Source organism: Knoellia terrae (assembly GCF_048606435.1).
GTDB classification, from domain to species: Bacteria; Actinomycetota; Actinomycetes; order Actinomycetales; family Dermatophilaceae; genus Knoellia; species Knoellia terrae.
On sequence record NZ_JBMBWH010000011.1, the window covers coordinates 54,579 to 109,048 of the forward strand.

64 protein-coding genes and 1 tRNA gene (2 of these 65 cut by a window edge) are annotated in these 54,470 nt (G+C 71.6%); 35 read left to right on the forward strand and 30 right to left on the reverse strand.

All coding sequences use genetic code 11. The annotated features are described in order from the left end of the window. A protein-coding gene (locus tag ACOJV9_RS14435) for a phytanoyl-CoA dioxygenase family protein (RefSeq protein ID WP_420185916.1) crosses the window boundary here: on the reverse strand, positions 1-76 show its beginning. The gene continues 920 nt to the left of window position 1, outside the view; 76 of the gene's 996 nt are visible here — the first part of the coding sequence; it begins with the start codon at positions 74-76; its stop codon lies beyond the left edge, outside the window. A 124-nt stretch (positions 77-200) separates the two neighbouring features. Then, entirely contained in the window at positions 201-1,637 is a 1,437-nt protein-coding gene (locus tag ACOJV9_RS14440; RefSeq protein ID WP_420185917.1) for a GuaB1 family IMP dehydrogenase-related protein, read from the reverse strand. Between the two features lie 39 nt (positions 1,638-1,676). On the opposite strand from ACOJV9_RS14440, the gene ACOJV9_RS14445 reads away from it, so the two are divergent. Beyond that, positions 1,677-2,930, forward strand: coding sequence for a DUF445 domain-containing protein (locus tag ACOJV9_RS14445; protein ID WP_420185918.1), 1,254 nt, complete (start codon positions 1,677-1,679; stop codon positions 2,928-2,930). Positions 2,931-3,015: 85 nt separating this feature from the next. Here ACOJV9_RS14445 and ACOJV9_RS14450 read toward each other — a convergent pair whose 3' ends face one another. Together ACOJV9_RS14450 and ACOJV9_RS14455 are read right to left on the reverse strand one after the other, a co-directional pair. Beyond that, positions 3,016-3,537, reverse strand: a complete 522-nt coding sequence (locus tag ACOJV9_RS14450) for a hypothetical protein (RefSeq protein ID WP_420185919.1) — start codon at positions 3,535-3,537, stop codon at positions 3,016-3,018. Positions 3,538-3,573: 36 nt separating this feature from the next. Further along, positions 3,574-4,086, reverse strand: a complete 513-nt coding sequence (locus ACOJV9_RS14455; protein ID WP_420185920.1) for a DUF1295 domain-containing protein — start codon at positions 4,084-4,086, stop codon at positions 3,574-3,576. Positions 4,087-4,211: 125 nt separating this feature from the next. Between ACOJV9_RS14455 and ACOJV9_RS14460 the strand changes: the two genes are divergently transcribed. Genes ACOJV9_RS14460 through ACOJV9_RS14470 form a run of 3 tightly spaced genes read left to right on the forward strand, consistent with a single transcriptional unit; the run spans position 4,212 to position 7,521 of the window. Continuing rightward, positions 4,212-5,492 (forward strand): NAD(P)/FAD-dependent oxidoreductase, encoded by a 1,281-nt coding sequence (locus ACOJV9_RS14460; protein ID WP_420185921.1) that lies wholly within the window; start codon positions 4,212-4,214, stop codon positions 5,490-5,492. Further along, positions 5,489-6,268, forward strand: a complete 780-nt coding sequence (locus ACOJV9_RS14465; protein WP_420185922.1) for a DUF1365 domain-containing protein — start codon at positions 5,489-5,491, stop codon at positions 6,266-6,268. The genes ACOJV9_RS14460 and ACOJV9_RS14465 overlap by 4 nt, the downstream gene beginning before the upstream one ends. Continuing rightward, positions 6,265-7,521 (forward strand): class I SAM-dependent methyltransferase, encoded by a 1,257-nt coding sequence (locus ACOJV9_RS14470; protein WP_420185923.1) that lies wholly within the window; start codon positions 6,265-6,267, stop codon positions 7,519-7,521. The genes ACOJV9_RS14465 and ACOJV9_RS14470 overlap by 4 nt, the downstream gene beginning before the upstream one ends. A 7-nt stretch (positions 7,522-7,528) precedes the next feature. Here the strand turns inward: ACOJV9_RS14470 and ACOJV9_RS14475 are convergent, their stop codons facing one another. Further along, positions 7,529-8,524, reverse strand: coding sequence for an NAD(P)H-binding protein (locus tag ACOJV9_RS14475; protein ID WP_420185924.1), 996 nt, complete (start codon positions 8,522-8,524; stop codon positions 7,529-7,531). A 22-nt stretch (positions 8,525-8,546) separates the two neighbouring features. Between ACOJV9_RS14475 and ACOJV9_RS14480 the strand changes: the two genes are divergently transcribed. The 3 genes from ACOJV9_RS14480 (at position 8,547) to ACOJV9_RS14490 (ending at position 10,601) form a co-directional block, all read left to right on the forward strand. After that, the gene (locus ACOJV9_RS14480) at positions 8,547-9,272 is read left to right on the forward strand and encodes a CPBP family intramembrane glutamic endopeptidase (protein WP_420185925.1); all 726 of its coding nucleotides are present in this window, start codon (positions 8,547-8,549) and stop codon (positions 9,270-9,272) included. Positions 9,273-9,337: 65 nt separating this feature from the next. After that, a complete protein-coding gene (locus tag ACOJV9_RS14485) occupies positions 9,338-9,700 on the forward strand; it encodes a TFIIB-type zinc ribbon-containing protein (RefSeq protein WP_420185926.1) in 363 nt (120 codons plus the stop codon). Between the two features lie 73 nt (positions 9,701-9,773). Continuing rightward, on the forward strand, positions 9,774-10,601 hold the full coding sequence (locus tag ACOJV9_RS14490; protein WP_420185927.1) for a hypothetical protein: 828 nt from the start codon (positions 9,774-9,776) through the stop codon (positions 10,599-10,601). A gap of 11 nt (positions 10,602-10,612) precedes the next feature. On the opposite strand, the gene ACOJV9_RS14495 is transcribed toward ACOJV9_RS14490, so the two are convergent. Together ACOJV9_RS14495 and ACOJV9_RS14500 are read right to left on the reverse strand one after the other, a co-directional pair. Beyond that, complete coding sequence (locus ACOJV9_RS14495) at positions 10,613-11,047, reverse strand: hypothetical protein (protein WP_420185928.1); 435 nt, start codon at positions 11,045-11,047, stop codon at positions 10,613-10,615. An 80-nt stretch (positions 11,048-11,127) separates the two neighbouring features. Continuing rightward, a complete protein-coding gene (locus ACOJV9_RS14500; RefSeq protein WP_420186007.1) occupies positions 11,128-11,616 on the reverse strand; it encodes an MBL fold metallo-hydrolase in 489 nt (162 codons plus the stop codon). Between ACOJV9_RS14500 and ACOJV9_RS14505 the strand changes: the two genes are divergently transcribed. Beyond that, positions 11,504-11,962, forward strand: a complete 459-nt coding sequence (locus tag ACOJV9_RS14505; RefSeq protein WP_420185929.1) for a hypothetical protein — start codon at positions 11,504-11,506, stop codon at positions 11,960-11,962. The genes ACOJV9_RS14500 and ACOJV9_RS14505 overlap by 113 nt on opposite strands. Before the next feature lie 52 nt (positions 11,963-12,014). On the opposite strand, the gene ACOJV9_RS14510 is transcribed toward ACOJV9_RS14505, so the two are convergent. The 3 genes from ACOJV9_RS14510 to ACOJV9_RS14520 form a co-directional block, all read right to left on the reverse strand. Then, positions 12,015-12,087: transfer RNA gene (locus tag ACOJV9_RS14510), tRNA-Lys, on the reverse strand. Positions 12,088-12,130: 43 nt separating this feature from the next. After that, positions 12,131-12,553: a DUF1810 domain-containing protein gene (locus ACOJV9_RS14515; RefSeq protein WP_420185930.1), complete on the reverse strand. Its 423-nt coding sequence runs from the start codon at positions 12,551-12,553 to the stop codon at positions 12,131-12,133. Then, positions 12,544-13,443 carry a crotonase/enoyl-CoA hydratase family protein gene (locus tag ACOJV9_RS14520; RefSeq protein ID WP_420185931.1) on the reverse strand — a complete coding sequence of 300 codons (900 nt, stop codon included), beginning with the start codon at positions 13,441-13,443 and terminating at the stop codon, positions 12,544-12,546. Before ACOJV9_RS14520 ends, ACOJV9_RS14515 begins: the two co-directional genes overlap by 10 nt. Positions 13,444-13,474: 31 nt before the next feature. On the opposite strand from ACOJV9_RS14520, the gene ACOJV9_RS14525 reads away from it, so the two are divergent. From ACOJV9_RS14525 to ACOJV9_RS14535, 3 genes are all read left to right on the forward strand, one after another. Beyond that, positions 13,475-14,116 carry a hypothetical protein gene (locus ACOJV9_RS14525; RefSeq protein WP_420185932.1) on the forward strand — a complete coding sequence of 214 codons (642 nt, stop codon included), beginning with the start codon at positions 13,475-13,477 and terminating at the stop codon, positions 14,114-14,116. Between the two features lie 296 nt (positions 14,117-14,412). After that, positions 14,413-15,039, forward strand: a complete 627-nt coding sequence (locus ACOJV9_RS14530) for a DUF47 domain-containing protein (protein WP_420185933.1) — start codon at positions 14,413-14,415, stop codon at positions 15,037-15,039. A 5-nt stretch (positions 15,040-15,044) separates the two neighbouring features. Beyond that, positions 15,045-16,049 (forward strand): inorganic phosphate transporter, encoded by a 1,005-nt coding sequence (locus tag ACOJV9_RS14535; protein ID WP_420185934.1) that lies wholly within the window; start codon positions 15,045-15,047, stop codon positions 16,047-16,049. Positions 16,050-16,133: 84 nt separating this feature from the next. On the opposite strand, the gene ACOJV9_RS14540 is transcribed toward ACOJV9_RS14535, so the two are convergent. The 8 genes from ACOJV9_RS14540 to cuyB form a co-directional block, all read right to left on the reverse strand. Next, complete coding sequence (locus tag ACOJV9_RS14540) at positions 16,134-17,189, reverse strand: type IV toxin-antitoxin system AbiEi family antitoxin domain-containing protein (RefSeq protein WP_420185935.1); 1,056 nt, start codon at positions 17,187-17,189, stop codon at positions 16,134-16,136. A 163-nt stretch (positions 17,190-17,352) separates the two neighbouring features. Continuing rightward, positions 17,353-18,129, reverse strand: coding sequence for a phosphate ABC transporter ATP-binding protein PstB (pstB, locus tag ACOJV9_RS14545; protein ID WP_420185936.1), 777 nt, complete (start codon positions 18,127-18,129; stop codon positions 17,353-17,355). Between the two features lie 61 nt (positions 18,130-18,190). Further along, positions 18,191-19,111, reverse strand: a complete 921-nt coding sequence (gene pstA, locus ACOJV9_RS14550) for a phosphate ABC transporter permease PstA (protein WP_420185937.1) — start codon at positions 19,109-19,111, stop codon at positions 18,191-18,193. Then, a complete protein-coding gene (pstC, locus tag ACOJV9_RS14555) occupies positions 19,108-20,118 on the reverse strand; it encodes a phosphate ABC transporter permease subunit PstC (protein WP_420185938.1) in 1,011 nt (336 codons plus the stop codon). Before pstC ends, pstA begins: the two co-directional genes overlap by 4 nt. Positions 20,119-20,216: 98 nt before the next feature. Further along, a complete protein-coding gene (gene pstS, locus ACOJV9_RS14560; protein ID WP_420185939.1) occupies positions 20,217-21,344 on the reverse strand; it encodes a phosphate ABC transporter substrate-binding protein PstS in 1,128 nt (375 codons plus the stop codon). Positions 21,345-21,523: 179 nt separating this feature from the next. Then, entirely contained in the window at positions 21,524-22,447 is a 924-nt protein-coding gene (locus ACOJV9_RS14565) for an NUDIX hydrolase (protein ID WP_420185940.1), read from the reverse strand. 41 nt (positions 22,448-22,488) lie between these two features. Further along, a complete protein-coding gene (locus tag ACOJV9_RS14570) occupies positions 22,489-24,801 on the reverse strand; it encodes an RNA degradosome polyphosphate kinase (RefSeq protein WP_420185941.1) in 2,313 nt (770 codons plus the stop codon). A gap of 67 nt (positions 24,802-24,868) precedes the next feature. Further along, positions 24,869-25,576, reverse strand: coding sequence for a cysteate racemase (gene cuyB, locus ACOJV9_RS14575; RefSeq protein WP_420185942.1), 708 nt, complete (start codon positions 25,574-25,576; stop codon positions 24,869-24,871). Positions 25,577-25,674: 98 nt separating this feature from the next. Between cuyB and ACOJV9_RS14580 the strand changes: the two genes are divergently transcribed. Beyond that, positions 25,675-26,895 carry a lipid II:glycine glycyltransferase FemX gene (locus ACOJV9_RS14580; RefSeq protein ID WP_420185943.1) on the forward strand — a complete coding sequence of 407 codons (1,221 nt, stop codon included), beginning with the start codon at positions 25,675-25,677 and terminating at the stop codon, positions 26,893-26,895. A gap of 13 nt (positions 26,896-26,908) precedes the next feature. Then, positions 26,909-28,261, forward strand: a complete 1,353-nt coding sequence (locus ACOJV9_RS14585) for a carboxylate--amine ligase (RefSeq protein WP_420185944.1) — start codon at positions 26,909-26,911, stop codon at positions 28,259-28,261. Between the two features lie 10 nt (positions 28,262-28,271). On the opposite strand, the gene murJ is transcribed toward ACOJV9_RS14585, so the two are convergent. The 3 genes from murJ to ACOJV9_RS14600 are packed head-to-tail and all read right to left on the reverse strand — an operon-like array spanning position 28,272 to position 31,603. Next, positions 28,272-29,960, reverse strand: a complete 1,689-nt coding sequence (gene murJ, locus ACOJV9_RS14590) for a murein biosynthesis integral membrane protein MurJ (protein ID WP_420185945.1) — start codon at positions 29,958-29,960, stop codon at positions 28,272-28,274. A gap of 30 nt (positions 29,961-29,990) precedes the next feature. Then, positions 29,991-30,899 carry a mycothiol synthase gene (gene mshD, locus ACOJV9_RS14595; protein WP_420185946.1) on the reverse strand — a complete coding sequence of 303 codons (909 nt, stop codon included), beginning with the start codon at positions 30,897-30,899 and terminating at the stop codon, positions 29,991-29,993. Then, positions 30,896-31,603, reverse strand: a complete 708-nt coding sequence (locus ACOJV9_RS14600; RefSeq protein WP_420185947.1) for a response regulator transcription factor — start codon at positions 31,601-31,603, stop codon at positions 30,896-30,898. Before ACOJV9_RS14600 ends, mshD begins: the two co-directional genes overlap by 4 nt. A 20-nt stretch (positions 31,604-31,623) precedes the next feature. On the opposite strand from ACOJV9_RS14600, the gene ACOJV9_RS14605 reads away from it, so the two are divergent. Next, positions 31,624-31,896, forward strand: coding sequence for a MoaD/ThiS family protein (locus tag ACOJV9_RS14605; RefSeq protein WP_420185948.1), 273 nt, complete (start codon positions 31,624-31,626; stop codon positions 31,894-31,896). Between the two features lie 16 nt (positions 31,897-31,912). Then, positions 31,913-32,752, forward strand: a complete 840-nt coding sequence (locus ACOJV9_RS14610; protein WP_420185949.1) for a hypothetical protein — start codon at positions 31,913-31,915, stop codon at positions 32,750-32,752. A 37-nt stretch (positions 32,753-32,789) separates the two neighbouring features. Here the strand turns inward: ACOJV9_RS14610 and ACOJV9_RS14615 are convergent, their stop codons facing one another. Further along, positions 32,790-33,170 carry a DsrE family protein gene (locus ACOJV9_RS14615; RefSeq protein ID WP_420185950.1) on the reverse strand — a complete coding sequence of 127 codons (381 nt, stop codon included), beginning with the start codon at positions 33,168-33,170 and terminating at the stop codon, positions 32,790-32,792. Positions 33,171-33,205: 35 nt separating this feature from the next. Between ACOJV9_RS14615 and ACOJV9_RS14620 the strand changes: the two genes are divergently transcribed. Next, positions 33,206-33,715 (forward strand): heme-binding beta-barrel domain-containing protein, encoded by a 510-nt coding sequence (locus ACOJV9_RS14620; RefSeq protein WP_420185951.1) that lies wholly within the window; start codon positions 33,206-33,208, stop codon positions 33,713-33,715. Positions 33,716-33,736: 21 nt separating this feature from the next. On the opposite strand, the gene ACOJV9_RS14625 is transcribed toward ACOJV9_RS14620, so the two are convergent. Continuing rightward, positions 33,737-34,765 carry an LCP family protein gene (locus ACOJV9_RS14625; protein WP_420185952.1) on the reverse strand — a complete coding sequence of 343 codons (1,029 nt, stop codon included), beginning with the start codon at positions 34,763-34,765 and terminating at the stop codon, positions 33,737-33,739. A gap of 57 nt (positions 34,766-34,822) precedes the next feature. Between ACOJV9_RS14625 and ACOJV9_RS14630 the strand changes: the two genes are divergently transcribed. From ACOJV9_RS14630 to ACOJV9_RS14640, 3 genes are all read left to right on the forward strand, one after another. Continuing rightward, positions 34,823-35,242, forward strand: a complete 420-nt coding sequence (locus ACOJV9_RS14630) for a Fur family transcriptional regulator (RefSeq protein WP_420185953.1) — start codon at positions 34,823-34,825, stop codon at positions 35,240-35,242. Then, the gene (ygfZ, locus tag ACOJV9_RS14635) at positions 35,239-36,273 is read left to right on the forward strand and encodes a CAF17-like 4Fe-4S cluster assembly/insertion protein YgfZ (RefSeq protein ID WP_420185954.1); all 1,035 of its coding nucleotides are present in this window, start codon (positions 35,239-35,241) and stop codon (positions 36,271-36,273) included. Before ACOJV9_RS14630 ends, ygfZ begins: the two co-directional genes overlap by 4 nt. Positions 36,274-36,336: 63 nt before the next feature. Next, the gene (locus ACOJV9_RS14640; RefSeq protein WP_420185955.1) at positions 36,337-37,179 is read left to right on the forward strand and encodes a beta-keto acid cleavage family enzyme; all 843 of its coding nucleotides are present in this window, start codon (positions 36,337-36,339) and stop codon (positions 37,177-37,179) included. A gap of 75 nt (positions 37,180-37,254) precedes the next feature. On the opposite strand, the gene ACOJV9_RS14645 is transcribed toward ACOJV9_RS14640, so the two are convergent. Continuing rightward, a complete protein-coding gene (locus ACOJV9_RS14645; protein WP_420185956.1) occupies positions 37,255-37,758 on the reverse strand; it encodes a DUF4395 domain-containing protein in 504 nt (167 codons plus the stop codon). 155 nt (positions 37,759-37,913) lie between these two features. On the opposite strand from ACOJV9_RS14645, the gene ACOJV9_RS14650 reads away from it, so the two are divergent. From ACOJV9_RS14650 to ACOJV9_RS14670, 5 genes are all read left to right on the forward strand, one after another. Further along, entirely contained in the window at positions 37,914-38,282 is a 369-nt protein-coding gene (locus ACOJV9_RS14650; protein ID WP_420185957.1) for a helix-turn-helix domain-containing protein, read from the forward strand. Positions 38,283-38,336: 54 nt separating this feature from the next. Then, the gene (locus ACOJV9_RS14655; protein WP_420185958.1) at positions 38,337-39,002 is read left to right on the forward strand and encodes a hypothetical protein; all 666 of its coding nucleotides are present in this window, start codon (positions 38,337-38,339) and stop codon (positions 39,000-39,002) included. A gap of 103 nt (positions 39,003-39,105) precedes the next feature. Next, complete coding sequence (locus ACOJV9_RS14660; protein ID WP_420185959.1) at positions 39,106-40,095, forward strand: asparaginase; 990 nt, start codon at positions 39,106-39,108, stop codon at positions 40,093-40,095. After that, entirely contained in the window at positions 40,096-40,530 is a 435-nt protein-coding gene (gene dtd, locus ACOJV9_RS14665) for a D-aminoacyl-tRNA deacylase (protein ID WP_420185960.1), read from the forward strand. A 9-nt stretch (positions 40,531-40,539) separates the two neighbouring features. Continuing rightward, entirely contained in the window at positions 40,540-40,863 is a 324-nt protein-coding gene (locus tag ACOJV9_RS14670) for a DUF2516 family protein (RefSeq protein ID WP_420185961.1), read from the forward strand. Here the strand turns inward: ACOJV9_RS14670 and ACOJV9_RS14675 are convergent. Then, entirely contained in the window at positions 40,848-41,666 is an 819-nt protein-coding gene (locus tag ACOJV9_RS14675) for a class I SAM-dependent methyltransferase (RefSeq protein WP_420185962.1), read from the reverse strand. The two genes, ACOJV9_RS14670 and ACOJV9_RS14675, sit on opposite strands and share 16 nt — an antisense overlap. A gap of 94 nt (positions 41,667-41,760) precedes the next feature. Here ACOJV9_RS14675 and ACOJV9_RS14680 point away from each other — a divergent pair, with 94 nt between their 5' ends. The 4 genes from ACOJV9_RS14680 to ACOJV9_RS14695 are packed head-to-tail and all read left to right on the forward strand — an operon-like array spanning position 41,761 to position 45,122. Then, positions 41,761-42,522 carry a hypothetical protein gene (locus ACOJV9_RS14680; protein ID WP_420185963.1) on the forward strand — a complete coding sequence of 254 codons (762 nt, stop codon included), beginning with the start codon at positions 41,761-41,763 and terminating at the stop codon, positions 42,520-42,522. 23 nt (positions 42,523-42,545) lie between these two features. Next, positions 42,546-43,859, forward strand: a complete 1,314-nt coding sequence (mshA, locus tag ACOJV9_RS14685; RefSeq protein ID WP_420185964.1) for a D-inositol-3-phosphate glycosyltransferase — start codon at positions 42,546-42,548, stop codon at positions 43,857-43,859. Next, entirely contained in the window at positions 43,856-44,377 is a 522-nt protein-coding gene (locus ACOJV9_RS14690; RefSeq protein WP_420185965.1) for a YbjN domain-containing protein, read from the forward strand. Before mshA ends, ACOJV9_RS14690 begins: the two co-directional genes overlap by 4 nt. A gap of 10 nt (positions 44,378-44,387) precedes the next feature. After that, a complete protein-coding gene (locus ACOJV9_RS14695) occupies positions 44,388-45,122 on the forward strand; it encodes a phosphoglyceromutase (RefSeq protein ID WP_420185966.1) in 735 nt (244 codons plus the stop codon). 28 nt (positions 45,123-45,150) lie between these two features. Here the strand turns inward: ACOJV9_RS14695 and ACOJV9_RS14700 are convergent, their stop codons facing one another. The 3 genes from ACOJV9_RS14700 to phoU all read right to left on the reverse strand — a co-directional run bounded on the left by ACOJV9_RS14700 (position 45,151) and on the right by phoU (position 47,817). Next, a complete protein-coding gene (locus ACOJV9_RS14700) occupies positions 45,151-46,473 on the reverse strand; it encodes a hypothetical protein (RefSeq protein WP_420185967.1) in 1,323 nt (440 codons plus the stop codon). A 1-nt stretch (position 46,474) separates the two neighbouring features. Then, on the reverse strand, positions 46,475-47,005 hold the full coding sequence (locus ACOJV9_RS14705) for a SigE family RNA polymerase sigma factor (RefSeq protein WP_420185968.1): 531 nt from the start codon (positions 47,003-47,005) through the stop codon (positions 46,475-46,477). 104 nt (positions 47,006-47,109) lie between these two features. Further along, positions 47,110-47,817, reverse strand: a complete 708-nt coding sequence (gene phoU / locus ACOJV9_RS14710) for a phosphate signaling complex protein PhoU (protein WP_420185969.1) — start codon at positions 47,815-47,817, stop codon at positions 47,110-47,112. Positions 47,818-48,006: 189 nt separating this feature from the next. Here phoU and ACOJV9_RS14715 point away from each other — a divergent pair, with 189 nt between their 5' ends. Then, complete coding sequence (locus tag ACOJV9_RS14715; protein ID WP_420185970.1) at positions 48,007-49,194, forward strand: sensor histidine kinase; 1,188 nt, start codon at positions 48,007-48,009, stop codon at positions 49,192-49,194. Beyond that, a complete protein-coding gene (locus tag ACOJV9_RS14720; RefSeq protein WP_420185971.1) occupies positions 49,191-49,871 on the forward strand; it encodes a response regulator in 681 nt (226 codons plus the stop codon). The genes ACOJV9_RS14715 and ACOJV9_RS14720 overlap by 4 nt, the downstream gene beginning before the upstream one ends. On the opposite strand, the gene map is transcribed toward ACOJV9_RS14720, so the two are convergent. After that, the gene (map, locus tag ACOJV9_RS14725; RefSeq protein ID WP_420185973.1) at positions 49,868-50,650 is read right to left on the reverse strand and encodes a type I methionyl aminopeptidase; all 783 of its coding nucleotides are present in this window, start codon (positions 50,648-50,650) and stop codon (positions 49,868-49,870) included. The genes ACOJV9_RS14720 and map overlap by 4 nt on opposite strands. A 22-nt stretch (positions 50,651-50,672) precedes the next feature. After that, positions 50,673-51,260 (reverse strand): hypothetical protein, encoded by a 588-nt coding sequence (locus ACOJV9_RS14730; protein ID WP_420185974.1) that lies wholly within the window; start codon positions 51,258-51,260, stop codon positions 50,673-50,675. A 232-nt stretch (positions 51,261-51,492) separates the two neighbouring features. Here ACOJV9_RS14730 and ACOJV9_RS14735 point away from each other — a divergent pair, with 232 nt between their 5' ends. The 5 genes from ACOJV9_RS14735 to ACOJV9_RS14755 form a co-directional block, all read left to right on the forward strand. Beyond that, positions 51,493-51,975, forward strand: a complete 483-nt coding sequence (locus tag ACOJV9_RS14735) for a CarD family transcriptional regulator (protein ID WP_035938524.1) — start codon at positions 51,493-51,495, stop codon at positions 51,973-51,975. Between the two features lie 57 nt (positions 51,976-52,032). Next, the gene (gene ispD, locus ACOJV9_RS14740; RefSeq protein WP_420185975.1) at positions 52,033-52,698 is read left to right on the forward strand and encodes a 2-C-methyl-D-erythritol 4-phosphate cytidylyltransferase; all 666 of its coding nucleotides are present in this window, start codon (positions 52,033-52,035) and stop codon (positions 52,696-52,698) included. After that, positions 52,695-53,465 (forward strand): SDR family oxidoreductase, encoded by a 771-nt coding sequence (locus ACOJV9_RS14745; protein ID WP_420185976.1) that lies wholly within the window; start codon positions 52,695-52,697, stop codon positions 53,463-53,465. The genes ispD and ACOJV9_RS14745 overlap by 4 nt, the downstream gene beginning before the upstream one ends. Beyond that, complete coding sequence (gene ispF, locus ACOJV9_RS14750; RefSeq protein WP_420185977.1) at positions 53,462-53,959, forward strand: 2-C-methyl-D-erythritol 2,4-cyclodiphosphate synthase; 498 nt, start codon at positions 53,462-53,464, stop codon at positions 53,957-53,959. The genes ACOJV9_RS14745 and ispF overlap by 4 nt, the downstream gene beginning before the upstream one ends. A gap of 83 nt (positions 53,960-54,042) precedes the next feature. After that, positions 54,043-54,470, forward strand: partial view of an S-(hydroxymethyl)mycothiol dehydrogenase gene (locus ACOJV9_RS14755; protein ID WP_420185978.1) — the start only. The gene runs 658 nt beyond the window's last position; 428 of the gene's 1,086 nt are visible here — the first part of the coding sequence; the start codon lies at positions 54,043-54,045; its stop codon lies off the right edge, out of view.

Here is a 54,470-nt window from a genome sequence, read left to right on the forward strand (position 1 = left end):
GGACGGCGTACCCGCGCTCCCAGAACTGGTCCACGTCGAGGGTGTCCACGGCGTCGTGGAGGGCGTTGTCCGACATGAGAGCTCCTCAGGATTCCAACAGAACTGGGCTGCACGGCCCGGTTTCGAGGCTAGCAGCGGGGCCCTCGGCCGTCAGGTGCCCACGTCGCGCGTGTCGCCTCGGGACGCCGGGACCGCCACGGTCACCACGACTGGTGCAGCGGTCGTCCCTCGGCGAAGCCGGCCGTGCTCTGGATGCCGATCGTCGCGCGCTCGTGGAACTCGGCGAGCGTGCGGGCACCGGAGTAGGTGCAGCTGCTCCGCAGGCCGGAGATGATCTCGTCGATGACGTCCTCGACCGAGGGACGGGCGGGGTCGACGAACATCCGGGCCGAGCTGATGCCCTCCTCGAACATCGCCTTGCGGGCGCGCTCGTAGGCGGAGTCGGTCGCGGTGCGGTTGCGGACGGCGCGGGAGGAGGCCATGCCGAAGGACTCCTTGAACTGGCGCCCGGTCTCGTCGGTGAAGAGGTCGCCCGGAGACTCGAGGGTCCCGGCGAACCACGAGCCGATCATGACGTTGGACGCACCCGCGGCGAGGGCGAGGGCGACGTCGCGGGGGTGGCGCACCCCGCCGTCGGCCCAGACGTGCTTGCCGAGCTCGCGGGCGGCCGCGGCGCACTCGAGGACGGCGGAGAACTGCGGCCGGCCGACCGCGGTCATCATGCGCGTCGTGCACATCGCACCCGGTCCGACGCCGACCTTGACGATGTCGGCCCCGGCCTCGACCAGCTCACGGGTCCCGGCGGCGCTGACCACGTTGCCCGCGACGACCGGCACCTGCGGGTCGAGGGCGCGCACGGCCCTGAGCGCGTCGAGCATCCGCTGCTGGTGGCCGTGCGCGGTGTCGATGACGAGGACGTCCGCCCCGGCCTCGAGCAGCTGCGCGGCCCTGGCCGCGACGTCGCCGTTGATGCCGACCGCGGCTCCGATGCGCAGGGCGCCGTCGGCGTCGAGCGCGGGGGAGTACAGGTTGGCGCGCAGCGCACCCTGGCGGGTGAGTACGCCGACGAGCGTCCCGTCCTCGGCGACGACGGGCGCGAGGCGGCGACGGGTGCCGGACAGGGTGTCGTACGCGCCGACCACGTCGACGTCGTCGCGCACCGTGACGAGGTCGCTCGACATGACGTCGCGCACCTGCACGAAGCGGTCGACGCCGCTGAGGTCCTTCTCGGTGACGACGCCGACGGGCCGGTCGCCCTCGGTGACGATGGCGGCGCCGTGCGCCCGCTTGCCGAGAAGCACCTGCGCCTCACCGACGGTCGTGTGCGGGTCGAGAGTGATGGCGGTGTCGAAGACGAGGTGCCGCTGCTTGGTCCAGCCGATGACCTCGCTGACGACCTCGACGGGGATGTCCTGCGGGATGATCGTCAGGGCCCCGCGGCGCGAGGTGGTCTCCGCCATCCGGCGCCCGGCGATCGCCGTCATGTTGGCCACGACCAGCGGGATGGTCGTGCCCGTCCCGTCGTCCGAGGCGAGGTCGACGTCGAGCCGGCTCGAGACGTCCGACCGAATCGGGACCATGAAGACGTCGTCGTAGGTGAGGTCGAACTGGGGCTGGAGACCGTTGAGGAACTGCACGGCCCCACTCTAGGAGGGGCGTGGGGCAGGATCGTGACCGTGAGCCTGCTCGCCCCCTCCCCGGCCGACGCCCAGCGCCGCACCGGTCTGCGCCGGATGCGGGCGCTCGCGCTTGGCCTGCTCGTGCTCGCCGCGATCGTGTATGCCGTGACGTTGCGTTCCGAGACCGGCTGGCTCGGCTACGTCAACGCCGGCGCGGAGGCGGCCATGATCGGGGCGCTCGCGGACTGGTTCGCGGTGACCGCGCTCTTCCGCCACCCGCTCGGGGTGCCGGTGCCGCACACCGCGATCATCCCCAAGCGCAAGAACGAGATCGGACGCAACCTCCAGGAGTTCGTCACCGAGAACTTCCTCACCGAGCAGGTCGCCCGTGAACGGCTGGCGTCCGCACGGGTGGGGGAGCGGCTCGGCGAGTGGCTGCTCCTCCCGGCCCACCGCACCCGGGTGATGTCGGAGGTCGTCCGCGTCACCCGCGCCGGCCTCGGGCGACTCTCCGACGAGGACGTCCGGGAGGTCATCGAGGACTTCCTCCTGCCGCGGCTGGCGAAGGAGCCGATCAGCCCCATCGCAGGCTCGCTGCTCGAGGGCGTCGTCGGCGAGCGCACCCACCACGGGCTCGTCGACCTCGCACTCGAGCAGCTGCACGACTGGCTGGGCGACAACCCCGGCACCTTCGCCTCGGTCATGGGCGAGCGAGCACCGTGGTGGTCGCCCCCGTGGGTGGACGACCGGGTCATCGGGTGGAGCTACCAGCAGGTCCTCACCTGGCTGCGCGACATTCGTGAGACGCCCGGGCACCCGGCCCGTGTGGCCCTCGACGACCTGCTCACCCGGCTGGCGCGCGACCTCCAGACCGACCCCGAGGTCATGGCGCAGGCGGAGTCGCTCAAGGAGCGGCTGCTGTCGCACCCGCAGGTGCCGGAGACGGCCCTGGGCCTCTGGCGCTCCTTCGGCTCGGCGCTCGAGACGGCGATGGACGACCCCACGTCGTACTTCCACGTGCGAGGGGACGAGCTGCTCGAGCACCTCGGCCGCCACCTCGTCGAGGACGAGCCGTGGCGCTCGCGTCTCGAGGGGCACCTCGGCGAGGCGGTGTCGTTCTTCGTCAACACCTACGGCTCCGAGCTCGCCGAGGTCATCTCGGTCACCGTCGACCAGTGGGACGGGCGCGAGGCCGCGGAGCGCATCGAGCTCCACGTCGGCCGCGACCTCCAGTTCATCCGCATCAACGGGACGATCGTCGGCGCCCTCGCCGGGGTGACGATCCACGCGGTGAGCTCGCTCGCGACCTGACCCCGACGATGATCGTGGACACACGACACCCCGCATGCCTCTGCGGCATACGGGGTGTCGGAGCTCCTCGAGGTGGAGGAGCGGGTCAGGTGCGGCGGGTGTCCCCGTGGCGGCCCTGGCCGGGCAGGTCGTCGCGGTCGAGCCGCCCGTCGCGGTCACGGTCGAGCCGGCCGCCGGCCGTGCCGTCGTGGTCCGTGCCGTGGTCCGTGCCGTGGTCCGTGCCGTGGCCCTCGGTGCGGTCGGGACGCCCGTCCCCGTCGGTGTCGACGTCCGGGTCGAGCTCGTCGGCGCGCTGGAGCTTCTCCTCGTACTCGTGACGAGCCTCCATGGCGGGCTCGCGCCGGCGAGCGCTCTCGGTGTCGAGCTTGTCGGCCTCGGCGAGCTTCTGCTCCGCCTCCGCCCGCGCCTGCCGGGCCTCGGCCGCGGCCTGCGTGGCGTGCGCCTCACGCTCGCGCACGACCTGCGAATGCTCCTGCGCCTCCGCGCGGACCTCGGCCGCCTTCTCGCGCTTGGACTCCTCGTTGCGCTTGCGCATCATGGGAACGAGCAGCAGCGCCAGTGCGATGAGCACGACCACTGCGATCACCCACCACCAGATGGTGTCCATCCGGACCACACTCCTTCGATGTCGTGAGGACTGCCCTCACCCTTCGACGTTAGTGACCCCCGGCCCGGTTCGGGGGTTCAGGCCTTGACCGAAAACACGCCCTGAGCAGGACCGACGTCGCCTCAGCCGGCGGGCCGGCGACCGGGGGCCGGGGCAGGAACATCGGGGTCCGCTCCATGTAGTCGCGGTAGCCGGGCCGCTGGCCATCTCCGACTCGAGCAGCCGGGCCCCCGTGGCGAAGGCCAGCACGTAGGTCATGACCACCGGCGACACGACCGTCAGCACGCCCGGCGCGCCGCCCAGCGCGCGACGCCGGATGTGCCAGGCCAGGCGTGCTCCCCACACGGTCACGAGCACGGCGAGGAGCAGGGACCGCGCCGAACGGGTGCCGACGGCATACGTCACCCAGGCGATGGCCACGAGGACCAGCCCCCACGAGACGTCGACGACCGAGAGCCGGCCGAGCCGGCGCGAGACCACGGCCGTCACACCCATGACTCCTGCCGCATTGAGCAGCGCAGCCACGGTGGTGACGAGGATGTGGCGCAAATGCGCACTTTGGCACGGCGGCGAGCCGCATCGCGCGCACGCTGGCGCTTAGGGTCACTACCCACCTGATCCAGAGCCCAAACCTCTCCTCCAATCCGGTTTCCTGCCGGCAACGAATGGACGGCATGACTCCGAACGACGATGCTCCGCGCACCGCTGTCATCGGCTCCGGCGTGGCCGGGCTGACGGCGGCCCACGTGCTGGCGCGACGCCACCACGTCACCCTCTTCGAGGCGGACACCAGGCTGGGCGGGCACGCCCACACGCACACGGTCGCCTCCGGCGCGGGGCAGGTCCGGGTCGACTCGGGCTTCATCGTGCACAACGACCGGACCTACCCCCTCCTCGGCCGGCTGTTCGAGGAGCTGGGGATCGAGGTGCGCGACACCGAGATGTCCATGTCGATCTCCGACCCCGTCACGGGCATGGAGTACGCCGGGGGGCGGGGAGTCACCGGCTTCCTCGCGCGCCCCCGCCAGCTCCTCTCGCGCGACTTCCTGACGATGCTGCGGTCGGTCCGGCGCTTCCACCGCGAGGCGGCTGCCTTCCTCGAGGCGACCGACGACACCGACCAGACCACCTATGGGGACTTCGTCGCGAGCCGCGACTTTCCGGAGAGCTTCGTCGAGCTGTATGCCGTGCCGCTCGTGTCCTGCGTGTGGTCCAGCGGCCGGGGCGACGCGATGGACTACCCGGCGCGCTACCTGTTCCAGTTCCTCGACCACCACGGGATGCTCAGCATCGGCGGAGCGCCGCAGTGGCGCACGGTCGTCGGCGGTTCGGCGACCTACGTCGAGGCGCTCGCGGCCCGGCTCCCGGACGTGCGGCGCGGGCACGAGGTCCTCACCGTCGAGCGCGACGACGACGGCGTCGAGGTCACCACGGCCGCCGGCCGGGAGCGCTTCGACCACGTCGTCCTCGCGACCCACGCCGACGACGCCCTCCGCCTGCTCGTCGACGCCACCCCGGTCGAGAAGGAGGTGCTCGGCGCCTTTCGCTACTCCCGCAACGAGACGGTGCTGCACCGTGACTCCTCCTTCCTGCCGCGCGCCCGCTGGGCCCACGCGTCCTGGAACTACCGGGCGTCCCGGCCAGGGCAGGACGCGGGTGCCACGGGCGCCGTCGTCACCTACGACATGAACCGCCTCATGGGGCTTCCGGCGTCGGACCGCCTGTTCGTCACGCTCAACGCCACCGCCGTCATCGACCCGGCGTCCGTCGTCGCCGTCATGGACTACGCCCACCCCATCCACGACCTCGAGGCCGTCCGCGCGCAGCGGCGCCGCTCCGAGATCACGACGTCGCGCACCGCCTTCGCCGGCGCGCACTGGGGCTGGGGGTTCCACGAGGACGGTGCCCGCTCGGGCGTCGAGGCCGCACGTGCCCTGGGCGTGGAGTGGTCGTGACGCAGACCCTGCCCGCCTCGCAGGCGGTGTCCGTCGAGCTGCCGGCGCTTCCTGCCCTCGTCGTCGGCCGGGTCCACCACATCCGCCACGTCCCCTTCCGGCGGGCCTTCGGGAACCGGCACTACCAGTGGCTGATCGACCTCGACGAACCGCTCGACCTGCCCACGTGGCTCGGCCCGGTGGCGTCGTTCCGCCCGGAGGACCACCTGTCCGGTCCGTCGACCCTGCCCGAGCTCAAGGCGAACGTGCTGCGCTGCCTCGAGCGCGACGGCATACCCACTGAGGGTGTGACGCGCGTCGTCGCGCTCACCCACGCACGAGTGCTCGGTCACGTCTTCGACCCGATGACGGCGTACTGGTGCCTCACCGCCGCCGGCGAGCTGCGCGGTGTGGTCGTCGAGGTGCACAACACCTACGGCGGACGACACGCGTATGCCGTCCGGCCGGACTCGCGTGGCGCCGCGTCCGTGGACAAGGACTTCTACGTCTCGCCGTTCAACGACACCACCGGCGAGTACGCGATCCGCTTCCACCTCGACGCCGAGCGGGTCTCGGTGGCGATCCGGCTGCACCGCGACGCCGAGCTGGTCTTCACGGCGGTCGTCGAGGGCCGGCTCGTGCCCGGCACACCACGGTCGGTCGTGGCCACGGTCGCGCGCCACCCGTTCATGCCCCAGCAGGTGACCGCCCTGATCCGGATGCACGGCATCCGCCTCTGGGCCCGCCGCCTCCCCGTCCACCCCCGTCCTGCCGAATCCCTGGAGACCGTCCGATGACGTCCGAAGTCCTCACCCCCCTCGAGCTGCCCTCGCCGAGGCGGGTGCTCACCCGCGGAGCAGTCGCCCGCGCCCTCATCCACCGCATCGTCGCGGGGGTCCCCGTGCGGCTGCGCTACACCGACGGCACCACCGTGGGCGGCGGCGGTCCCGACGCCCCGACGCTCGAGGTCGTCCGGGCGGACTCGATGTACGGGAGGATCGGCCAGCACCCCAAGATCGGCCTCGGTGAGGGCTACATGGCCGGTGACTGGCGGGCCGCGGAGGGGACCGACCTCGCGCAGGCCCTGCTGCCGTTCGCCGAGCGCATGAGCCACCTGCTGCCCAAGCCGCTGCTCTCGATGCGACGCCTCGTCGACCGTGCGCTACCCACCGCCACGCGCAACACCCTCAGCGGCAGCCGGGCGAACATCGAGGCGCACTACGACCTGTCCAACGACCTCTTCGCGGCCTTCCTCGACCCGACCATGTCGTACTCGTCCGCACTCTTCGACCCCTCGCGGCCGCTCGCCGAGCAGGACCTCGTCGAGGCGCAGCACCGCAAGATCGACGCCATCCTCGACACCGCCAAGGTCGGGCCCGGCTCCCGGGTCCTCGAGATCGGCACCGGCTGGGGCGAGCTGTCGCTGCGGGCCGCTGCCCGCGGCGCGGACGTCCTGTCGATCACCCTGTCACGCGAGCAGCAGGCACTGGCGCGGGAGCGGATCGCCGACGGCGGCCTCGCCGACCGGGTCGAGGTCCGGCTCCAGGACTACCGCGAGCTCAGCCCGCGCACCGACGGCAGCTTCGACGCGGTCGTGTCGGTCGAGATGATCGAGGCGGTCGGCGAGGAGTACTGGCCGACCTACTTCGCGGCGATCGACAAGCTCCTGGCGCCGGGTGGGACGGCTGTCGTGCAGGCGATCCTCATGGACCACGACCGCTTCCTCGCCACCCGCAACTCCTACGGCTGGATCCAGAAGTACATCTTCCCGGGCGGGCTGATCCCGTCGCTGGAGGCGATGCGTTCGGTGACCGGGCGGCACACCGACCTCCGCGTGACGGGGGTCCACGCCTTCGGCGCGGACTACGCCGAGACGCTCCGTCGATGGCGCCTGACCTTCCTCGAGCAGTGGCCGCGGATCGAGGGTGGCTCGTTCGACGAGAGGTTCAGGCGGATGTGGGAGTTCTACCTCGCCTACTGCGAGGCCGGGTTCTCCTCCGGCTACCTCGACGTCGCCCAGGTGACGATGACGCGTCCGCGCACCGCCTGACCTTTGGTCAGCCGGCCCAGTCGGGGTCGGCGGCGGTGATCTGGGCCGGGTCGACCGTGCCCGGCTCCGGGCGCTCCTTGCCCTGGCCGCCGAGCGCCGCGCGCACGGCGTCGTCGAACGCGGTCGGTCCGCCCGCAGGTGGGCCGACGACGTCGTCGATGTCGTTCTCCTGGCAGACGACCTCGTGGATGAGGCTGCCGACCAGGGGCTTGGCGATGCCGGCCGGTACCGGGGTGACGAGGCCGACCCAGTGGCTGGCCAGGCTCGGGGTGAGCACCGGCACCGTGCGGATGGTGCGCGGGCGCAGGCCTGCCGCCGCGGCATACCGCTGGATCATCTCGCTGTAGGTGAGGACCTCAGGGCCGCCGACGTCGAAGGTGCGGTTGACCTCGCCCTCGATCGTCGCGGCACCGACGAGGTAGTGGAGGATGTCGCTGATCGCGATCGGCTGGATCCGGTTGTCGACCCACTTCGGCGTCACCATGACGGGGAGCTTTTTGGTGAGGTGGCGCAGCATCTCGAACGACGCCGATCCGGAGCCGATGATGATCGCGGCCTGGAGCACGACCGTCGGCACGCCCGAGGCCATGAGGAGGTCGCCCACCTCGACCCGTGAGGCGAGGTGCGTCGAGAGCTGTCCGCCGTCCGGGTGCAAGCCGGACAGGTAGACGATGCGCCGCACGCCCGCCTCCTGCGCCGCCAGGCCGAAGGTGCGGGCCAGCTCGCGGTCGCGGTGCTCGAAGTCGTCCTTGCCGTCCATCGAGTGCAGCAGGTAGTAGGCGACGTCGACGTCCGCGAGCGCCGTCTCGAGGTCCTGGCGCGAGGTGGCGTCGCCCTCGACGACCTCGACGTCGTCGGCCCAGTTGCGGGCGCGCAGGCGGTCCGCCGACCGGGTCAGGACACGGACACGGTGGTCGTCGGCGAGGAGGACGGGGACGAGGCGGGACCCGATGTAGCCGGTCGCGCCCGTCACGAGGACACGGGGCTGCTGGTCGGAAGTCATCTGTGGCATCGTCTCACTGGTCATGCCGAATCCCGTCACGGAACTGCGTCGATTCTTCAACGCTGCGCTCGTCGAGCCCGTCCCGCGGGACCACACCGAGAGCGACGCGGCGTTCCGCCGACGGCGGGTGGTCGCGGGAGCGACCCTCCTCGTCGGTCTCGGGGTCCACGCCTGGGCGTTGCGGATCCCGGCGGGCAACGACCTCTTCTACTTCGCCGCGGTGGCGCTCGCGGTCGTCTGGGCCGTCGGTGCGCTGCTCTCCGGTCCGCTGCACCTCGGGCGCGCGCACACCCGGGCGGGTGACCACGCAGGCCGCTCGGTCGTCCAGTCGCTCGTGCTCGGTGGGGCGCTGCTGGGCCTCTTCCTCGCGGGCGCCCTCGTCGTCGCCCGCATCCCGGTGCTCCGTGAGCCCGTCGAGGGCCTGCTCGCCCACGCGACCTACGGGTCGCTGGCCGTGGTCGCGGTCATCACGGCGGTGAACGGGGTCGCCGAGGAGCTGTTCTACCGGGGAGCGCTGTTCGCCGCCGTCGGGCGCAAGCATGCAGTGCTCGTCACGACGGTCATCTACACGCTCGTCTCCGCCGCCGCGGGGATCCCGCTTCTCGTCGTGGCAGGCCTGTTGGTGGGGCTGGTCGTCGGGCTGCAACGACGGGTCACTGGTGGGATCCTCGGGCCGATCATCACCCACCTCACCTGGTCGCAGGGCATGCTCTTCCTCCTCCCGCACGTGCTCGACGCCGCCGGCTGACCGACGAGCCCGAGGTTTCTCGTCGGGTCGGGCACTCCTGGCCCGGGTGGGGCGTTGGGCAGGGCATGAGCACCCTCACCTGCCCCAAGTGCGCGTCGGAGATGCGCAGCTACGAGCGCAACCAGGTCCACGTCGACCAGTGCACCGGCTGTGGTGGCCTCTTCCTCGACCGCGGTGAGCTCGAGGCCCTCGTCAACGCCGAGAACGCCTGGCACCAGCAGTCGGCGCCCCCGGCCCCGCCGCAGCAGCAGCCGCAGCAGCCCCCGGTCCCGCAGCAGCCGGCATATCCCGCGCAGGCCGGTCCGTACGCGCAGCCGGCAGCGCACTCCTACGGCCAGGCCCCGAGGTACTCGTCCTCGCCCGGCAAGGGCTACTACGGTCACGGCCAGCGTCGCAAGAAGTCGTTCCTCTCCGAGCTGTTCGACTGACCGCGCCGCACCCCCGACTCGCAGGCCCCCGTTGACCGCTGGTCAGCGGGGGTGTGTCGTGCCACGCTGAGCCATGAGCTTCGAGGTGGGGGACACGACCGAGGTGGGGGCCCGGGAAGCCGGTCCGCTGGCGGCTCGTGAGGAGCACTGGTCCATGCGCGTGACGGCAGCCCTCGGTGGCGTCGTCGTCGTCGTGTGCCTCATGGTGCTGGGGTCGGCGTGGACCAGCGGTCTTCGGCCTTCGACGCTCGACGACCTGCGGTCCGATATCGCGTCCGGCGCCGTCGTCCAGTGGTACGTCGCGTCGTCGGTCGAGAGGGAACCACGGGACTTCGCTCGTGCGGTGCAGGCGGGGATGTCGAACGGAGACACCGACTCGTCCGGCGCCGAGGGTGGGACTGGCGTCGCCCCGGAGGAGTTCCCGAACGGCGGGATCCTGGTCTGGCGGACCTGGGGCGGCCGCGGGTGGTCGGTGGCCGGCCCGGACGGGCTCGCGAGCTCGTCGATGTCGGCGGAGGCCACCGAGGAGACCGTGCTGCTCGTGCGCCAACTGCGGGAGGCGCAGGTCCCGATGAGGCCGTTCTCCTTCTCGGACACCACGCCCCTCGAGGTCGTGTACGCCGTCGGTGCGGTGCTGCTGCTGGGACGGCTGGTGCTCGGACCGTCGACACGCGTGGGGACGAAGTGGTTCTGGTTCTGGCTCGTGGCCACCACACCGCTCCAGATCGGTGCCATCGCGTATGCCGTGACCGAGCTCGTCGGTCTCCGTCGACAACCGGACCGGCCGCTGGACCGGCGGGCCAAGGGTCTGGTCGGCTTCGTGGGAGGCATCGTCATCGCCCTCGCGGTCGCCCTGATCGCCGAGCTGCTGCGCTCCCGCGGGGTCGGCATCCCGCTCTGAGCGCGGGCGGCTCACACGTCGTCGGGGGTGGCCTCGTGCCCGGCGCGGCCGTGGGTGCGACGCTCCTGCTTCATCTCTGCCTCGTAGACGTGGCGCCGCCCGTCCATGAGTGCGTCCCGCACGCGCTGGTCGTGCTCCCGGAAGGCGGCGTAGTAGCCGTCGTCGAACTCCTCGACGATCTGGAAGGTCCACCGGCCGGCAAGGACGTTGCGCCCCAGGAGGTCCTTCTCGATCTCGTCCGCCATCTCCTCGTGCCCTGCTGCACGCAGCTGGTCGACCGCCTCGCCCAGCGTGAGGTCGGCGCGGCCGAGGTTGCGGTGGAACGCGAAGAGCAAGCCGCGCGCCTCCTCGATGCACTCGAACGCCTCGGACAGCTTGCCGACGGCCTCGGCCGTCGCGTCGCTGGTCCCGGCGGGGCGGCTGTGGGCGTCGTCGACGGACTTCATGGCGTCGATGCTAGGGGGCGGGTCTCGGCAGTGGTGGGGTTGAGACCGGTTGTCTGGCTCCGGGCAGCCCCGTCCACCTCTCACCCCATCGGGTAGCTGTCCCCGCGGTGCAGCACCCGGAGACGGTCGCCGAGTCCGGCCTGCTCCGCTGCCGTGGTGAAGTCCTCCAGGGAGGACGTGAAGACGTCGTAGTCGTCGTAGTGGATCGGGATGGCGACGTCGGGGTCGACGAGCCGGACGGCCTGGACCCCCTGCTCGGCGTCCATCGTCACCAGGATCCCGAGCACCTTGGTGCCGCCGAGGTGGAAGAAGCCGAGGTCGACGTCGGGGTGGCGCCGCGGGATCTCGTCGAGCTCGTCGTGCATGAGCGTGTCGCCGCTGATGTAGATCGTCCCGATCCGGCTCCGGTCGTCGGCCTGCAGGATGCTGCCCATGACGTCCGGGAGGACGAGGTCGGTGACGCCCGGACCGTGGCGCGCCGGGCAGGCCGTGATCGAGAGCCGGCGCTCGCCCTTGGTGACGGTGAGGGTCTCCCAGGTGTCGAGCCCACGCGCCTGCGTGAAGCCCAGCTCGTGCAGCTGGTCGCGGGCCTGCGGGGTTGGTGACGACCGGGAGGGACCGGTCGAGGTGCTGCTGCGCCACCTGGTCGAAGTGGTCGCCGTGGAAGTGCGAGAGCAGCACGAGGTCGAGGGGCGGCAGGTCGTCGATCTCCACGGCCGGGTCGGTCAGCCGCTTCGAGCTCATGCCGTACCCGAGGTCGACGCTGGTGTGGCGGTGCACGAACGTCGGGTCGGTGAGGATCGTGAACCCGCCGTACCTCAGCAGGAGCGTGGCGTTGCCGATGAACAGTACCGAGTCCTCGCTCGGGTCGTCCGTGGTCGTGGCGTCCAGTACGAGCTCGGTGTCCATGTCTGACGGGCTACCCGCGGTGCCGTGATCCAAACGGCGACCCGACCAGGACGGGGGGTGGGCCCCGTGGGACTCGAACCCACAACCTACGGATTAAAAGTCCGCAGCTCTAACCATTGAGCTAGAGGCCCGCGCGGGCAGCACCCGCACGTCCGCAGACGATACCTGTCGAGGTCAGAGGCGCTCGAGCGTCGCCGGGTCCTCGTCCCCGTCGAAGTACCTGTCCAGCACATCGACGAAGAGCTGACGGTCCAGGTCGACCTCGGCCGCGTGGGCGAACAGCGTCATCGACGACCGCAGCTTCACCGCGTCGATGCCACCGAACACGGCCACCGGATCGGACCCGGGCAGGCCCAGCAACACCTCACAGCACTCGCGAAGCCGTTGTCCCAGAACGGGATCACGCAGGTAGGCACGCGCCTCGACAAGTCCGGACACGGCATACCGCTGCGCCATCGCACTGCGCCCGAGCCCGGCGACCTGAGGGAAGACGAACCACATCCAGTGGCTCGTCTTGCGCCCCCGGCGCAGTTCGGTCAGCGCGGCCGCATACGCGCCGCCCGAGTCCTGTGCCTCGACGAAGCGGTTCAGTCCCACGGCAGCCACTCCGGCAGGTCGCGCGAGGCCGACGTCGTGAACTCGGGCGACCGTTTGTCCTGGAATGCCGCAACGCCCTCCTTGCCGTCGTGGACGCTCGTCCACCACATCGCGAGCGAGTCGATGCGATGTGCCTCGAGGGGGTGCGGCTGGGCGGCGTTGCGCCACATCATCTGGCGGGTCAGGGCCGTCGCGACGGGTGAGCGCCCGGTGACGAACCGACGCGCCAGCTCGTACGCCCTGTCCGGCAACGCCTCCGGCTCCACGACGGACCGGAGCAGACCCCCCTCGAGCGCCTCGTCGGGCGACAGGATGTCGGCGGCATACGTCCACTCCAGCGCGCGCGAGATCCCGACGAGCCGCGGCAGGAACCACGACGAGCACGCCTCGGGCACGATGCCCAGGCGGCCGAACACGAAGCCGATGCGGGCGTTCGTCGACGCCAGTCGCACGTCCATCGGCAGCGTCATGGTCGCGCCGATCCCCACGGCGGGGCCGTTGATGGCGGCGATGACCGGCTTCGTGCAGTCGTTGATCGCCAGCACCACGCGACCGCCGGTGTCGCGCACCCCCTCCGCGATCTCCGGTGCGTCGAGCCGGGTCCGCATGTCGTCCAGGGTGGGCGCGATCGACTCGTCGAGCCCGAAGACGTTGCCCTCGCGGGAGAGGTCCATCCCGGCACAGAACGCGCGGCCGGCCCCCGTCACGACGACGGCCGACACCGCGTCGTCGGTGTTGACGCGGCGGAAGGCGTGCTCGAGCTCGCGCGCCATCGTCACCGTGAAGGCGTTGAGCGCGTCCGGCCGGTGGAGCGTGAGGGTGAGGATGCCGTCGTCGGCCACCTCCCAGAGCAGCGTCTCGTACGTCTCGTGGTCGTCGCTGTGCGTCATGGTGCCCAACGTACGGGTGCAAGATGGGGCGATGACAGACAGCGGCCGCAGCGCCCCCCGACGCCCGATCGCGTTCGGCCCGGACGCCATCGAGGCGCACGGCGGCAGCCTGCCCGGGCCGGCGGAGGTCACCGAGATCGCCCACCAGACCGCTGCGGTGCTCGTGGGCACGGGCCGCGCCGCCGACGACCCTGCCGTCACCGCCCGCCTCGTCGCGCTCGTGGACGAGCTCGGGCTCTCGACCGTCGCCGAGCTGTGGGCCGCCCGGCCGGCGCGGAGCCTGCCGGGTGCCCTCTGGCGGCTCTATGCGTTGCGCGAGTGGGTCCGCCGCCAGCCCGTCCAGGCGAGCCGGGAGTATGCCGCGGGCGTCCGGTTCACCGACGTCGCGCACGCCGTCGCCGGCATCGCGGAGCCGCCCGGTCCCGACGAGGTCAAGGCCCTCGCCGACGACATCCTCACCGGCATCTTCTCGGGGGACCTCGCCGTGGCCCTCGAGCGCGCTGCCGCGTTCGCCTCCGTCATCTCCGCCGGGCGGGCGGACCTCGCCCACGACCGGGACGGGGTCGACCCGAGCGGCGCGGGGGCGCTGACCACCACCGCCGCCGCGATGCAGCGCACGGGCGAGGACCTCGTCGCCTGTGCCCGCCTCTGGCGGGCCGACGAGCTCGACTGAGCAGGCCGGCATACACCTGCTTGTCCACAGGGAAGATCCACAGGTGGGCAACGGGAACATCCTCGGGGCGCGGGCGCGTTAGGCTTCAGTGGTGGTGCCGGACCGCGGCAGCCCCGGGTCCCAAAATCAGCCGCTACGAGCGGCCACGCGCCGTGAGGCGCTCCCGGTCCGGCACCACGCCTCTTCCCACCGGCAGCGTTCTCAAACGTGGCGGAAACGGTCGATGACGAACATCTGGCCCGGAGGCCGTAGCCTTTCTCCCGACACTTGACCTCGAGCCGTTCGGAGAGCCTCTCGTGGCCTTCAGCCTCACCCCCAAGGACAACGGGTTCTACGACCTGTTCTCCCAGTCCGCCAAGCACCTCATCGACGGGGCGGCGGAGCTCACCGCCATCCTCGGAGCGGACAGCCAGACGGAGCGCGACACCATCGCCGCCAGGATGAGCGAGGTGGAGACCTCGGCCGACGAGGCCACCCACGAGCTGATCCGCAAGGTGAACTCGTCGTTCATCACGCCGTTCGACCGCGAGGACATCCACGGCCTGGCGAGTGCCCTGGACGACTGCATGGACCACATGGACGCTGCGGCCGACCTCGTGGCGCTCTACCGGATCGACAAGTTCCCCAAGGGCGTGGCCAAGCAGGTCGAGATCCTCGGGCGGATGGCCGAGCTCACCGTCGACGCGATGCCGCGGCTGCGCTCGATGAAGGACCTCAGCAGCTACTGGATCGAGATCAACCGTCTCGAGAACCGCGCTGACAAGGCCTACCGCCGCATGCTCGCCGAGCTGTTCAACGCCGAGGGCGCCGACGCCATCCTCGTCATGAAGCTCAAGGAGCTCATCGACGAGCTCGAAGCCGCGGCCGATGCGTTCGAGACCGTGGCCCACAAGGTCGAGAGCATCGCCGTCAAGGAGTCCTGACCACTGTGGACAGCTGGATCCCGGTGGCCCTCGTCGTCTCCCTGGCGATGGGCTTCAACTACACCAACGGCTTCCACGACGCAGCGAACGCGATCGCGACGTCGGTCTCGACGCGCGCCCTGACGCCGCGCATCGCTCTCGGCATGGCCGCGATCGCCAACCTCTTCGGTGCCTTCCTCGGCACCAAGGTCGCCAAGACGGTCGGCAGCGGCATCATCGACGCTCCCGCGGGCACGGTGGGCCTGACCATCTGTGCCGCCGGCCTCATCGGCGCGATCGCCTGGAACATGCTGACCTGGTGGTACGGCCTGCCGTCGTCCTCCTCCCACGCCCTCATCGGCGGGCTCGGTGGCGCGGCCATCGCGGCCGCGTCGACCGTCCACTGGGACGCCGTGCTGCAGAAGGTCATCCTCCCGATGATCGCCTCGCCGCTCGTCGGGCTCGTCGTGGGCTACCTCGTCATGACACTGATCATGTGGCTGTTCCGCCGCGCCCACCCGGGCCGGGTGAACCGTGGGTTCCGCTACGCGCAGACCGTGTCGGCCGCCGCCATGGCGTTCGGGCACGGCATGCAGGACGCCGCCAAGACCGCCGGGGTCGTCGTCCTCGCGCTCACCGTGGGCGGCTTCCAGTCCGAGGAGAGCACCGCGATCCCGCTCTGGGTCCTCGTGATGAGCGCACTCGTCATCTCGGCCGGGACGTATGCCGGCGGGTGGCGGATCATGCGCACGCTCGGCCGCCGCATCATCCACCTGGACCCGCCGCAGGGCTTCGCCGCGGAGACCACGGCTGCGGCGGTCCTCTTCGTCGCGACGGGCACGGGTGCCCCCATCTCGACGACCCACGCGATCACCTCGGCGATCATGGGCGTCGGCTCGACGAAGTCGATCAAGGCGGTGCGCTGGGGCGTGGCCAAGAACATCGTCGGCGCGTGGGTCTTCACCTTCCCCGGCGCCGGTCTGGTCGCCGCCCTCTCCTACCTCCTCCTCAAGCTCGTCCTCGGCATCTGACCCCCAGGCTTCTCCACTTATTGCCAGTTCGGTTCGGGTCACATCCCCACTTCTTGCGGGTTCGGCTCGGTGGGTGTCTGGTCGTCACCAGAACCGGCGCTCGAACTCCGTGGCTAACCGAGCCCGCCACCTCCGCAGCTCCTCGTCCACGGCGCACTCGACCAGCGGGGATCGGCAGCAGGCGCAGCGGTACACCGCACTGACGGTGTGCAAAGGGGAAGCCAGCAGCAGTGCCTGCAGCCGACCGTGGATCTCTGCCCCCGAGATGGCCTCCCGCGGCGTCCAGCGCAGCACCCGAAGACCGTGCTGGAGCAATCGCGCCTGGCGGTGCTCCTCCTCGGCGAGGGCTGCGCGCACCGCGTCATCGGTCGCTCCACCCAGCAGGTACTTCTGCACGCCGTCCGCCTCGCCGACGATGCCCTGCTCCGGCCAGAGGTTGTCGACCCGGGCGATGAACTCGCCGTCAGGAGTGAGAATCTCGACCTGCGGAGTCGCGGGCGGGCAGCCCCAGCGCGCCATCGCCCAGGCCGACACCGACTCCAGCCAGTTCTCGCGACGCCCATCGGCGAGCAGGAGGACGTCGTTCGACGCTGCGACTCCGGGCCAGCGACGCTGATGACGGCGCACCGCCAGCAGCTGTGCGTGCGACACGACACCAGCCCGAAGTGCTCCATCGGCAACGGCGAGGGCATCCCGTCCGTGGAGCTCGCGGGCGCAGTCGATGACGGTCCGTGGTGGGTTGAGACGAGCGTGACCATCACAGATCTCGATGTGCGCGTACGGAGTGGCGCCCCGGTGGAACCGTCGCCAGTCGTCCGTCGGGCTCGTCCTGACATCGTCCAGGACGGTCATGCTGACCAGGTCCGGAGCGTATGCCGGGTGCGGAAGCCCCATGACCGCGGCGGCACTGCTGTGGCTGAGGATGGCGTCGGGGGTGAGACGTGCCGCGGCCCGGCTGAGGTCCCGGTGACGCTCCCAGACCGGACGTTGGCACCAGGGCGCGCTCACGGCATACAGACCGCGTGACACCTTGGTGAGTGAGCCACGTCGTGCAGCGCGGGACACCGCCGACGCGGTGTGACCCGCGGTGATCGCCTCCGCCCGCGAGAAGGGCTGGGGGAGGGAGCTGAAGACATCCATGTCCCCAGCGTGGACAGACGGCCGTTAGGGCGAGAGCCCGATCGTGCGGGCTGTGGACAACGCGCAGATCGGGCGTCGTTGTGGACGAGGGCTGAACCGAACTCGCAAGAAGTGCGGGACCGCGGTGACCCGATCTGGCAATAAGTCGGGGGTACGGGCGGGGTCAGCCGAAGCGGCCGGAGATGTAGTCCTCGGTGGCCTTCTGCGAGGGGTTGCTGAAGATCTTCTGGGTGCCGTCGACCTCGACCAGGCGCCCGGGCTGCCCGGTCGCCTTGAGGTTGAAGAACGCCGTCTGGTCCGAGACCCGCGCCGCCTGCTGCATGTTGTGGGTGACGATGACGATCGTGTACTGGCTCTTGAGGTCGTTGATGAGGTCCTCGATGGCCAGCGTCGAGATCGGGTCCAGCGCGGAGCACGGCTCGTCCATGAGGAGCACCTGCGGCTCGACGGCGATGGCGCGCGCGATGCAGAGTCGCTGCTGCTGACCACCGGACAGCCCCGCCCCCGGCTTGTCGAGGCGGTCCTTGACCTCGTTCCAGAGGTTCGCGCCCTTGAGCGAGGCCTCGACGACCTCGTCGAGCTTCTTCTTGTTCTTCACGCCGTTGAGCTTGAGGCCCGCGGCGACGTTGTCGCGGATGGACATCGTCGGGAACGGGTTGGGCCGCTGGAAGACCATCCCGACGGTGCGGCGCACGGCCACCGGGTCCATCGACGACGCGTAGAGGTCCTGGTCGTCGAGCGCGACCCGACCGTCGACCCGCCCGCCGGGGATGACCTCGTGCATGCGGTTGAGGGTGCGCAGCACGGTCGACTTGCCGCACCCCGAGGGCCCGATGAAGGCGGTGACGGAGCGGGGCTCGACGGTGAGGGTGACCCCCTCGACGGCCTTGAAGTCGCCGTAGTAGATGTCGAGGTCCTTGACGTCGATGCGCTTGGCCATGAGTGGTGTCGTGTCTCTCTGTCGTGACTGTCGGGGGCGGTGTGCCGGGTGCGCGGCCTGGTCAGGTCCGCACCTTGCTGAACCGGCCGACGAGGCGGCCGAGGATGTTCAGCAGGAAGATGATGAGGATGAGCGTGAGGGCGGCGCCCCAGGTGCGGTTGACCGCTGCCGGCAGGCTCTCGCCATAGGTCTGGTAGATCATCGACGGCAGCGTGGGCATGAGCCCGTCGAAGAGGTTGGTCGCGATGACGGCGGTGTAGGGGCCGAGGATGATCAGTGGCGCCGTCTCGCCCATGACGCGAGCAAGACCGAGCAGGACCCCGGTGACGATGCCCGAGAACGACGTGGGGATGACGATCCTCATGATCGTCTTCCACTTCGGCACGCCGAGCGCGTAGGAGGCCTCGCGCAGCTCGTTCGGGACGAGCTTGAGCATCTCCTCGGTGGAGCGCACGACGGTCGGGATCATCAGCATGGTGAGCGCGAGGCAGACCGCGAACCCCACGCGCTGCAGCCCGAGCGTGCGGACCCAGAGCGCGTAGATGAACAGGGCCGCGACGATCGACGGGATGCCGGTGAGGATGTCGACCATGAAGGAGACGGCCTTGGCCAGCCGTCCCCGGCCGTACTCGACGAGGTAGACGGCGGTGAGGACACCGATCGGGACCGAGATGAGGGCCGTGACCGCGGCCTGGATGATCGTCCCCTGGATGGCGTGGACCGCGCCGCCCCCCTCGCGGCGCGAGGTGATGCCGGACTGCGACTTGGACCACCAGTCGAGGTCGAGGACGGTCTGGCCGCCCTTGACCAGGGTCGCACCGAGGATCCAGACCAGCGGGACGAGGGCGATGGCGAAGGCACCCCACATGACCGCCCGGGCGAGCTGGTCCCGGAATGCGCGTCCGCCGGACTTGCCGCCGAAGTCGTCCTGCGTGCGGGCCGTCGTCGTGCGCGTGTCCTCGACGCTGCTGAGGGTGCTCATTCGCTGAAGGCCTTCCGGCGCTCGATGACGACCCGGGCGGCCGCGTTGACGATGAAGGTGAGGATGAACAGGACGAGCCCCGCGGCGATGTAGGCGCCGGTCTTCTGCGCGGAGTCGAACTCGCCCGCGTCGTTGGCGATCCGGGACGCGAAGGTCTCGCCGCCGCCGAAGATCGAGAACGAGAACGCGTCCGAGGTGTTGAGGGCCGAGAGCAGCAGGGTCACGGCGAGGGTCTCGCCGAGCGCGCGACCGAGGCCGAGCATCGCCGCCGAGATGACGCCCGGCTTGCCGAAGGGGAGGACCGCGGTGCGGATCATCTCCCACTGGGTCGCCCCCAGCGCCAGCGCGCCCTCCTTGTGCGTCGTCGGCACCTGGGCGAAGACCTCGCGCGAGATCGCCGTGACGATCGGCAGGATCATGATCGCGAGGATGAGACCCGCGAAGGCGAGCGTGCTCGAGGCGCTGATCCCGCCGTCGGTGAAGAGCGGGAACCAGCCGAGCGCCCCCGTGAGCACGTCCTGGACAGGCTCGAAGTACTGGCCGGCGATCTTGAGGCCCCAGAAGCCGTAGACGATCGACGGCACGGCAGCCAGGAGGTCCACCAGGGCGGCCGCCGGCTTGCTCAGCCAGTGCGGCGCGTACTGGGTGATGAACAGCGCCACCGCCACACCGAGCGGCACGGCGACGACCATCGCGATGATGGAGGTGACGATCGTGGCCCACAGCAGGTCGACGATGCCGAAGCGGGGGTCCTCACCGCTGGCCACCCACTCCCTTGAGGTGAGGAAGTTGGCGTTGTTGTTGAGCAGCGACGGGACGGCCTGGACGACGAGGAAGACGCCCACGAGGCTGACCAGAGCGATGACGAAGACGCCTGCGCCGGTGGCGAGCCCGCCGAAGATCCGGTCACCCAGCCGCCCGGTCGCGGCGCGGTCACCCTCCAGCGGGGGTCGGCCGTCGTCGCCGGGAAGCTCGTCGACCGCACTGCGCCCGGTGATCGATGGCACGTTGTCGCGTCCTCTCAGGAGGGGAGGGGGAGAGGGGGCGGGCCGGACGGGCCCGCCCCCTCAGTGGACCAGATGGTCGACCGGTCCGGAAGGACGGGTCAGGAGATGGCGTCGATGGCCGTGACCACCTTGGTCTGCACCTCGGCGGGGAGGGGGGCGTAGCCGACCTCCTCGATGGCCTTCTGGGCCTCCTCGGAGGCGAAGAACTTCAGGAAGGCCTTGATGTTCTTCTGCGTCTCGGCGTCCTTGCCCTTGGAGCAGACGATCTCGTAGGTCACGAGGTTGATCGGGTAGGCACCCGGCTCCTTGGTGGCGTAGTCGAGCTTGAGGGCCAGGTCGTTGCCCGTGCCGGTCTGCTCGGCGGTCGCGACGGCCTTGCCGACCGACTCGGAGGTCAGCTCGACCGCGCCGGCGCCGTTGTCGATGGCGGCGACACCGAGGTCGTTGTCCTTGGCGTAGCTCCACTCGACGTAGGTGATCCCACCGTCGGTGCTCTTGACGCCCTCGGCGACACCGGCGGACTTCGCCTTGCCCTCACCCTTGCCGTCCCAGGTCTTGGCGGGCTCGCCCGGCCAGTTCGCCTCGGCGGCGGCCTTGAGGTACTTCGTGAAGTTCTCGGTGGTGCCCGACTCGTCCGAGCGGAAGAACGGCTTGATCGCGGTCGCGGGGAGCTCGACGCCGGAGTTCACGGCGGCGATCTTCGGGTCGTTCCAGGTCGTGATCTTCCCCTGGAAGATGTCGGCGGCGACCGCCGGCGTCAGGGTGAGCTGGTCGACGCCCTCGAGGTTGTAGGCGACGGCGATGGGGCCGGTGACGAGCGGGATGTTCCACGCGGGGGACCCGCAGGCCGCCTCGGCCTCCTCGGCCTCGATCTTGCCGTCCTTCTCGACCGTCTTGAGGGCCGAGTCCGAGCCGGCGAAGTCGACCTGGCCGCCGAGGAACTGCTTGATGCCCGCGCCCGAGCCGGACGGGTTGTAGTTGACCGTGGCGCCGGTGCACTTCTCACCGAACATCGCCCCGACCTCCTCGAAGGCGTTCTTCTGGGCGGACGAGCCCTCGGCGTCGAGGGTGCCCTCGAAGCAGTCGGCGGGGGCCGATGCGCTCGACGTGCCCTCGGCCCCAGCGGCCGAGTCGGTGCCGGAGTTGTTGTCCGAGCCGCAACCGGCCAGGGCGATCGAACCGACGAGGGCGAGGGACGCCATCGCGCCGAGACGCTGAATCTTCACTGTGTGTACCTCTCACAAGGAAATGTGCGGGAAGCCGGAGGCGCCACGACATCGGGGCCCGACTCCTCGAAGGTAAGGAGGGTCGGTGACCGGTCGGCCCGTGCCGGGTGAACGAGGCGTGAACGCTGTTCGGCCATTGCCTGTCGGGCAGTTCAAGCGAACCGACGAGGGCGGCGGCGTCAGGCGGGCAGGTGGCGCTCGACCGCGACGACGCGAGCGGCCTCGCCGGACCCGGTGACGTGGAAGACGAGCGCCTCGCCCTTGACCAGCCGGTCGTCACGCGCCTCGGCGAACGCCTCCAGCATCCCGGCCGCGTCGGGGCCGCGCAGCGCGAGGTGCGGCACGAGGACGTCGAGCAGGCCCTGCATCACCGGCCCGTGCGAGCAGACCACCACGGGCCGGGCGCGCTGGAGCAGCCGGGACAGCAGCTCGGCGGCCCTCCCCGGACCCTCCTCGTGCCCCTCCTCCGACAGGCTGTTCTTGGCGCGTGGCTCGATCCGGGCAGACACGGCATACGGACGGACGGTGTCGAGACATCGCGCGGACGGTGAGCTGACCAGCCTGGTGATCCCGTATGCCGTGAGCACCGGCACGAGCGCGCGCGCGCGCTCGCGTCCGCGCTCGTTCAACGGCCGCGCCGGCTCGTCACCCGCCCAGTCGGAGCGGGGGACGGCGCGGGCGTGCCGGAGGACCACCAGCGGCCAGGTGTCGAGGGTCCCCTCGGAGTGCAGCCGGATGACGGCCCGGAGCTGGTCGCGGTCGTGCGCGTAGTCGAGGCGGGAGTAGGCCTCCGAGACGTCCAGCCACGCCGTCTCGTCGATCTCGTTCTCGAGGACTCCCGCACCACCGGTGACCGACGCGGCCCAGTAGCGGACCACCTTCTCGGCGGGCTCGCCGTCCTTGGTGAGCACCATGTAGCGGGCGCCGGGGAGTGGCCGCCCGAGTCGGACCTCGAGCCCGGTCTCCTCCACGCTCTCGCGGGCGGCCGCAGAGGCCCAGTCCTCGCCGGGGTCGAGCTTGCCCTTGGGCCAGGACCAGTCGTCGTAGCGGGGTCGGTGCACGAGCAGGACCTCGAGCGCGCCGGCGCGCACCCGCCACGGCACCGTTCCTGCCGCGGGGATGACCTGGGAGGGAGCCGGGGGGATCAGCGGCGCCGGGCCTTGCGTCGGCGCTTGGCGTGCATCTCGATGAGAGCCGTCTGGATGTCGTCGAGCGGCTCGCCGTCGGGACCGACGTGCCGCCTCGTCCACCGGCCGTCGCCGCTGAGCACCCAGTGGGCGTAGTCCCCGCTCATGCCCCTGGTCATCAGGGAGGTGAGGTCGGCGACGTGCCGGGGGTCCCCGAGGCGCACGAGGCACTCGACGCGCCGGTCCAGGTTGCGGTGCATCATGTCGGCGCTGCCGATCCAGGCCTCGACGTCGTCGCCGGTCCCGAAGAGGAAGACGCGGGAGTGCTCGAGGAAGCGTCCGAGCACCGAGTGGACGGTGATGTTCTCGGACAGCCCCTCCACGCCGGGGCGCAGGGCGCAGATGCCGCGCACCCACACGTCGACCTTCACGCCGGCCCGGGACGCCCGGTAGAGCGCGTCGATGACCTGCTCGTCGACGATCGAGTTCACCTTGATGCCGATGTAGCCGCTGCCCGCCGTGGCCTCCTCGCGCTCGATCTGCTCCTCGATCCGCTCGACGAGGCCGGTCCGCACGGAGCGGGGCGCGACGAGGAGGCGCTTGAACTTGCTGCGCGGGGCGACGCCCGAGAGCTGGTTGAACAGGCGGGTGAGGTCGTCGGCGACCTGGTTGTCGACGGTGAGCAGGCCGAAGTCCTCGTAGAGGCGCGCGGTCTTGGGGTTGTAGTTCCCGGTGCCGATGTGGCAGTAGCGCCGCAGGCCGTCCTCCTCCTGCCGCACGACGAGGCTGAGCTTCGAGTGCGTCTTGAGGCCGACGATGCCGTAGACGACGTGGACCCCTGCGCGCTCGAGCTTGCGGGCCCACTCGATGTTGTTCTGCTCGTCGAAGCGGGCCTTGATCTCGACGACGGCGAGGACCTGCTTGCCGCTGTCGGCCGCGTCGATGAGGGCGTCGATGATGGGGGAGTCGCCGCTCGTGCGGTAGAGGGTCTGCTTGATGGCCAGCACGTTCGGGTCGGCGGCGGCCTGCTCGATGAACGCCTGCACCGAGGTGGAGAACGAGTCGTAGGGGTGCTGGAGCAGCACGTCCTGCTTGCGGATGCTCGCGAAGATGTCGCGCGCCTTGGCGCTCTCGGTGGGCGCGAGGTCGCTGTTGGTGCGGGCGACGAACGCGGGGTAGTGCAGGTCCGAGCGCTCGAGGTCGGCGATGATGTTGAGGCTGCGCAGGTCGAGCGGAGCAGGCAGCCGGTAGACCTCCGCGGCAGACACGCCGAGCTCGCGCACGAGCAGGTCCATGACGTGGTCGTCCATGTCGCGGTCGACCTCGAGGCGGACCGGTGGGCCGAACCGGCGGCGGGTGAGCTCCTTCTCGAGCGCGGCCAGCAGGTTCTCGGCGTCGTCCTCCTCCACCTCGAGGTCCTCGTTGCGGGTCACCCGGAAGGTGTAGTGCTCGTGGACCTCCATGCCGGGGAAGAGCTGGTCGAGGTGGGCGCCCATGACGTCCTCGAGCGGCACGAAGCGCACGTCGAAGATGTCGCCGGATGCGCCGCTCCCGCCGACCCGCAGCAGGCGGGGCAGCAGCGGCGGGACCTTGACCCGGGCGAAGTGCTCCTTGCCGGTCTTGGGGTTGACGAGCAGCACGGCGAGGTTGAGCGACAGCCCGGAGATGTAGGGGAAGGGGTGGGCCGGGTCGACGGCCAGGGGCGTGAGGACGGGGAAGACACGGTCGGTGAACAGCTGCCCCAGCTGCTCCTGCTCGACCTCGGACAGCTCGTCCCATCGGACGACCTGGATGCCCTCCTTCTCGAGGGCCGGCTGGACCATGTCGTCGTAGACCCTGGCCTGCATGTCGAGCAGCTCGTGGCTGACGACCGAGATCTGCTCGAGGACCTCGCGGGGCTCGAGGCCGGAGGCGGAGCGGACGGCGAGGCCGGTCGCGATGCGCCGCTTGAGGCCCGCGACCCGGACCATGAAGAACTCGTCGAGGTTCGACGTGAAGATCGCGAGGAAGCGTGCGCGCTCGAGCAGCGGCACGTCCTCGTCGGCGGCCAGCTGGAGCACCCGCTCGTTGAACTGCAGCCACGAGATCTCGCGGTCGAGGAAGCGGTCGGTCGGCAGCCCGGCCTCGTCGACGTCACCCGGCGTGCGCACGAAGCGGCCGTTGGCGGCGCGGGGCTGGGCGGCGCGTGCCTCGGCGGCCGAGGCGCTCGCGATCGAGACCTCCTGGACGAAGCGGGCGCCCGCTGCCGCCTGGGCGGCCGAGTCCGCGGCCTCGATCCCGGTCGTGGCGAGGTCCTCCTCGGCGGCTGGGCTGCTGGTCGACGGCGTCATGACCTCATCGTGTCAGGTCGAGGGAGACTTCAGGAGTCCTCGACCGGAGGTTCGGCACGGGCGGCCTTCACCGCAGCCGGCCGCCGGCCATGGTCACGGTGCGCGCGGCGAGGGCGTCGAGCGAGTCGATGACGTGGGCGTCGTCGACCGCGAGGTCGGTGCGCAGGATCGAGAGCTCGGTGCACCCCAGCACGACGGCCTCGGCGCCCTGCGCGCGCAGGTGCGCGACCGCCGCGTCGAAGCGTTCACGCTCGACCGGTATGCCCGCCTTCACGCCGTCGTAGATCATCGACATGACGTCCTTCTGCACCTGCTCGTCGGGGGCGACGGCGGTGAGGCCGGCCCGCTCGGCGGCACGGTGGTAGGTACGAGCCCGCAGGGTCCCGTCGGTGGCGAGGATGCCGATCGTCGTCAGGCCGGGCACCGCAGCCCGAGCGGCTGCGATCGTCTCGGCGACGATGTCGATGACCGGGATGGTGACGGCGGCCGCGACCTCCTCCTGGAAGGCCTGTGCGGTGTTGCACGGGACGGCGAGGAACTTCGCCCCCGCGCGTTCGAGCTGGCGGGCGTCCTCGGCCATCACCGGTCCGGGGCTGTCCGTCGAGTCCCCGACGAGGTATGCCGTCCGGTCCGGGATGCTCGCGTGGTTCCACACGAGCATGTCGATGTGGTCCTGGTCGCGCGAGGCGTCGGTGAGGTCGAGGATGCGCTGCATGAAGTAGACGGTGGCCATGGGGCCGAGGCCGCCGAGGATGCCGACAGGTTCGTTGCGCACCCGCCGAGCGTAGCCCCGGTGCCCGTCGCGTCCGCGGGGCGGCCGCACCCGGTGGATAGACTCCCGGCGACCGGAGACCACCCCGACCAAGGAGCTTCGTGGCACTGTCCACCCTCGACCTCACCCCGCTCGAGCACGACGAGTTCGTGCGGGAGCACCCCCACGGGCACCTCATGCAGACGACACCGTGGGGCAGGGAGAAGGAGCTCACCGGGTGGACCTGGCGCACCGTCGCCGTGGGCCGCACGGGTGCCGACGGCGAGCGCGAGGTCACCGGCGCCGCGCTCCTCCTCTTCCGGCGCACCCCGGTGCTGCCGATGGCCCTGGCCTACTGCCCGCGCGGCTTCGTCGTCGACTGGTCCGACGGCGAGAGCGTCGACGCGCTGCTCGCGGAGGTGACCCGCGTCGCCAAGGAGAACCGCGGGGTCCTGCTGCGGCTCGACCCGGCCGTGCGGATCGACGACCCGGCCGTCCGTCCGGCGCTGGAGTCGCGTGGCTTCACGCGCACCGACCCGGGCGACGACGCGGCCAGGACGCTCGCCCAGCCGGCGCTGCGCATGGTCACCGACATCTCCGACCTCGAGGCGCTGCACCAGGAGCTCTCGCAGGGCACCCGCCAGTCGATCCGCAAGGCAGAGAAGTCGGGACTGGTCTACGAGGCGGTGGGCCGCGACCGGATCCCGGCGTTCTACGAGCTGATGAGGACGACCGGTGCCCGCGACGGCTTCGGCATCCGCAGCCTCGACTACTTCACCACCCTCTACGACGTGCTCTCGCCGACCGACGACATCGTCGTCTCTCTGGTCCGGCTCGACCACGGCGCTGCGGCCGAGTCGGCCCGGCTGAAGGTCGAGGACCTGCGCCAGCAGCTCGAGAAGGCACAGGCCAAGCGCGAGAAGTACCCCTCCGAGAAGGCCGACCGCCAGGTGCAGGGCCTCGAGGAGAGCATCGCCAAGAACGAGGCCTCGGCCGCCGAGTTCGAGGCGGCCCACGCGGAGCACCCCGACGGCCAGTACCTCGCCGGCTCGATCTTCGCGACCTGCGGCCCCCGCGGCTCCTACCTCTACGCCGCGTCGTCCGACGAGCACCGCAACCTGCGCCCGAACTACCTCATGGTCTGGCGGATCATGCAGGACGCCGCCGCCAGGGGAGTGACGAGCTTCGACTTCGGCGGCATCGACGCCTCCGAGGGGCTCGAGGAGTTCAAGCGCCAGTGGAACCCCGAACGACGCGAGTATGCCGGTGAGTTCACCAAGGAGCTCCGTCCCCTTGCGGGCCGGCTCGTCGACCTCGTCGTCCGCGTCTACAAGCGTCGCTGAGAGGACGGTTCCCTTGTCTTCCAAGCCTTCTCGGTCCACGCAGTCCTCTGCGTCCATCGCGGACCGGCCCTTCGTCCCGGTGGTCGTCGGTGCGCACGTCGGTGGCTACTCGCTCGTCCGGGCCTTCCACGAGGCCTACGGCGTGAGGTCGCTCGTCGTCACCGGTGCGACGTCGTGGGTCGTCGACGACTCCGCGATCCTCGAGGTGGTCCACTGCGCCGACGCCCACGACCCGGAGGTCCTGGCGGCCACCCTGGCCGGCTCGCCCTTCGCCGGGCTGTCCGCCCCCAAGATCCTGCTCGCCACCTCGGACGCGCTCGTCGACGTCATCGCCCTGATGCGCCACCAACTCGACGACTCGTGGAAGGTCCCCTACGTGGGAGCGGGACCACTCGCGATCGCCACGCGCAAGCACACGTTCGAGCAGGCTGCGCAGCGGGCGGGCGTCACCACTCCGGCGACGACCTTCGTCGACCTGGGCGACCCGGCATACGACCCCGCGCACGTGGAACCGCCCGAGGGTGCGGGCTACCCGCTCATCGTCAAGCCCACCGCCCCAGCGGCGTGGAACGCCGTGACGTTCGAGGGCCAGGCCAAGGTGCACGAGGTGGCCTCGCCGGAGGAGCTGCGCGACCTCGTCGGCCGGGTGCAGGCGGCCGGCTACCGCGAGACGCTCGTCGTCCAGGACAGGATCCCGGGTGACGACACCGGCATGCGGATCCTCACCTGCTACTGCGACAGGGACTCCCGGGTGCGCTTCGCGTCGTACGGGCGGACGCTGATCGAGGAGCACTCGCCCGGGCTGCTCGGTGTGCCGGCCGCGATCCTCACCGGTCAGGACCGCCGGATCGTCGACGAGGCCGTGCGCCTGCTCGCCGAGCTGCAGTGGGTCGGCTACGCGAACTTCGACCTCAAGTACGACCCCCGCGACGGGCAGACGAAGTTCTTCGAGCTCAACCCGCGGCTCGGTCGGTCCAACTACTACGTCACGGGGACCGGCTACAACCCGGTGACCTGGTACGTCGAGGAGTACGTCCACGACCGGCTGCCCACCGAGTTCGAGCTCGTCGAGGCCGACACAGAAACCGTCTACTCGGTCGTCCCGGTGCGCACCATCAAGTGGGCGCTCGCCCGGCACCCCGACCTCTGGGCGCGCGTGCAGCGGGTGGTCAAGGCCGGCGGGCTGCGCAACCCGCTGCACTACCGCGCGGAGCGGAACCCCTTGCGGTGGGCCAAGATCCTCGCGGCCGGCATCAGCTACGACCGCAAGTTCCACCAGTACTACGACCCCGAGGCGGCCTACCACCCCGGCGGCGAGCCGGCCGACTCCCACGTCCCCCGGGCGGCGGCGCCCCCGACCCGCTGACCCCGTCGAGTCAGAACGGAAGCCGGCGCAGGACCGGGGCGAGGACGTCGTCGACCTCGCGAATCCGCAGGAGCTTGGCGGCACCGAGGAACACGAGGCCGAGGACGAGCCCTCCGACCGCCAGCGAGATGCCCTGCAGCAGCCACTCGCTCGCCGGGTCCGCGACGAGGGAGGCCGTGCCCCAGGCGGCGAGGCCGGCCACCGTCGACGCCAGGACCAGTCGGGCCCACAGCCGCGTGACGCCCGCCAGCCCCAGACCACCGAGCTGGCGGCGCGCCACGAGCAGGAAGGCCGCGGCCGAGACGATGTTGGCGACAGTCGCACTCGCGGCAACCGTGGCGACGACGTACTCCGGCGGTGAGACCCACACGGCCACCGCGCAGCCGGCGAGGTTGATCGCCGTCATGAGCGCCACGAGCCAGAAGTTCATCCAGCCGTCGCCGCGGGCGAAGCAGTAGCGCTGCTTGAGCGCGGTGATCCCGAACGGCAGCAGGCCGACCGCCATGAGGGCGAGGACGAGGGCGACGCTGCCGGGCTCGTCGATGCCCCGGCTCGGGTCGTAGCGGATGCCCGGGAAGAGCGTGGCGGCCATGGGCCGGCCGAGCGCGATGAACGCCGCCGCCGCCGGGATGAGCAGGACCGCCGGGCTGCTCATCCCGCTGAGCACCCGCCGCCGCATGCCGGGGAGGTCGCCCTCCTCGTGCGCCCGGGACATCGCGGGGAAGAGCGCGGTGACGACCGAGGTGGTGATGATCGAGTGGGGGAGGATGTAGAGGCTGTAGGCGAGGGCCTGCACACCGTTGCCCGGGACGCCGTCGACCGCCTCGCCCGGAGACATGACGCGGGTGCTGACGAACCCGTAGAACTGCGAGATGACGAGCGCCGCGACCGTCCACCCGGTCATCCTCGACATCTCGCCGAAGCCGTAGCCGCGCCAGCCGAACCGTGGCCGGTAGCGGAAGCCGGACCGGCGCAGCGGCAGCAGGAGGCTCAGCCCCTGCACGGCGATGCCGAGGGTGGTGGTGAGCCCGAGCACGAGGACCATCTCGGTCGTCCACGTCGAGGCGGTCGGTTGCTGGCCCCACTGCCAGATGAACCAGGCGAGCCCGACGATCTGTATGACGTTGGCCCAGGCGGGCGCCCACGCGTAGGCGAGGAAGTTGCCGCGGGCGTTGAGCACCTGGCCGAAGACCGAGTAGAGACCGTAGAAGAACAGCTGCGGCAGGCAGAGGTAGGCCATCGTCGTGGTGAGCGACATGAAGTCGTCGCCGGCGCCGTCCTTGGTCAGGGCGCCGATGATCCACGGCGTCGCGGCGAGGCACAGCAGGGTCGCGCCGCCGAGGACGAGCAGGCACAGGGTGATGAGGCGGTCGCTGAAGTCCTGCCCGCCGTCCTTGCGCATCATCGCCCTGGTGAGCTGCGGGATGAGCAGGGCCGAGATGAGCCCGCCGTTGATGAGGACGTAGAGCTGGGTCGGCAGCGAGTTGGCGATGGTGAAGGAGTCGAGCGCGACGGCTCCACCGACGACACCGGTGAGCAGGGCGGCCCGGACGAAGCCGAGGACGCGGGAGCCGAACGTCCCGATCGCCATGATCGCGCTGTTGCGGGCGACGTCGTCACCGGTGGCGCGGGCGGCGGCCGATCCGGCTGCCGCGCCCTCGGGATCCGCCTCCGCGCCTTCGGGCCGGGTCTCCGTCACGTGCTCTCCCTCGTCGTGGACCGGGTCACTCTACGGCGCGGGCGGACGACCGTGGACGACGTGCAGCACGGCGTCCTCGAAGCCGGCGCGGCGGTACGTCGCCAGCGCGCGCGTGTTGTCACCGTCCACGTAGAGCTCGATCCTCTCGACGCCCAGCCGGGCGAGGTGCGCGGTCCCCAGTCCCGTGAGCGGTCCGGCCAGGGCGCGACCCTGGTATGCCGGGTGCACCCCGACCACGTACACCTCTCCCGTCGTCGAGCCGGGCTCGCGCTTGGTCCAGTGGAAGGCGGCCAGCGGGTGGGCGCCGCCGTCCTGCGTCGTCGTGGTGTCCTCGACGAGGAGGAAGCCGGAGGGGTCGAACCAGTCCTGGGCCATCCGGTCCTGCAGGTCCGCCAGCGTGAGCGAGCCCTGCTCCGGGTGCGAGGCGAAGGCGAGCCGGTTGACGTCGAGCCAGGCCTGCTCGTCGCGACCGGGCTCGAACGTGCGGACCGAGAAGCCCTCCGGCAGCGTGGGTTCGACCTCGTCGCCGTCGCGGACCGCCCGCTCCATCACGTGCAGCTCCCGGGTCGGCACGAGGCCCTCGGAGGCGGCCAGGGCCCGTGCCGCAGGCAGGTCGCCGTGGGCCCACACCCCGGTCGCCCCGCCGTCGAGGACGGCCCGCAGCAGCGCCCGACCGACCCCGGCCCGACGTGCACTCGGGTCGACCACGAGCTCGGCGGCCCCGGCCGCGTCACGCCCGGCGTACCCCACGGGACCGGGCCGGCCGGCATACGCCAGGAGGTGGGTGACCGACGCACGGGGCGAGGTGAGCGCGAGCCGGAAGGCCTCGGAGACCGCATCGATGCCGTCGGCGTCGGCGGCACGCGCGGCGAGGGCCCGCACCGCGCTGACCGCGTCGTCGGGGAGGTGGGTCGCCTGCTCGATCCGCACGTCGCTCACGAGGTGGCGACCTCGCTGGCCGTGGCCTCGGCCTCCTCGGGGACGAAGCGGTAGCCCACGTTGCGGACGGTGCCGATGAGCGCCTCGTGGTCGGAACCGAGCTTGGCGCGCAGCCGGCGGACGTGGACGTCCACCGTACGGGTGCCCCCGAAGTAGTCGTAGCCCCACACCTCCTGGAGCAGCTGGGCGCGGGTGAAGACGCGGCCCGGGTGCTGCGCAAGGTACTTGAGCAGCTCGAACTCCTTGTAGGTGAGGTCGAGGACGCTGCCCCGCAGCCGCACCGAGTAGGTCGCCTCGTCGATGACCAGCGCGCCCGCCGTGATCCGCACGTCGTCCTCGACGGCGTCGCCCTCGAGGGCTCGGGCGACGGCCAGCCGGAGTCGTGCCTCGACCTCCGCCGGTCCGGCGGTGTCGAGCAGGACGTCGTCGATGCCCCACTCGGGCGTCAGGCCGGCGAGCCCGCCCTCGGTGAGCACGGCGAACAGCGGCGCCGACAGCCCCGTCGTGCGGATCACCCGGCAGAGCGAGCGCGCCATCGCCAGCTCACGGCGGGCGTCGACGAGGACGGCGTCGGCCTTCGGTGCGTCGATGAGGGCGGTGGGCTCCGCCGGGAGGATGCGAACATGGTGGGTCAGCAGGCCCAGAGCCGGCAGCACCTCGGCGCTCGGCGCCAAGGCGTTGGTCAGCAGCAGGAGGTGGGCCATCCAGCACAGAATAGGTGGACATGACCACGACGGACGGCTCCCACCGCGTCATGAGACCGGTGACCCTGCGCTACTGGGCGGGCGCCCGCGCCGCTGCCGGCGTCTCCGAGGAGACGCTGCACGTCGGCCCGCTCGTCGGTGACGTCCTCGACGCTGCCGTCGAGGCGCACCCTGCGCTGCGCGAGGTCGTGGCGGTCTGCTCGGTGCTCGTCGACGGGCGCTCGGTCGGCCGCGACGTCGAGGTCGCCGAGGGCACCGTCGTCGAAGTGCTCCCGCCCTTCGCCGGGGGGTGATGGCAGGATGCCGACCGTGGATGCGCCCGAACCCGTGAGCGAGTCGCGGGCCGCCCGACGGGCCGCCCGCGAGGAGCGACGCCGCAACCCGGTCCTCCCGCCCATCGCCACCGAGCGGCGGGTCGCCGTCGTGCTCGCGACGGTCGTCTTCGCTGCCCTGCTGGCCCTTGCGACGACCGCCGACCACGCCCTCGGTGCCGCGGCCATCGCGTGGGGCGGGCTCGCGCTCGCCTGGGGATGGCCCGAGCTGCTCGGCTCCTCGAGCCGCTTCGGTTCCTCGTTCGCGATCGGGCTGGCCGGCGTCGCCGCGCCCGCCGTCGTCGCCCTGACCCCGGACGCGCCCTACCTGCGGCACGTGCCCGTCGTCGTGGCCGCGGCCATTCTCGCGATGTTCCTGCACCAGATCCTGCGCCGCGACGGACGGCCCCGCCTCACCCAGTCGGTGTCCGTCGGTGCCGCGGGGATCGCCGTCGCCGTCATCGGTGCCGCGTGGGTGCCGCTGGGCCGCATGCTCGGCGGGCCCGAGGTCGTCGTCGTCGTGGCCACCGCCCTCGGGCTGTCCGCCGTCGCCGACCTCGCCGCCCCGCTCGACCGGGCCCGGCGGTGGATGCTGCCGGTCGCCGCGGCGCTCGGCGTGGTCGCGGGCGGCGTGGGTGGGCTGCTCCTCGAGGAGGTCGGGGTGACCGCCGGGGTCGTCCTCGGCGTCGTCGCGGCCGGCCTGGCGCACGCCACGCGACGCGTGCTGTGCGTGCTGCCGCCCATCCGCGGACTGCGCGGGCAGCTCACGGCGGCCGCGGCGTCCGTGCTCGTGGTCGGTGTCCCCGTCTCGGTCCTCGCCAGCGTCCTCGTCGGTTGAGCCGACCCCGCCCGGTGGGCAAACGGTATACGCCGGGTCAGTAGACGACGGCCTGCACGTCCGGGCGCAGGATCTCCTCGACGTAGGCGGCGGCACCTCGGATCACCGCCGGCTCCAGGAGGTCCTCGGGGCCGAGGTCGCGGCGTGCGGCGCACTGCCCGCAGACGGTCACGCTCGCCCCCGCGAGGAGGGAGTCGCGCAGGTCCGCCAAGGGAGCGCCGTGGGGGAGGGCCAGCTCCTCCGCGCGACCGGGAACCGCGACCCAGGTCGCGTCCCCCGTGAGCCACAGGCTGACCTCGGCCCCGGCGGCGAGCGCGGTCGCCGCGACGGTCAGGCCCTGGTTGAGGCGCTCGAGCTCCTCGGCGCCGCAGGTGATCTTGACGACGAGCGGCCGGACGGTGCTCGAGGCGTGGGCCATGGGTCCTCCTCTGGTCTGCGACTACGATCCCATCCGTGGCCTTCCATCTCGACACCAACCTCCCGAACGAGCTCGCCCCCCTCGCCTGGCTCATCGGCAAGTGGGCCGGTGCCGGGGTCGTCGGCTACCCGACGATCGAGTCGGCCAACTTCGGCCAGGAGATCACCTGCTCGCACGACGGCCGGCCGTTCCTCGCCTGGCACAGCCGGACCTGGCTGCTCGACGACGCGGGCGAGAAGGTGCGCCCGCTCGCGACGGAGGTCGGCCACTGGCGGCCCGTGCCCGAGACGCCCGACGGGACCAACGTCGAGCTGCTGCTCACCCACCCGACCGGTGTCGTGGAGATGTATGCCGGTCACGCCCAGCCGGCGAAGGTCGAGCTCCGCACCGACGGCGTGATGCGCAGCCCGCACGCGAAGGAGTACAACGCCGCCCACCGCATGTACGGCTACGTCCAGTCCAACCTGCTGTGGGCCATGGACATGGCCGCGGTGGGGCAGAAGCTGCAGTCGCACGTCTCCGCGGAGCTCAAGCGCGTCGAGTAGGGGCCGCCTGCCGACCGCTGGTCAGGGGGTGACGGACACGTCCGCGTACTCGTCCATCGTGTCGGTGCGCAGCGCCTTGCCGAGCGCGGCCATCGCGGTCTCGTCGAGGAGCTCGATGGAGCCGCCGTCCGGAGCCGTGCCGAAGCCCGTGAAGGGTGCGGTGATGAAGACGACGTCGCCGCTGCGGATGTTGCGCATCGCGAACGCCTCGCTTCGCATGGTCGAGACGGTCATGTCCTTGTCGACGACGAGGTTGTCGGTGGCGGCGTCGAGGAAGCGGGTCAGCGTGATCGGGTTGGTGATGACGTCGACGCTGATCGCCTTGAGCATGAGGGCCTTGATGAACGCCTGCTGGCGACGGCCCCGGGAGATGTCGCCCTCGGAGAGCTGGTAGCGCTCACGCACGAAGGCCAGGGCCTGCTCGCCGTTGAGGTCGTTGAAGCCCTCGCGCACGGCGAAGCCGCCCTCGTCGCTCGCCTCCTCGGCGTAGACCCGGACGCCCCCGACGGCGTCGGTCATCGAGCGGAACCCCTCGAAGTCCGTCCTGGCGACGTGGTCGATCTTCACGCCGAGGAGGTTCTGCATCGTGCTGACGAGCAGAGGGGCTCCGCCGTAGGCGTAGGCGGCGTTGATCTTGTCCTTGCTCCGCCCGGGGATGGGGACATAGAGGTCGCGGGGGAAGTGGATGAGCTGGACCGCGCTCTTGTCCTGCGGCACGTGCGCCAGGACGATGACGTCGGAGCGGCTGGCGGACTCGCCGGGACGCGCGTCCGACCCGATGATGAGGTAGTTCTTGCCGACCGCCGTCTGCGGGATCTCCACCGTCGACCCGTCCGGGAGGGTGGCCGACGCCGCAGCCCTGGGCAGCAGGTCCTCCTGGGTGATGTTGCCCGACACCTTCTGGTTGAGGAAGACGACGAACCCACCCACCGCGACCAGCGCCAGGGCGAGCAGCGACGCGATGAAGACGAGGATCCTCCGCCCGGCCCGCGACCTCCTGGGCGGGGCGGTGGCGGAGCGGCTGTCCTCGTCCGGGAACACGTCTAGCACGCGGCCAGTGTAGGTGCGGGATTCTCGCCCCACCGGCGACCGGCATACATTGGAGTGGTGAGTGACCTCGGCACCCGGCTCCGTGCCGCCGGCAGGCGGCTCACGCCCCAGCGCCAGCAGGTCCTCGACGCCGTGGCGGTCCGCGGGCACGCGACGCCCGAGCAGATCGTCGAGACGGTCTCCGCCGGCGGGGCCGCGCCGATGGCCCTGTCGACGGTCTACCGCTCGCTCGAGGCGCTCCAGGAGCTCGGCCTCGTGAGCCACACGCACGTCGACCACCGGGTCCCCAGCTACCACCTCACGAGCCACGCCACCCACGTCCACGTCGTCTGCCGGAGCTGCGGCGCCGTCCAGGAGGCGCCGACCAGCGTCGCCGACGACCTCGTCGCCCGCCTCGACGAGCAGCTCGGCTTCGACGCCGACGTCACCCATGCCGCCATCCACGGCCTCTGCCGCACCTGCAGGAAGCAGCCATGACCGACACCACGACGACCACCCCCACCTCTCCGCTGCTCGCCCGCCCCGGCGCCGTGGCGGGGGAGGGCGCCGACGCCGGCGTCGCCGCGCACTACGGCGACCCCGGGCGCGAGCAGCGACTCCTCGAGGAGGGTCTCGCCGTCGTCGACCTGTCGCACCGCGGGATCGTGCGGGTCGGCGGTCCGGACCGGCTGACGTGGCTGCACTCGATGACCTCGCAGCACCTCAGCGGGCTCGCGCCGCGGCAGTCCGCCGAGTCGCTCGTCCTCTCGCCCAAGGGGCACGTGGAGCACGCCCTGCACGTCGTCGACGACGGCGAGGCGGCCTGGATCACGGTCGAGCCGGGCACCGCCCCCGCCCTCGCGGCGTGGCTCGACTCGATGCGGTTCATGCTGCGGGTCGAGGTCACCGACGTCACCGACGCGTATGCCGTCCTCGGCGAGCCGCTCTCGGCCGCCAGTGCCGAGGGTGAGTGCCTCGCGTGGGTCGACCCGTGGCCGGCCCTCGTGGGTGACACCGCGGCATACGGTCCGGAGACCGGGCACCCGGGCGAGTCGCGGCGCTGGCGCGAGCTCGTCGTGCCCCGTGCGGACCTCGAGGCGGCCGTCGGGGACCGGCCGCTCGCCGGCACGTGGGCGGCAGAGGCGCTCCGGGTCGCGGCCTGGCGCCCCCGGCTCGGCTTCGAGACCGACCACCGCACGATCGCCCACGAGGTCGACTGGCTGCGCACGGCCGTCCACCTGCACAAGGGCTGCTACCGCGGGCAGGAGACCATCGCGCGGGTGCACAACCTGGGCCGTCCTCCCCGGCGCATCGTCTTCCTCCACCTCGACGGGTCCGGTCACCTGCTCCCCGGTGCCGGATCGCCCCTCACGCTGGACGGCCGCGAGGTCGGCCGGCTGACCAGCGTGGCCCGGCACCACGTGGACGGGCCGATCGCGCTGGCCGTCGTCAAGCGCAACATCCCCGTCGACGCGGATCTTGTGGCCGAGGGCGTCGCCGGGGCGCAAACCGTCATCGTCACCCCCTGACCACCGCAGGATCTGCGTCTCCCGGGTCGCTCGCCGCTCCGGCGTCCTGACACACTGGCGCGCATGGCTCCCGCAGCGTCCGCGACCCTCATCACCGTCGCCCCCACCGGGGCCGAGCACGCCAAGGCCGACCTGCCGCAGCTGCCCACGACGCTCGACGAGCTCGTCGAGACCGCACGCACCTGCGAGCGGGCCGGCGCGGCGCTCATCCACCTCCACATCCGCGATGGCGAGCACCGGCCGACGCTCGACGCCGGGCGCCTGCGGGCGGCGGTCGAGGCGATCCGCTCCGAGACCGACCTCATCGTGCAGCTGTCGACCGGGGGCTCGGTGCACGACCCGCTCGAGCAGCGGCTCACCGTGCTCGACGCCGAGCCGGACTCGTGCAGCCTCACCTGCGGGACGACGAACTTCGGCGACGACGTCTTCCTCAACCCGTGGGGGTTCATGTCCGACCTTTACGTGCAGGCGCAGGAGCGTGAGGTGGTGCCGGAGTTCGAGCTCTTCGAGCTCGGCCACGTCCACGCGCTGCGCCGGCTGATCGACACCCACGGGCTGCCGTTCGGCGGCAGGGTGCACGTCGACTTCGTCCTCGGCGTGCCCGGCGCCATGCCCGGGACGCCGGCCGCCCTGCTCGCCGGGGTCGCCATGCTGCCCGACGAGGTCACGTCGTGGTCGGCCACCGGCATCGGTCGCACCCACCTGCCGGTGCTCGCCGCGGCGCTGTCGGCCGGTGGCCACCTGCGGGTGGGCATGGAGGACAACGTCGTCTTCGCCCGTGGCCAGGAGGTGCGGCACAACGTCGAGCTGGTGTCCCGGGCCGCCGAGCTCGCGACGACGATGCAGCGCCCGCCGATGACGACCGCGCAGGCCCGCGAGCTCCTCGGCATCAAGCCCCGCCGCTGAATCCCCGACTTATTGCCAGTTCGGGTCAGGCTCGCTGGCGCTCACCCGACCCGAACTGGCAATAAGTGGGGGGTTTCAGGCGGGGGAGGGCTGGCGGGCGCGGAGGGTGAGGTCGTGGCAGGCGGCGCAGGTCTCCTCGGGCACGACGCCCAGCCGCATGAGGTGGCCGAAGGCCCAGCACCCGGCACAGAAGCCCAGGGCCGACTCGAGGGTGGCGAAGACGACGAGCACCCCGAGCAGCCCCGAGGCCACTCCGGTCGCACCGAACCCGAGGGCCGCCACGGCGGCACCCGCGCTCACGACGAGGCCGACCGCCTGCGCGAACCGCTTCGGCGGCCCGGGCACGAGCCGTGGAGCCCCGAGGGGCGGTGCGACGACGTGCACCGCCAGCCGCCCGAGCGGGCTGAACCGCGGTCCGGCCGCCACCCGCAGGGCGAACCCGAGGGCGAGCACCACCGTGAGCCCCCACTGCTGGGTGGCGAGCGTGACGACGCCCAGGACGACCACCCCGGCGGCGACGACGCGCGCCGCCTTCTCGTTGACCGGGTTGGGGAAGGTGAGCACACGCGGCAGGGGCATAACGCAAGGTTAGGCCGGTCCCAAGCGCACGGCATACTCATCTCACCGTCGGAGACTCCCTGCGCGCTGCCGACGGCGGCCGGGAACGGGCGTGTGGCGGGACTCACGCTTGCCACGGTTTGCATTCTGCTAACTGGAGCAAGCAGAATCGACCCATGAGCAGGAACCCGCTGAACGACCTCGCCGGACTCGGCGACTACCTGCGGGAGCAGCGTCAGTCGCACAGCCTGTCGCTGCGTCAGCTCTCCGAGCTCGTCGGCATCTCCAACCCCTACCTCTCCCAGATCGAGCGAGGTCTCAAGCGTCCCAGCGCCGAGATCCTCCAGCAGCTGGCCAAGGGACTGGAGGTGTCCGCCGAGACGCTCTACGTCAAGGCAGGGATCCTCGACGAGCACCCCGTGCCCGTCGCGCCGACCCCCACCGTGCGGGACGCCATCGCTGCCGACCCCGACCTCACCGACCGTCAGAAGGTGACGCTCATCGACGTCTACGACTCGTTCGTCCGCGCCGACGCCAAGCCCTGACCGGCTCGACGCGCCCCCAGAACCCCCCACCACCCACCTCACCCAGGAGTGATCATGGCTGCCAGCACCGCCACCAGGACCAACACCACCCCGCTGTTCGCCGTCGTCGGCGCCACGGACCTCGCCGTCGAGCGCGCCCGTGAGGCCCGCCTGCGCGCCGACAAGGTCCGCAGCGAGCTCGCCCCCGCCGCCGTCCAGACCCGCGCACAGGTCGTCCTCGACGAGGCCAAGGCCCTGCCGACCAAGGCCCTCAACTCGGGCGTCGCGACCGTCGACCAGGTCGCCAAGGGCTACGAGGACCTCGCCGACCGTGGCGAGAAGCTCGTCACCCGGATCAAGAACCAGAAGGCCACCAAGGACCTCGTCGCCCAGGCCGAGACGACCCTCGCGCTCGGCAAGGGTGCCGTCACGACCGCCCGCAAGGCCGTCCTCGACATCCGCACGTCTGCTCTCGCGACGCTCACCACCGGCCGCCACGAGGCCGCCCACGTCGCCGAGATCGTCATCGACACCGTCGCCGAGGACGCCGAGGTCGCCGCGACCGACATCAAGGCCGCCGCGAAGCGCACCCGCACCGCCGCCAAGCGGACCAACACCACGGCGACCAAGGCTGCCAAGCGCACGACCTCCTCCACCAAGGCCACCACGACGAGCGCTCGCAAGACCGCCGCCACCACCACCAAGGCGACCGCCAAGGCCGCAGAGAAGGTCGGCGACTGACCTCCTCACCTCCCGGGGAGCACCCCCTGATGCCGCGCCGCCCCACCCGTGAAACGAACCCCGGGTGGGGCGGCGCCGTCGGGAGGTACGAGAGGATGCCCCGGTGACCTCCACGACGCCTCCCGCCCAGCCCACCCCTGCCGTGCTCGACGACGCCCCCGTGCTGGCCCACGCGGTGCGCGGCGGCTTCGTCGAGTCCGTGCACCGCGCCAGCGTGGCCGTGACCGCCGCCGACGGCTCCGTCGAGCTCGAGCTCGGCAGCGCCACCGACCCGGTCTTCCCGCGGTCGTCCAACAAGCCGGTGCAGGCGCTCGCCATGGTCCGCCACGGGCTCGACCTCGCCCCCCACCACCTCGCGCTCGTGTGTGCCAGCCACTCCGGCGAGGACTTCCACCTCGAGGCGGTCCGCGAGATCCTCGCCGGCGCCGGACTGTCGGTGGCCGACCTGCGCAACACCCCCGACTACCCGGTCGACGAGCAGGCCCGCCTGGCCTGGGTCCGCGCCGGTCACGAGAAGCAGTCGCTCGCCCAGAACTGCTCGGGCAAGCACTCGGGCATGCTCGCGACGTGCGTGGCCAACGGCTGGGACCACACGGCATACCTCGAGGTCGACCACCCGCTGCAGCGCGCCTGCGACGAGACCCTGGCCGAGCTCGCGGGGGAGCCCGTCGCCGCCTCCGCGGTCGACGGCTGCGGCGCCCCGGTCATGGCGGTCTCCCTTGCCGGTCTGGCCCGTGCCTTCGGCCGCATCGCCTCGGCGCCCGCCGGCACCGACGAGGCCCGCGTCGCCGACGCCATCCGCACCTCCCCCGAGTACCTCGGCGGCAGCCGCCGTGACGTCACGACGTTCATCCAGCGCACCCCCGGTGCGATCGCCAAGGACGGCGCAGAGGCGGTGTATGCCGTGGGGCTGGCCGACGGTCGCGGCATCGCCCTCAAGGTCGCCGACGGCGGCCAGCGGGCCCGCACGGTCATCCTCGCCGCGGTCCTGCGCCGCCTGGGAGTGGAGTCCGGCGCCATCGACGCCCTCGAGGACGCGCCGATCCTGGGCCACGGCGAGCCGGTCGGCTCGGTCGTCGCCGTGGGCATCTGAGTGCGGGCGGTCCTCCAGCGGGTCTCCCGGGCCGCCGTCGTCGTCGACGGAGAGACCGTCGGCGAGATCAGCGAGCCCGGGCTCTTCGTCCTCGTCGGGGTCGGGCACGACGACGGGCCCGCCGAGGTCGAGCTCGTCGCCCGCAAGATCGCCGACCTGCGGGTGCTCGAGGGTGAGCGGTCGGTCACCGACGCCGGCGCCCCCGTCCTCGTCGTCAGCCAGTTCACCCTGCTCGCCGACACAAGCAAGGGGCGACGCCCGTCGTGGAACGCCGCGGCCCCCGGCGACGTCGCCGAGCCGGTCGTCGCCCAGGTCGTGGAGGCGCTGCGCGGGCGAGGCGTCACCGTGGCGACCGGTCGCTTCGGTGCGCACATGGACATCGAGATGGTGGCCGATGGACCGGTCACGATCGTCGTGGACACCTCCGCGCCGTAGGCTGGCGCCATGTTCAACCTCGGACAGGCCCAGGGCTACGTCATGCTCGTGCTCACGCTGGCGGCGCTGGTGCTCGAGGTGTTCGCCTTCGTGCACGCCCTGAGGACGCGGCCGGACGCGTTCGTCGCCGCCGGCAAGCGCACCAAGCAGTTCTGGATGGCCGTGACCGGCGTCGCCGTCCTGCTCGGATTCGTCTCCCTCGGCGGGCTCGGCCTCCTCGCGATCCTCGGGGTGGTGGCGGCCGGGGTCTACCTCGCGGACGTCCGCCCGGCCGTCGAGACCGTCCAGGGGCGCGGCAACAGCTCGAACCAGGGGCCCTACGGACCCTGGTGACCCAGCCGACCTGAGGCCGGCGCGACCGCGTCCCACGAGACGGTGAGCTCGCCGAGCCGCCACCGTGCCGGGCCGTCGAGGATCGGCCACCCGCTGTCGCGCATGGCCTGCGCCGTGGCCAGGAACCGTTGTCGCACACCGTATGCCGCGTGCACGGCGCTGCGGGCCCACTGCCGGTCGAGCTCGGTGAGGTAGTCGTGGACCGGCTCTCCCGGCACGTTGCGGTGGATGAGCGCCTTGGGCAGGCGCTCCGCGATGACCGACGGCGTCTCCAGTCCTCGCAGCTGCCACGACATCGACAGGCTCATGGGCCCGTCGACCGACACGGCCACCCAGGTCGCCAGGCGGCCCAGCTCGTCGCAGGTGCCGTCGACGAGCAGCCCCTCGGGGGCGAGCCGCCCGAGCACGGTGTCCCAGGCCCCGGCGACCTCGTCCTCGGGATACTGGCGCAGCACGTTGAACGCCCGCACCACGGTGGCCCGGCGCCCGTCGAGCGGCACCTCGAAGCCACCCAGCCGGAAGCTCAGACCCGGCCGCGCCAGCAGCGCACCCGCGGCCACCCGCCCGGGGTCGATCTCGATCCCCACGACCTCGACGTCGGGCCGCACCCGCGACAGGCGGGCGTGGAGCTCGACCGCCGTCACCGGTGACGCCCCATAGCCCAGGTCCACGACGACCGGCGCCGTCGCCGACCGGCGCAGCCGCCAGGCCGCCGGCCCGGCCAGCCAGCGGTCGCAGCGCCGGAGCCGGTTGGGGTTCGTCGTGCCGCGGGTGATCGCGCCCACCGGTCTCGTCCGCGCCACGGCCCCCAGACTACGAGGAGCGGTCCGTCGTCCCCGCCGGCGCACCTAGGCTGGCGGCGTGCGCCTATGGGGAGTGCGCGGCGACGACCGCGACGTGAGTCGGAGCATGGTGGCGCTCGTCGCCAGCCTCGCCGCCGCGCTCGCGCTCGGCACGTCGACCTGGCTCCCCGTCGTCCTGCGCACCGACATCGGGCTCGTCGCCGTCGAACCGGGGCTGCTCACCGTGCACCCCGACGCCCGGGGGATCGCCACCCTGGGGCGGGGCTACACCGTCGCGGCCTACCAGTCGGGCTTCCGCGTGTCGGCGAGCAGCGGCCCGCTGGTCGACACCATCACTCGCGGCTCACCGGTGAGCGCCGTCGTGGGCGAGGTGACCCGAGGCGAGGACCACCCGCGCGAGGACGTCGAGGCCACCCTCGACCACGTGCGGATCGACGAGGTCCGCATCGAACCGGGGCGGGCGGCCTACCTCGGTGAGATCTACGCGGAACCCGACGGGGGAGGCCACGAACGGCGTATGCCGCTCCGCCTCACGTTCGTCCTCACGACGGCGGGGGTCTTCATGAGTGCCCACGTGCAGGGCGCGGACGGCGTCGTCGTCCACCTCGACTCCATGCCGGCGACGGCCGGTCTTCCTCCGGCGCTGCCCGACCTCAACCTGCGCAAGCGGGGCTGGTGGGTCGTGACGTCGGCGGGGGAGCAGCGGGCCTTCACCTCGGCCAGGCGGGCCGTCGTGGGCATCGGTCCGGCCGTCCGCACCCGCGGGCTCGACCTCCGTCCGGACGGTCGGCTGGACGTGCACGTCTGGTCCAACCGCGCCACCCTCAACCTCAGCGGCGTGCCCCGTCCGGGCTGAGGCCTGCGTGACACACTGACGCGATGACGACCGACGAGCCCGGGGTGTGCCGTCGCGTGGCCATGGTCTCGGTCCACACCTCACCCCTCGCCCAGCCGGGGACCGGTGACGCGGGCGGCATGAACGTCTACGTCCTCGAGTCGGCCAGACGGCTGGCCCGGCACGGTGTCGCGGTCGACATCTTCACCCGCCGGACCAGCGCCTCCGACGCCCCCGTCGTCGAGGTCGAGCCCGGACTGCTCGTGCGCCACATCGCCGCGGGTCCCTACGAGGGCCTCGACAAGGAGGACCTGCCCGGGCAGCTGTGTGCCTTCGCCGCCGGCATGATGCGCGTCGCCGCCCAGGCGCCCGAGGGGCACTACGACCTCGTCCACTCGCACTACTGGCTCTCGGGCCAGGTGGGGTGGCTCGCCTCCGACCGCTGGGACGTGCCGCTCGTCCACACGATGCACACGATGGCGCGCGTCAAGAACCTGCACCGGGCCGACGGCGACGCCCTCGAGCCGCGTGGCCGTGAGATCGGGGAGGCGCAGGTCGTGGAGGCCGCGGACCGTCTCGTGGCCAACACCGCCGACGAGGCGCGCGAGCTGATCACGCACTACGACGCCGAGGCGGCCCGCGTCGAGGTCGTGCACCCCGGCGTGGACCTCGACGTGTTCCACCCCGGCGACCGCACGCAGGCGCGCGCCGCCCTGGGCGTTCCCGAGGACGCGGTGCTGCTCCTCTTCGTCGGGCGCATCCAGCCGCTCAAGGGTCCTGACGTGCTCCTCCGGACCGCAGCCGCGCTCGTCGACCGTGACCCCTCGCTGCGGAACCGCCTCCTCGTCGGGGTGCTGGGTGGCGCCAGCGGGATCGCGGTGCGCACCCCGATGACCCTCGACCGCCTCGCCGACGAGCTGGGCGTCGCCGACCTCGTGCGGTTCGTCCCGCCGACCGACCGCGACACCCTCGCCTCCTGGATGCGCGCCGCTGACGTCGTCGCGGTGCCGTCACACAACGAGTCGTTCGGCCTCGTCGCGGTCGAGGCGCAGGCGTGCGGCGCCGTCGTCGTCGCCACCCGGGTGGGTGGGCTGCCGACCGCCGTCGGCGACGGCGGGGTGCTCGTCGACGGGCACGACCCGCACGTCTGGGCCGAGGCGGTCGAGGGGGTCCTCAAGGACCCCGTGCGGCGGGCCGAGCTGTCGCGGCGCGCCGTCGAGCGCTCACGCGACTTCGGGTGGGAGGCGACCGCCGCGCGTCTCGCCGCGGTCTACGAGGCGGCGCTCACCACCCCGCGCCGGACCTCGATCGACGATGCCGACGTGCTGGCCGGCATCCCCACGGCGGTGATCCCGTGACGACCCGCCACGACCTCGCGACGGTGGTGCAGACCTTCCTCGACGGCAGCGAGGTCGAGTGGGAGGCGGGCGCGAGGGCGGGCGAGTTCGTCGTCACGCTGCCGGGGGAGAAGAAGCTGAGGACGGTGGTCTCGCTCGTCGCCGGAGGCGACCTGTCCGTGTCCGCGTTCGTCATCCGCAACCCGGACGAGAACCACGAGGCGTTCTACCGCACCCTCCTGCGACGCAACCTCCGCCTGCCCGGCCTGGCGTATGCCGTCGACGGCACCGGTGACGTCTACGTCACCGGTCGTGTCCCGGCGAGCGGCGTCGACGACGACCAGCTCGACCAGCTCCTCGGGGTCGTCCTCGAGGCGGCCGACGCGCCGTTCAACGAGCTGCTCGCCCTCGGCTTCCTCAGCTCGATGCGCAAGGAGTGGGAGTGGCGGGTGTCGCGAGGCGAGTCGCTGCGCAACCTCGAGGCCTTCCGGTCGATCCTCCAGCGGGAGGGCGACCCGCCGCCGGAGCAGGCTCACTAGGCTGAGGCGCATGGCACACACCCTGATCCTGCTGCGGCACGGCCACTCCGACTGGAACGCCAAGAACCTCTTCACCGGATGGGTCGACGTCGACCTCAACGACCAGGGTCGGGAGGAGGCCGTCCTCGGCGGGAAGCTGTTGAAGGACAGGGGAGTCCTGCCCACCGTGGTGCACACCTCGGTGCTGCGCCGGGCGATCACGACCGCGAACATGACGCTCGACGTCGCCGACCGCCACTGGATCCCGGTGCGGCGCGACTGGCGCCTCAACGAGCGGCACTACGGAGCACTGCAGGGACTCGACAAGGCGGCGACGCGGGAGAAGTACGGCGACGAGCAGTTCATGCTGTGGCGCCGCTCCTTCGACACCCCCCCGCCCGAGATCGAGGTCGGCTCGGAGTTCGACCAGAGCAGCGACCCGCGCTACGCCGGGATCGAGGTGCCCCGCACCGAGTGCCTCAAGGACGTCATCGTGCGGATGATGCCCTACTGGGAGGGGCCGATCCAGGACGACCTGCGCGCGGGCGAGACGGTGCTCGTCGTCGCCCACGGCAACAGCCTGCGGGGCCTCGTGAAGCACCTCGACGGCATCGGCGACGAGGACATCGCCGCGCTCAACATCCCGACCGGCCAGCCGCTCGTCTACGAGCTCGGCGACGACTTCATGCCCACGAAGCCCGCCGAGTACCTCGACCCGGAGGCGGCGGCCGCGGCCGCGGCCGCGGTGGCGAACCAGGGCCGCTGACCCGCCAGCTCACCTGCGTTGGGTCGCGTCAGGATGCGACCTCGAACGGGTCCGTCATGGGAGCCGTCACAGCGAAGGTGCCGACCGATGTGCCGCCTTCGAGAACCTCGAACCGGGAAGCCCAGAAGTCCGTCGGCGACACCGGGAGGGAGAAGCTGGCGAAGTGGCCCGTGATGGGGATGACCGCCGACGTGGTGCCCCCTGACACGACACGCAGGCCGGAGCCGCTGGCAACGAAGACGCGGACCTTCGTCGGTGCGGTGGGGAGGGCGGGTTCCTTGATGCTGGTTCCGTTGGCCGAGATCAGGAGGGGGACAGCTTCCGCCCGGCGGGCATCGATGGGTCCACCGAGATTGATCGACCGCTCCGCATCGGCGCTGCGGAGCACCGCTGTCCGCAGGATCTGCCCTCCAGGAAGCCGGCTGTGCATGACGAGGAGCGTCGGTCGAGGGGTGTCCGAGGACGTGGCCTCCGCCGTCGCGATCTCGTGGGGAACCTCACCGTTGAAGAGCGTGGTGGTGCTGATCTGGGCGGGGTCCAGTCCAAGGGTCCGTGCGATGTCGGCGGTCGTTCGGGCCTCGATCGCCGCACGCGGGCCCGTGCAGCCGTCCTCGCACGGGTTGAGCGTCGTCTTCTCTGCCTCCTTCGTGAGCGGGAGCACCGACCCCACGAACGAGCCCAGGCGGAGGCGCGTCAGGGGAGTGAGCGCCGTTCTGCCGATACCTCCGGTCAGGGGGAGCTTCTCCCAGGAACGGGTCACGGTGCCGTCCACCGCGATCCTGGGCGTGCCCGAGACCTCGGCCGAGGTGCGGTCCGGCGTCGTGACGATGACGAGTGAGTCGCCGGCGCCCACCCTGAGCAGGCTGTCCTCGCGGATGTTCGGGGCTTCGAGCTGGTGACGCAACGACAGGTCTCCCCCCGCAGCGCCGCGCGGACCCGCAGCGATGATGAGCTGGTCGCCGCGAACGAGAAACGCCACCCGCCTGGTGTCGACGTCCTCGACGAAGACAGCGCGTCCGTCGAACTTGTCCTGCGCGGCATCGACCAGGTCCCTGTTGCCGGCCAGAGCGCCGCGAAGGGGCCACGTCCTCACGGAGTTCCACGCCTTGTCGCTCGAGCCGGGCAGCTGGTGCTGACCGGACGGGAGGGCGTCACTGCCGACGCGACCCATCATGCTCGGGACGCCGATCGCGATGGCGGCAGCAGCGGCAACGACCCCGACCCCCACGACACGGCGGTGGCGGCTGCGGCCGACGGCAGCAGACACTCGGGCATACGGGTCGGTCTCGCCAGACGCGACGGTGGCCGCCACATCCTGCAGCGACTCCCGGAGCTGGGTCTCGATGCTCATCTCAGGCTCCGTTCTTCTGGAGTTCGGAAGGGGTGGGACTGGGGTCGCCGAGGACGGTGCGCATCCGCCCGAGGCCGCGTGAGGTCTGGCTCTTGACCGAGCCGACGGAGACGCCCAGAGCGTGGGCCGTCTCGGCCTCGGAGAGGCCGTCGTAGAACCGCAGCACGATCACGGCCCGCATGCGCGGTGGCAGCGAGTGGAGCGCCCGGATGAGGGCATCCCGGTTGTCGACCCCGGCATAGGCGTCTCGAGAGTTCCGGTCGGCGTGCGCCGGGATCTCCCCGAGGTTCTCCGCGACCCGCTTGCGCCGCCACCAGGACGTCGACTCGTTGACGAGGGCGGCTCGTGTGTAGGCATACGGCGAACCCTCCCGATGCACCTTGCGCCAGTGACGGTGCACCTTGACGAGCGTCTGTTGCACGAGGTCCTCGGCCCGACCGACGTCGCCGGTGAGCAGGAAGCCGGCCCGCACGAGACGGGACCACTCGCGCGTCACGAACTGGGCGAATGCCGCCTCGTCGTCTCGGTCCACGTCCCCATCCTCACGTCGATCGCGCCCCTGTCACCCAGGAGAACGCGACCTGCGCGCCAAAGGTTGATCCTCCACCCCGCCTTTCGCTGTGCGGGAGGAACGGGTCAGGGGGTGGTGGTCTCCGGGTGGGCCTGGTCGTCCTCGTCGTCCTCGTGGCTGGACTCGCTGTCGGCCCCGTGCTCACCGGTGACGAGGAAGATGACCCGTCGGGCCACCGACACGGCGTGGTCGGCGAAGCGCTCGTAGTAGCGGCCGACGAGGGTGAGGTCGACCGTGGTCTCGGCGGGGTGGTTCCAGGAGTCGGCCGAGAGCTGCTCGAAGAGCCTGCGGTGCAGGTCGTCCATCGCGTCGTCGTCGCGCTCGATCTGCTTGGCGGCCTCGACGTCGCGGGCGGCGATCACCGAGCCGGCCTTGGTGACGATGCGCTCGGCGACCTGGCCCATCTCGAGGATGATCGAGCGGAGCTCGGGCGGCACCGCGGAGTTCGGGTAGCGGAGTCGGGCGACCTTGGCGACGTGCCGGGCGAGGTCGCCCATGCGCTCGATGTCGGCGCTCATGCGCATGCTCGTCACGACCATGCGCAGGTCGGTGGCGACCGGCTGCTGGAGCGCGAGCAGGTCGAACGAGAGCAGGTCGAGCTCCTCGCGCAGCGCGTCGATCTCGGCGTCGGCGCCGATGACCGACTCGGCAAGCTGGACGTCGGCGTCGAGCAGCGCGGTCGTCGCCCGTGCCATCGCCGAGCTGGCGAGCCGGGTCATCTCGACGAGGGCCTCGGTGACCCGGTCCAGCTCCTCGTGGAATGCCTTGCGCATGTGCTCCCTCTCGACATCGGTGACCACCTCCTGGCCCGGCGGGCGCGACATGTGGGAGGTGACCGACGTCGGCAGCGTGGCACGAGGTGGTGAACAGGCGTCAGCAAGGAGGTGAACATCTCCCTCCACCTGACCCTGACGGCCTGCCGGGTGGGTCGGAGCCATCTCCCGCCCGTCTACGCTGGTCAGGTGGATCCGACGCTCGCCGCGGTGCTGGGTGGTTGCCTGGGGCTCGTCATCGGGGCCGTGGCGGTCGCTGCCAGCCGCTTCAGCGAGCGCACCTTCACGACGATCCCGCCGCCCGCCGATCCCCCCACCCTCCCGGCCGGCGTCGGCGACGTGCTCGCGGTCCTGCGCTCGATCGCGATCGTCCTCGACACCTCGGACGCCGTCGTCAACAACTCGGCCTCCGCGGTGAGCTACGGGCTCGTGCGCCACGGTGAGCTCGTCCACACCGAGCTCCGCCAGCTCGCGCGGCAGGCTCGACGCGACGGCGAGATCCGTGAGGTCGACCTCGAGCTGTCGCGTGGCTTCGGCGCGACGACCAACGCCTTCATGCGCGCCCGCGTCGCCCCCCTCGGCGCGCAGCACGTCCTCATCCTCGCCGAGGACCACACCCATGCCCAGCGCGTCGAGGAGGTCCGTCGCGACTTCGTCGCCAACGTCTCCCACGAGCTCAAGACGCCGGTCGGCGGCATCGCGCTGCTCGCCGAGGCCGTGCTCGACGCCCGTGACGACCCCGAGGCCGTCTCCCGCTTCGCCGCGCGCATCCAGGTCGAGTCCACCCGCCTCACCCGGCTGGTGCAGGAGATCGTCGACCTCTCCCGGCTCCAGACCGCCGACACCCTCCACGAGCCCGAGCTCGTCGAGATCCCGCTCGTCGTCGCCGAGGCGGTGGACCGGGTGCGGGTCGCGGCCGAGTCCCGGCAGATCACCCTCGAACCGGTGGCCGACGAGCGCGCGTTCGTCTTCGGCGACGGCGACCTCCTCGCCACCGCCGTGGCCAACCTCGTGTCCAACGCGGTCAACTACTCCGAAGCCGGCACCCGCGTGGCCGTGGCGGCACGCCGGGTGGGCGACACCGTGGAGATCACCGTCTCCGACCAGGGGCAGGGCATCCCGACGCCCGAGCAGGAGCGGATCTTCGAGCGCTTCTACCGCGTCGACGCCGCCCGCTCCCGCTCCACCGGCGGCACCGGCCTCGGCCTGGCCATCGTCAAGCACGTCTGCGCCACCCACGGCGGCGACGTGTCGGTGTGGAGCGAGGAGGGCCACGGCTCCACCTTCACCATGAGACTTCCCGCGGCGTCCGGCCGGCCCGCGGCACACCCCGACCGGCACGCGGTCGGCACGGCACAAGGAGATCAGCAGCGATGACCCGCATCCTCGTCGTCGAGGACGAAGTGTCCTTCTCGGACCCGTTGTCCTACCTCCTGCGCAAGGAGGGCTACGACGTGAGCGTGGCCGAGAACGGCATCGACGCCCTCGCCGACTTCGACAGCGCGGGCGCCGACCTCGTCCTGCTCGACCTCATGCTCCCCGGGCTGTCCGGGGTCGACGTGTGCCGGGCGCTGCGCCAGCGCTCGAGCGTGCCGGTCATCATGCTGACCGCCAAGGACAGCGAGATCGACAAGGTGGTGGGCCTCGAGCTCGGCGCCGACGACTACGTCACCAAGCCCTACTCCTCGCGGGAGCTGCTCGCTCGGATCAAGGCCGTGCTGCGCCGGCTCAGCGAGCCGGAGGAGCTCCTGCCCGCGACGCTCGAGGCGGGCCCGGTCCGCATGGACGTCGAGCGGCACGTGGTCACGGTCGGTGGCGCGGCGACGGCCTTGCCGCTCAAGGAGTTCGAGCTGCTCGAGATGCTGCTGCGCAACACCGGACGGGTGCTGACCCGGATGCAGCTCATCGACCGGGTGTGGGGGAGCGACTACGTCGGCGACACCAAGACCCTCGACGTCCACGTGAAGCGGCTGCGCGCCAAGGTCGAGCCGGACCCGGCGAACCCCAAGCACATCGTCACGGTGCGGGGGCTGGGCTACAAGTTCGAGGCCTAGCCCGCCGGCGAGGTCGGCAGCGTCAGGATCTCCGCCCCGTCCTCGGTGATGGCGATGGTGTGCTCGCTGTGGGCGGTGAGGCTGCCGGTGGCGCTGCGCAGCGTCCACCCGTCGGGGTCCGTGACGAGCTCGTCGGTGTCGGCCATGACCCACGGCTCGAGCGCCAGCAGCAGCCCGGGTCGAAGCCGGTAGCCGCAACCGGGGCGACCCGTGTTGGACACGTGCGGGTCCTGGTGCATCGTCGAGCCGACACCGTGCCCGCCGAACTGGGTGTTGACCGGGTAGCCGGCCTCGGTGAGCACCGAGCCGATCGCGTGCGAGAGGTCGCCGACGCGCGCGTCCGGGCCGGCGGCGGCGATGCCCGCAGCCAGCGCCCGCTCGGTCGCGTCGATCATCTCGGTGCTTCCCGGCAGCGGCGAGTCGCCCACGACGAAGCTGATGGCCGAGTCGGCGACGACGCCTCCGAGCGAGACCGCGAGGTCCAGGGAGAGCAGGTCACCGTCGGCGAGGGTGCGGTCGTGGGGCAGCCCGTGCAGCACGGCGTCGTTGACCGACGTGCAGATGTAGTGGCCGAACGGACCGCGACCGAACGACGGCTCGTAGTCGACGTAGCAGGAGACGGCGCCGGCCTCGAGGATCCTCGCCTTGGCCCACCGGTCGATGTCGAGGAGGTTGGTGCCGACAACGCTGCGGCTCCTGAGCGACTGGAGGATGTCGGCGACGAGGGCGCCGGTCTCGCGGGCGCGCGCCAGCTCGGCAGGCGTGAGGATCTCGATCATCGCGAGGAGGCGCTCGTGCGCCTCAGCTGCTGGGGCTGGCCGAGGGAGACGGGGTGGCCGACGGCGAGGACGCGGGCTCGCTCGGGCTGGCCGAGGGCGAGGGGGCCGGTGCGGACTCGCTCGGAGCCGCCGACGGCGCGGAGTCCTCGTAGTAGCCGAGCGCCGGGAGGACGGGAACGGTGACGACGTTCTGGCCACTGCCGGGAGTGGAGACCTGCAGCGGCACGACGTCGCCGGGCGCCGCGGGGACGCTCGCCAGGGGGACGGCGGTCTCGCCGCCGAGCGCCAGGGTCGCGCCGGGCTCGACCGAGACGGGCGTCGGTGCCGCACCGCCTCCCGTCCCGATGGTCACGTCCACGACCTCGGTGCCGTTGTTGACGAGCTGGCCGACGACCGAGCCCGGACCGTCCTTGGCGTCCGCGACGACGAGCACGCCGCGCAGGGCCAGGTCGCCGAAGGTCGCGTTGATGCCGTCAGCGGGCTGGTAGACGTAGTTGGTCTGGACGGGGGAGAAGATGGCGCACCCACCGAGCAGCGTCGAGCCCAGCGCCGCTGCCGCCAGGGCAGCGCGGAGGCGGTGGCGGGAGGTCGTCAGGGCTGCGGTCGTCACGGGTGACAGCGTAGCCATGCCGGTGCGTCCCGTGGTGCACGGTGGGCCGGACGGGACCCCGCTGGGGTGGCCACCCACCGCCGCAGGCATGCAAAGGACGTTGTGTCAAGACCCGATGTCGGTGCCGCCCAACGGTTTTCAGCGCGCTGACCTGCACGTATGCCGTGCGCTCCGATTCCGGTTGTCGGTGCCGGCGTGTTAAACTAGGGGTCGCGAAAGGGGCATCATCCATATGGTTTTCAAGGTCGGCGAGACGGTCGTGTACCCCCACCATGGGGCTGCACGCATCGAAGAGATCAAGAAGCGCACCGTCCGTGGCGAGGAGAAGCTCTACCTCAAGCTCAAGGTGGCCCAAGGAGACCTCGTCATCGAGGTCCCGGCAGACAACTGCGACCTGGTCGGCGTCCGTGACGTCGTCGACAAGGCCGGGCTCGAGAAGGTCTTCGAGGTGCTCCGCGCCCCGTTCGCCGAGGAGCCCACGAACTGGTCGCGCCGCTTCAAGGCCAACCTCGAGAAGCTCGCCTCCGGCGACGTCATCAAGGTCGCCGAGGTCGTGCGTGACCTGTGGCGTCGTGACAAGGACCGTGGACTGTCGGCCGGCGAGAAGCGCATGCTCTCCAAGGCCCGCCAGATCCTCGTGTCCGAGCTCGCGCTCGCGGAGAAGACCGACGAGGACAAGGCCGAGTCCATCCTCGACGAGGTCCTCGCGTCCTGAGCGTGGTCTGACATTCCTCCCGGTCCCCTCGACGGCGACGAGCGCCGTGTCGGGGTCGTGGGTGTCGTCCTCGTGGCCGCCGGCCTGGGAACGAGGCTCGGGGCGGAGCAGCCCAAGGGTTTCGTCCGCGTCGCCGGTGTGACGTTGGTCGAGCACGCCATCAGGCGCGCCCTCGGCTCCGCGACCACCGGACAGGTCGTCGTCGTCGCGCCCGCCTCCCACCTCGGTGAGGCGGGCGCGCTGCTGTCCGGAGACCCGCGAGTGAACGACGTGAGCGTCGTCGCGGGCGGTGACCAGCGCAGCCGCTCGGTCGCCGCGGGACTGGCGGCGCTGCGCGAGGACGTCGACGTCGTCCTCGTCCACGACGCGGCCCGCTGCCTGGCGCCCTCCGACCTCTTCGACCGCCTCGTCGACGCGGTGCGAGCCGGTCACGACGCGGTCGTCCCCGGGCTGCCCGTCGCGGACACGATCAAGCAGGTCGACGCGGAGGGCCGCGTCGTGGCGACGCCCGAGCGCTCCCGGTTGCGGGCCATCCAGACGCCGCAGGCGTTCCGTCGCTCGGTGCTCCAGGCGGCTCATGCGGCGGGCGGGGACGCCACCGACGACGCGGCACTGGTCGAGCGGGCCGGCGGCACGGTCCTCGTCGTCGACGGCGACGAGCTGGCCTTCAAGGTCACCACGCCCGCCGACCTCGACCGAGCCGGCCGTATCCTCGGCTCGTGAGCCAGCTTCCCGTCGCCCTGATCACCGGAGGTGGCACGGGCATCGGCGCGGCCACCGCACGCCGTCTCCTCTCCGACGGGTATGCCGTCGTGGTCGCGGGGCGTCGCCGCGACCGCCTCGACGCCGTCGTCACCGAGCTCGGGGAGGCGGCATCGGCCGTGCAGCTCGACGTCACGGACGACACCAGCGTCCGCGACGCGGTCGCGGGTCTGACGCGTCTCGACGTCCTCGTCAACAACGCCGGCGGGGCGCTCGGCCTGGGCCCGGTCGAGGACGGTGACCTGGCCGAGTGGGAGGCGATGTACGCCACCAACGTCCTCGGCACCGTCCGGATGGTGCAGACGGCCCTGCCGCTCCTGCGCCGCTCCCCCCACGCCACCGTCGTCAACATCAGCTCCATCGCCGGTGAGCGGGTCTACGCCGGGGGAGCCGGCTACGTCGCGGCCAAGCACGGCGAGTCGGTGGTCTCCGAGACGTTGCGTTTGGAGCTCAACGGTGAGCACGTCCGGGTCGTCGACATCCGGCCGGGCATGGTGCAGACCGAGGAGTTCTCGCTGACCCGGCTGCACGGGAACCGCGAGGCGGCCGACAAGGTCTACGAGGGCGTCGACCGGCCGCTCGTGGCCGACGACGTGGCGGCATGTGTCGCCTTCGCGGTGGGTCTGCCCCAGCACGTCAACATCGACACCCTCGTCGTCAAGCCCGTGGCCCAGGCAGCGCCCCACCTGCTGCACCGCGGTCCCATCGACTGGCGGGAGAAGCCGTGACGGCCCCCCTGCCTCGCACCGGCATCGGCGTCGACGTCCATGGCGTGGCACCCGAGGGCTCGGCGCGCGAGCTCTGGGTGGCAGGTCTGCACTGGCCGGGGGAACGCGGGCTCGACGGGCACTCCGATGCCGACGTCGCCGCGCACGCCGCCTGTGACGCCCTCTTCTCGGCAGCCGGCATCGGCGACCTCGGCCAGCACTTCGGCACCGACCGGCCGGAGCTCGCCGGTGCGTCGGGCGTGACGCTGCTGGCCGAGGCGGCCCGCCTGGTGCGGGCCGCGGGCTTCGAGATCGGCAACGTCGCCGTGCAGGTCGTCGGCAACCGGCCCAAGGTCGGCACCCGCAGGGCGGAGGCGGAGGCAGCGCTCTCGCAGGCCTGCGGGGCGCCGGTGTCGGTCAGCGGCACGACCACCGACGGCCTGGGTCTGACCGGTCGCGGTGAGGGGCTCGCCGCGATCGCCACCGCCCTCGTCGTGGCGCCTGCTGCGTTTTGAAGCTCCGCGCGGTAACGTCACCGGCGGGGCGGCAGTCGCGACTGGGGCGGCCGGCATACCGATGTCGATGGGTGGAGGACGCAATGCCGCAGACTGTCAGGGGCGTGATCGCCCGGAGCAGGGGCTCCGAGGTCGAGGTGGTCGACATCGTCGTGCCGGATCCCGGACCCGGTGAGGCCGTCGTGCAGGTGCAGTCGTGCGGTGTCTGCCACACCGACCTGCACTACCGCGAGGGCGGGATCAACGACGAGTTCCCCTTCCTGCTCGGCCACGAGGCCGCCGGGATCGTCGAGGCCGTGGGCGAGGGCGTCACCGAGGTGGCCCCGGGGGACTTCGTCATCCTCAACTGGCGGGCCGTGTGCGGCCAGTGCCGCGCCTGCGCCAAGGGCAAGCCGTGGTACTGCTTCAACACCCACAACGCCACTCAGAGGATGACCCTCACCGACGGCACCGAGCTGAGCCCGGCGCTGGGCATCGGCGCGTTCGCCGAGAAGACGCTCGTCGCCGCGGG

Bases quoted from the DNA above. Each gene is read 5' to 3' on its own strand.
- ACOJV9_RS14485 (WP_420185926.1), top strand. From the start codon at position 9,338: ATGAGCACCCTCACCTGCCCCAAGTGCGCGTCGGAGATGCGCAGCTAC.
- ACOJV9_RS14670 (WP_420185961.1), top strand. From the start codon at position 40,540: ATGTTCAACCTCGGACAGGCCCAGGGCTACGTCATGCTCGTGCTCACG.
- phoU (WP_420185969.1), bottom strand. From the start codon at position 47,817: ATGCGCAAGGCATTCCACGAGGAGCTGGACCGGGTCACCGAGGCCCTC.
- ACOJV9_RS14570 (WP_420185941.1), bottom strand. From the start codon at position 24,801: ATGACGCCGTCGACCAGCAGCCCAGCCGCCGAGGAGGACCTCGCCACG.
- ACOJV9_RS14475 (WP_420185924.1), bottom strand. From the start codon at position 8,524: ATGACTTCCGACCAGCAGCCCCGTGTCCTCGTGACGGGCGCGACCGGC.
- pstB (WP_420185936.1), bottom strand. From the start codon at position 18,129: ATGGCCAAGCGCATCGACGTCAAGGACCTCGACATCTACTACGGCGAC.
- ACOJV9_RS14720 (WP_420185971.1), top strand. From the start codon at position 49,191: ATGACCCGCATCCTCGTCGTCGAGGACGAAGTGTCCTTCTCGGACCCG.
- ACOJV9_RS14520 (WP_420185931.1), bottom strand. From the start codon at position 13,443: ATGACGCACAGCGACGACCACGAGACGTACGAGACGCTGCTCTGGGAG.
- ACOJV9_RS14480 (WP_420185925.1), top strand. From the start codon at position 8,547: ATGCCGAATCCCGTCACGGAACTGCGTCGATTCTTCAACGCTGCGCTC.
- map (WP_420185973.1), bottom strand. From the start codon at position 50,650: ATGATCGAGATCCTCACGCCTGCCGAGCTGGCGCGCGCCCGCGAGACC.
- ygfZ (WP_420185954.1), top strand. From the start codon at position 35,239: ATGACCGACACCACGACGACCACCCCCACCTCTCCGCTGCTCGCCCGC.
- ACOJV9_RS14470 (WP_420185923.1), top strand. From the start codon at position 6,265: ATGACGTCCGAAGTCCTCACCCCCCTCGAGCTGCCCTCGCCGAGGCGG.
- ACOJV9_RS14600 (WP_420185947.1), bottom strand. From the start codon at position 31,603: ATGGCCCACCTCCTGCTGCTGACCAACGCCTTGGCGCCGAGCGCCGAG.
- ACOJV9_RS14640 (WP_420185955.1), top strand. From the start codon at position 36,337: ATGGCTCCCGCAGCGTCCGCGACCCTCATCACCGTCGCCCCCACCGGG.
- pstA (WP_420185937.1), bottom strand. From the start codon at position 19,111: ATGAGCACCCTCAGCAGCGTCGAGGACACGCGCACGACGACGGCCCGC.
- ACOJV9_RS14695 (WP_420185966.1), top strand. From the start codon at position 44,388: ATGGCACACACCCTGATCCTGCTGCGGCACGGCCACTCCGACTGGAAC.
- ACOJV9_RS14615 (WP_420185950.1), bottom strand. From the start codon at position 33,170: ATGGCCCACGCCTCGAGCACCGTCCGGCCGCTCGTCGTCAAGATCACC.
- ACOJV9_RS14525 (WP_420185932.1), top strand. From the start codon at position 13,475: ATGACAGACAGCGGCCGCAGCGCCCCCCGACGCCCGATCGCGTTCGGC.
- ACOJV9_RS14735 (WP_035938524.1), top strand. From the start codon at position 51,493: ATGGTTTTCAAGGTCGGCGAGACGGTCGTGTACCCCCACCATGGGGCT.
- ACOJV9_RS14460 (WP_420185921.1), top strand. From the start codon at position 4,212: ATGACTCCGAACGACGATGCTCCGCGCACCGCTGTCATCGGCTCCGGC.
- ACOJV9_RS14650 (WP_420185957.1), top strand. From the start codon at position 37,914: ATGAGCAGGAACCCGCTGAACGACCTCGCCGGACTCGGCGACTACCTG.
- mshA (WP_420185964.1), top strand. From the start codon at position 42,546: ATGACGACCGACGAGCCCGGGGTGTGCCGTCGCGTGGCCATGGTCTCG.
- ACOJV9_RS14645 (WP_420185956.1), bottom strand. From the start codon at position 37,758: ATGCCCCTGCCGCGTGTGCTCACCTTCCCCAACCCGGTCAACGAGAAG.
- ACOJV9_RS14450 (WP_420185919.1), bottom strand. From the start codon at position 3,537: ATGGACACCATCTGGTGGTGGGTGATCGCAGTGGTCGTGCTCATCGCA.
- ACOJV9_RS14605 (WP_420185948.1), top strand. From the start codon at position 31,624: ATGACCACGACGGACGGCTCCCACCGCGTCATGAGACCGGTGACCCTG.
- ACOJV9_RS14540 (WP_420185935.1), bottom strand. From the start codon at position 17,189: ATGGATGTCTTCAGCTCCCTCCCCCAGCCCTTCTCGCGGGCGGAGGCG.
- ACOJV9_RS14700 (WP_420185967.1), bottom strand. From the start codon at position 46,473: ATGAGCATCGAGACCCAGCTCCGGGAGTCGCTGCAGGATGTGGCGGCC.
- ACOJV9_RS14495 (WP_420185928.1), bottom strand. From the start codon at position 11,047: ATGAAGTCCGTCGACGACGCCCACAGCCGCCCCGCCGGGACCAGCGAC.
- ACOJV9_RS14490 (WP_420185927.1), top strand. From the start codon at position 9,774: ATGAGCTTCGAGGTGGGGGACACGACCGAGGTGGGGGCCCGGGAAGCC.
- ACOJV9_RS14655 (WP_420185958.1), top strand. From the start codon at position 38,337: ATGGCTGCCAGCACCGCCACCAGGACCAACACCACCCCGCTGTTCGCC.